Source organism: Nostoc sp., from assembly GCF_036917615.1.
Taxonomy (GTDB): domain Bacteria; phylum Cyanobacteriota; class Cyanobacteriia; order Cyanobacteriales; family Nostocaceae; genus Nostoc.
Genome location: NZ_JBALCZ010000009.1, coordinates 1 through 57,671, shown reverse-complemented (window position 1 = coordinate 57,671; position 57,671 = coordinate 1). Strand labels below are relative to the sequence as shown.

General features: G+C 41.4%; 46 protein-coding genes, 1 tRNA gene, 1 pseudogene and 1 CRISPR repeat array (1 of these 49 running past the window's edge). Of the genes and pseudogenes, 21 read left to right on the top strand and 27 right to left on the bottom strand.

All coding sequences use genetic code 11. The annotated features are described in order from the left end of the window. On the bottom strand, positions 1-578 hold the start of the coding sequence (locus tag V7K85_RS01015) for a hypothetical protein (RefSeq protein ID WP_334810804.1). Its footprint begins 826 nt before the window's first position; only the first 578 of its 1,404 coding nucleotides appear in the window; the start codon lies at positions 576-578; the stop codon falls past the left edge of the window. Between the two features lie 201 nt (positions 579-779). On the opposite strand from V7K85_RS01015, the gene V7K85_RS01010 reads away from it, so the two are divergent. The 3 genes from V7K85_RS01010 (at position 780) to cas12k (ending at position 3,401) form a co-directional block, all read left to right on the top strand. Further along, the gene (locus V7K85_RS01010) at positions 780-1,094 is read left to right on the top strand and encodes a hypothetical protein (RefSeq protein ID WP_334810803.1); all 315 of its coding nucleotides are present in this window, start codon (positions 780-782) and stop codon (positions 1,092-1,094) included. Positions 1,095-1,255: 161 nt separating this feature from the next. Then, entirely contained in the window at positions 1,256-1,570 is a 315-nt protein-coding gene (locus V7K85_RS01005; RefSeq protein ID WP_334810802.1) for a hypothetical protein, read from the top strand. A gap of 493 nt (positions 1,571-2,063) precedes the next feature. Then, positions 2,064-3,401 carry a type V CRISPR-associated protein Cas12k gene (gene cas12k, locus V7K85_RS01000; RefSeq protein WP_334810801.1) on the top strand — a complete coding sequence of 446 codons (1,338 nt, stop codon included), beginning with the start codon at positions 2,064-2,066 and terminating at the stop codon, positions 3,399-3,401. Positions 3,402-4,085: 684 nt separating this feature from the next. After that, positions 4,086-4,630: direct repeats of the CRISPR family, unit length 37 nt; unit sequence GTTTCAACAACCATTCCGGCTAGGGGTGGGTTGAAAG. A gap of 423 nt (positions 4,631-5,053) precedes the next feature. Here the strand turns inward: cas12k and V7K85_RS00995 are convergent. Beyond that, positions 5,054-5,127: transfer RNA gene (locus tag V7K85_RS00995), tRNA-Pro, on the bottom strand. A gap of 136 nt (positions 5,128-5,263) precedes the next feature. On the opposite strand from V7K85_RS00995, the gene lipA reads away from it, so the two are divergent. From lipA to sigC, 3 genes are all read left to right on the top strand, one after another. Continuing rightward, positions 5,264-6,172, top strand: coding sequence for a lipoyl synthase (gene lipA, locus V7K85_RS00990; protein ID WP_334810800.1), 909 nt, complete (start codon positions 5,264-5,266; stop codon positions 6,170-6,172). Positions 6,173-6,180: 8 nt separating this feature from the next. Beyond that, positions 6,181-7,113, top strand: coding sequence for an NAD(P)H-dependent glycerol-3-phosphate dehydrogenase (locus V7K85_RS00985; protein ID WP_334810816.1), 933 nt, complete (start codon positions 6,181-6,183; stop codon positions 7,111-7,113). A 696-nt stretch (positions 7,114-7,809) separates the two neighbouring features. Further along, complete coding sequence (gene sigC / locus V7K85_RS00980) at positions 7,810-9,060, top strand: RNA polymerase sigma factor SigC (RefSeq protein WP_334810799.1); 1,251 nt, start codon at positions 7,810-7,812, stop codon at positions 9,058-9,060. Between the two features lie 7 nt (positions 9,061-9,067). Here sigC and V7K85_RS00975 read toward each other — a convergent pair whose 3' ends face one another. Beyond that, positions 9,068-9,190, bottom strand: a complete 123-nt coding sequence (locus tag V7K85_RS00975) for a hypothetical protein (protein WP_334810798.1) — start codon at positions 9,188-9,190, stop codon at positions 9,068-9,070. Between the two features lie 502 nt (positions 9,191-9,692). Between V7K85_RS00975 and V7K85_RS00970 the strand changes: the two genes are divergently transcribed. Then, positions 9,693-10,148: a Fur family transcriptional regulator gene (locus tag V7K85_RS00970; protein ID WP_334690148.1), complete on the top strand. Its 456-nt coding sequence runs from the start codon at positions 9,693-9,695 to the stop codon at positions 10,146-10,148. A 130-nt stretch (positions 10,149-10,278) separates the two neighbouring features. Here V7K85_RS00970 and V7K85_RS00965 read toward each other — a convergent pair whose 3' ends face one another. Together V7K85_RS00965 and cobN are read right to left on the bottom strand one after the other, a co-directional pair. Continuing rightward, on the bottom strand, positions 10,279-11,427 hold the full coding sequence (locus V7K85_RS00965; RefSeq protein WP_334810797.1) for a peptidoglycan-binding domain-containing protein: 1,149 nt from the start codon (positions 11,425-11,427) through the stop codon (positions 10,279-10,281). A 9-nt stretch (positions 11,428-11,436) separates the two neighbouring features. Next, positions 11,437-15,483 (bottom strand): cobaltochelatase subunit CobN, encoded by a 4,047-nt coding sequence (gene cobN / locus V7K85_RS00960; protein ID WP_334810796.1) that lies wholly within the window; start codon positions 15,481-15,483, stop codon positions 11,437-11,439. A gap of 174 nt (positions 15,484-15,657) precedes the next feature. On the opposite strand from cobN, the gene V7K85_RS36335 reads away from it, so the two are divergent. Further along, positions 15,658-15,840 carry a hypothetical protein gene (locus tag V7K85_RS36335; protein WP_442940530.1) on the top strand — a complete coding sequence of 61 codons (183 nt, stop codon included), beginning with the start codon at positions 15,658-15,660 and terminating at the stop codon, positions 15,838-15,840. Positions 15,841-15,848: 8 nt separating this feature from the next. Then, complete coding sequence (locus V7K85_RS36330) at positions 15,849-16,172, top strand: hypothetical protein (RefSeq protein ID WP_442940529.1); 324 nt, start codon at positions 15,849-15,851, stop codon at positions 16,170-16,172. A gap of 77 nt (positions 16,173-16,249) precedes the next feature. Here the strand turns inward: V7K85_RS36330 and V7K85_RS00950 are convergent, their stop codons facing one another. Together V7K85_RS00950 and V7K85_RS00945 are read right to left on the bottom strand one after the other, a co-directional pair. Then, a complete protein-coding gene (locus V7K85_RS00950) occupies positions 16,250-17,083 on the bottom strand; it encodes an ATP-grasp domain-containing protein (RefSeq protein WP_334810795.1) in 834 nt (277 codons plus the stop codon). Positions 17,084-17,432: 349 nt separating this feature from the next. After that, positions 17,433-18,317 (bottom strand): hypothetical protein, encoded by an 885-nt coding sequence (locus tag V7K85_RS00945; RefSeq protein ID WP_334810794.1) that lies wholly within the window; start codon positions 18,315-18,317, stop codon positions 17,433-17,435. A 136-nt stretch (positions 18,318-18,453) separates the two neighbouring features. On the opposite strand from V7K85_RS00945, the gene V7K85_RS00940 reads away from it, so the two are divergent. The 4 genes from V7K85_RS00940 to V7K85_RS00925 all read left to right on the top strand — a co-directional run bounded on the left by V7K85_RS00940 (position 18,454) and on the right by V7K85_RS00925 (position 21,661). Continuing rightward, entirely contained in the window at positions 18,454-19,371 is a 918-nt protein-coding gene (locus V7K85_RS00940; protein WP_334810793.1) for a metallophosphoesterase family protein, read from the top strand. Positions 19,372-19,373: 2 nt separating this feature from the next. Then, on the top strand, positions 19,374-20,636 hold the full coding sequence (locus V7K85_RS00935) for an AAA family ATPase (RefSeq protein WP_334810792.1): 1,263 nt from the start codon (positions 19,374-19,376) through the stop codon (positions 20,634-20,636). After that, positions 20,633-21,277 carry a retron system putative HNH endonuclease gene (locus tag V7K85_RS00930; protein WP_334810791.1) on the top strand — a complete coding sequence of 215 codons (645 nt, stop codon included), beginning with the start codon at positions 20,633-20,635 and terminating at the stop codon, positions 21,275-21,277. Before V7K85_RS00935 ends, V7K85_RS00930 begins: the two co-directional genes overlap by 4 nt. A gap of 90 nt (positions 21,278-21,367) precedes the next feature. After that, positions 21,368-21,661, top strand: a complete 294-nt coding sequence (locus V7K85_RS00925; RefSeq protein ID WP_334810790.1) for an antibiotic biosynthesis monooxygenase family protein — start codon at positions 21,368-21,370, stop codon at positions 21,659-21,661. 48 nt (positions 21,662-21,709) lie between these two features. On the opposite strand, the gene pcrA is transcribed toward V7K85_RS00925, so the two are convergent. Beyond that, the gene (gene pcrA / locus V7K85_RS00920) at positions 21,710-24,034 is read right to left on the bottom strand and encodes a DNA helicase PcrA (RefSeq protein ID WP_334810789.1); all 2,325 of its coding nucleotides are present in this window, start codon (positions 24,032-24,034) and stop codon (positions 21,710-21,712) included. Positions 24,035-24,184: 150 nt separating this feature from the next. Beyond that, positions 24,185-24,889 (bottom strand): glutathione S-transferase family protein, encoded by a 705-nt coding sequence (locus V7K85_RS00915; protein ID WP_334810788.1) that lies wholly within the window; start codon positions 24,887-24,889, stop codon positions 24,185-24,187. A 488-nt stretch (positions 24,890-25,377) separates the two neighbouring features. Between V7K85_RS00915 and V7K85_RS00910 the strand changes: the two genes are divergently transcribed. From V7K85_RS00910 to V7K85_RS00900, 3 genes are read left to right on the top strand one after another with little or no spacing between them, the layout of a single operon-like run. Continuing rightward, positions 25,378-26,346, top strand: a complete 969-nt coding sequence (locus V7K85_RS00910; protein WP_334810787.1) for a sodium-dependent bicarbonate transport family permease — start codon at positions 25,378-25,380, stop codon at positions 26,344-26,346. 4 nt (positions 26,347-26,350) lie between these two features. Continuing rightward, entirely contained in the window at positions 26,351-26,662 is a 312-nt protein-coding gene (locus V7K85_RS00905; protein WP_334810786.1) for a P-II family nitrogen regulator, read from the top strand. Between the two features lie 28 nt (positions 26,663-26,690). Then, positions 26,691-27,392 carry a carbonic anhydrase gene (locus tag V7K85_RS00900; RefSeq protein WP_334810815.1) on the top strand — a complete coding sequence of 234 codons (702 nt, stop codon included), beginning with the start codon at positions 26,691-26,693 and terminating at the stop codon, positions 27,390-27,392. 327 nt (positions 27,393-27,719) lie between these two features. Here the strand turns inward: V7K85_RS00900 and V7K85_RS00895 are convergent, their stop codons facing one another. Next, positions 27,720-29,393, bottom strand: a complete 1,674-nt coding sequence (locus V7K85_RS00895) for a sensor histidine kinase (RefSeq protein WP_334810785.1) — start codon at positions 29,391-29,393, stop codon at positions 27,720-27,722. A gap of 1,002 nt (positions 29,394-30,395) precedes the next feature. Between V7K85_RS00895 and V7K85_RS00890 the strand changes: the two genes are divergently transcribed. Next, positions 30,396-30,833 carry a CAAD domain-containing protein gene (locus tag V7K85_RS00890; RefSeq protein WP_334810784.1) on the top strand — a complete coding sequence of 146 codons (438 nt, stop codon included), beginning with the start codon at positions 30,396-30,398 and terminating at the stop codon, positions 30,831-30,833. A 542-nt stretch (positions 30,834-31,375) separates the two neighbouring features. Here the strand turns inward: V7K85_RS00890 and V7K85_RS00885 are convergent. Then, on the bottom strand, positions 31,376-32,545 hold the full coding sequence (locus V7K85_RS00885; RefSeq protein WP_334810783.1) for an S-layer homology domain-containing protein: 1,170 nt from the start codon (positions 32,543-32,545) through the stop codon (positions 31,376-31,378). 247 nt (positions 32,546-32,792) lie between these two features. Beyond that, positions 32,793-32,924: pseudogene (locus tag V7K85_RS00880) on the bottom strand (Uma2 family endonuclease); the annotation flags it as partial. A 139-nt stretch (positions 32,925-33,063) separates the two neighbouring features. Here V7K85_RS00880 and V7K85_RS00875 point away from each other — a divergent pair. Beyond that, the gene (locus V7K85_RS00875; protein WP_334810782.1) at positions 33,064-34,422 is read left to right on the top strand and encodes a sensor histidine kinase; all 1,359 of its coding nucleotides are present in this window, start codon (positions 33,064-33,066) and stop codon (positions 34,420-34,422) included. Positions 34,423-34,542: 120 nt separating this feature from the next. Here V7K85_RS00875 and V7K85_RS00870 read toward each other — a convergent pair whose 3' ends face one another. The 3 genes from V7K85_RS00870 to V7K85_RS00860 all read right to left on the bottom strand — a co-directional run bounded on the left by V7K85_RS00870 (position 34,543) and on the right by V7K85_RS00860 (position 38,688). Then, on the bottom strand, positions 34,543-35,622 hold the full coding sequence (locus V7K85_RS00870; RefSeq protein ID WP_334810781.1) for a sensor histidine kinase: 1,080 nt from the start codon (positions 35,620-35,622) through the stop codon (positions 34,543-34,545). A gap of 7 nt (positions 35,623-35,629) precedes the next feature. Then, complete coding sequence (locus tag V7K85_RS00865) at positions 35,630-36,787, bottom strand: FIST signal transduction protein (RefSeq protein WP_334810779.1); 1,158 nt, start codon at positions 36,785-36,787, stop codon at positions 35,630-35,632. 404 nt (positions 36,788-37,191) lie between these two features. Beyond that, positions 37,192-38,688, bottom strand: a complete 1,497-nt coding sequence (locus V7K85_RS00860) for a glycosyl hydrolase family 57 (RefSeq protein ID WP_334810778.1) — start codon at positions 38,686-38,688, stop codon at positions 37,192-37,194. Between the two features lie 234 nt (positions 38,689-38,922). Between V7K85_RS00860 and V7K85_RS00855 the strand changes: the two genes are divergently transcribed. Further along, positions 38,923-39,627, top strand: a complete 705-nt coding sequence (locus tag V7K85_RS00855) for a ScyD/ScyE family protein (protein WP_334810776.1) — start codon at positions 38,923-38,925, stop codon at positions 39,625-39,627. Positions 39,628-39,806: 179 nt separating this feature from the next. On the opposite strand, the gene V7K85_RS00850 is transcribed toward V7K85_RS00855, so the two are convergent. From V7K85_RS00850 to V7K85_RS00835, 4 genes are all read right to left on the bottom strand, one after another. Beyond that, positions 39,807-40,682 (bottom strand): SDR family NAD(P)-dependent oxidoreductase, encoded by an 876-nt coding sequence (locus V7K85_RS00850; RefSeq protein ID WP_334810775.1) that lies wholly within the window; start codon positions 40,680-40,682, stop codon positions 39,807-39,809. Positions 40,683-41,563: 881 nt separating this feature from the next. Then, a complete protein-coding gene (locus tag V7K85_RS00845; protein ID WP_334810773.1) occupies positions 41,564-43,708 on the bottom strand; it encodes a peptidase domain-containing ABC transporter in 2,145 nt (714 codons plus the stop codon). A gap of 222 nt (positions 43,709-43,930) precedes the next feature. After that, positions 43,931-44,179 carry a hypothetical protein gene (locus V7K85_RS00840; RefSeq protein ID WP_334810771.1) on the bottom strand — a complete coding sequence of 83 codons (249 nt, stop codon included), beginning with the start codon at positions 44,177-44,179 and terminating at the stop codon, positions 43,931-43,933. Positions 44,180-44,848: 669 nt separating this feature from the next. Beyond that, complete coding sequence (locus V7K85_RS00835; protein ID WP_334810770.1) at positions 44,849-45,121, bottom strand: hypothetical protein; 273 nt, start codon at positions 45,119-45,121, stop codon at positions 44,849-44,851. A 948-nt stretch (positions 45,122-46,069) separates the two neighbouring features. Here V7K85_RS00835 and V7K85_RS00830 point away from each other — a divergent pair. Next, on the top strand, positions 46,070-47,404 hold the full coding sequence (locus V7K85_RS00830) for an HlyD family secretion protein (protein ID WP_334810769.1): 1,335 nt from the start codon (positions 46,070-46,072) through the stop codon (positions 47,402-47,404). A 175-nt stretch (positions 47,405-47,579) separates the two neighbouring features. Here V7K85_RS00830 and V7K85_RS00825 read toward each other — a convergent pair whose 3' ends face one another. The 3 genes from V7K85_RS00825 to V7K85_RS00815 form a co-directional block, all read right to left on the bottom strand. Beyond that, positions 47,580-48,350 carry a hypothetical protein gene (locus V7K85_RS00825; protein WP_334810768.1) on the bottom strand — a complete coding sequence of 257 codons (771 nt, stop codon included), beginning with the start codon at positions 48,348-48,350 and terminating at the stop codon, positions 47,580-47,582. A gap of 337 nt (positions 48,351-48,687) precedes the next feature. Then, a complete protein-coding gene (locus V7K85_RS00820; protein WP_334810767.1) occupies positions 48,688-48,999 on the bottom strand; it encodes a hypothetical protein in 312 nt (103 codons plus the stop codon). An 834-nt stretch (positions 49,000-49,833) separates the two neighbouring features. Next, positions 49,834-51,522, bottom strand: a complete 1,689-nt coding sequence (locus V7K85_RS00815; RefSeq protein WP_334810766.1) for an alpha/beta hydrolase — start codon at positions 51,520-51,522, stop codon at positions 49,834-49,836. A gap of 312 nt (positions 51,523-51,834) precedes the next feature. Between V7K85_RS00815 and V7K85_RS00810 the strand changes: the two genes are divergently transcribed. Continuing rightward, the gene (locus tag V7K85_RS00810; protein WP_334810765.1) at positions 51,835-52,029 is read left to right on the top strand and encodes a hypothetical protein; all 195 of its coding nucleotides are present in this window, start codon (positions 51,835-51,837) and stop codon (positions 52,027-52,029) included. Between the two features lie 20 nt (positions 52,030-52,049). On the opposite strand, the gene V7K85_RS00805 is transcribed toward V7K85_RS00810, so the two are convergent. The 5 genes from V7K85_RS00805 to V7K85_RS00785 all read right to left on the bottom strand — a co-directional run bounded on the left by V7K85_RS00805 (position 52,050) and on the right by V7K85_RS00785 (position 57,612). Beyond that, the gene (locus tag V7K85_RS00805) at positions 52,050-52,964 is read right to left on the bottom strand and encodes an ion channel (RefSeq protein ID WP_334810764.1); all 915 of its coding nucleotides are present in this window, start codon (positions 52,962-52,964) and stop codon (positions 52,050-52,052) included. Between the two features lie 167 nt (positions 52,965-53,131). After that, positions 53,132-54,025 carry a DUF2382 domain-containing protein gene (locus V7K85_RS00800; RefSeq protein WP_334810763.1) on the bottom strand — a complete coding sequence of 298 codons (894 nt, stop codon included), beginning with the start codon at positions 54,023-54,025 and terminating at the stop codon, positions 53,132-53,134. Between the two features lie 268 nt (positions 54,026-54,293). Next, the gene (locus V7K85_RS00795; protein WP_334810762.1) at positions 54,294-55,199 is read right to left on the bottom strand and encodes a DUF2382 domain-containing protein; all 906 of its coding nucleotides are present in this window, start codon (positions 55,197-55,199) and stop codon (positions 54,294-54,296) included. 442 nt (positions 55,200-55,641) lie between these two features. Next, positions 55,642-56,484: a DUF2382 domain-containing protein gene (locus tag V7K85_RS00790; protein WP_334810761.1), complete on the bottom strand. Its 843-nt coding sequence runs from the start codon at positions 56,482-56,484 to the stop codon at positions 55,642-55,644. Positions 56,485-56,799: 315 nt separating this feature from the next. Further along, positions 56,800-57,612 carry a tetratricopeptide repeat protein gene (locus V7K85_RS00785; RefSeq protein ID WP_334810760.1) on the bottom strand — a complete coding sequence of 271 codons (813 nt, stop codon included), beginning with the start codon at positions 57,610-57,612 and terminating at the stop codon, positions 56,800-56,802. Positions 57,613-57,671 lie beyond the last annotated feature (59 nt).

The following is a 57,671-nucleotide window of genomic DNA, read 5'->3' as shown; positions in this document are numbered from 1 at the left end:
TCTAAGTCAAATTCAACGTAGGTAAGACGAGTCATCAAGGAAGAGTCGCGCAGTAACCGCCAGCGAAAACCGTTAGTTGCGATCGCCCACAAATGCTCTGTCTTGTTAAGATACTCCTGCACCAGTGCGTGTGCTGATAACCTGGGTGTGCCACTGGGAGGACGATGATCCACCTTGATGCGACAACCAATAATGTGGATAGGTGGCTTGTTTTCGCCTAATTCTGCACGATGAGAAATCGCATAAGTTTGTCCCTCCACGACTTCGGCTTTGGCAGTGTAAACAGGGTTATATCCGAGACTACGTAGCAAGGGAACTACCCACAGTTCGCGGGTGACGCTAGTAGCGGTATCATCTGCATCTAACCTGTCTAATTGCCGTTGAAATGCTGCCCAATAAGCTTTAGCATCACTCCAAGCGATCGCAATTTCATCTGCTAGTTTATCAGTTTTACTAAAACCAAAATCCTCTGATGCTTGTCCTCTCAGATTACCTGCCAGCAATTCGGCAGTTATATCTGCTGCTAGCAAATTTCCTTCAATCTGAACGCCTGCTAAAGTAATCCCTGCTACACTCATCTCTCACGCACCTAATATTTAAAATTGTCTAAAAAATTACGAATTACGAATTTTTCCCGGCTGGAGAATATAAACCCCCAGAATATCCATTGGTAGCTGGGGTTTAACCTGAATCTGTCCTTCTTGGGTGATAGCTCTGACTCGTCGATGTGATTGGGAAAGAGAATGCGATCGTTCTTTTGCAATTCGTGAGCTTCAAGTTTGGTAAGAACAAATTGGGCAATAGACAGTAATCCTCAGACAACTCAATATAGAATCGATGCGTTCAGTGATTTGCCTTTGGATCCTCTGGAATATTGCAAACGATGGGTCGATGTACCTCCTGATGAGCGGGGGTATAGAAAAGCTTGTGTTGCTGCTTTAGCAGAAGCAACTGGACTCAGTGAAAGAACTATAGGGAATTGGGGACAAAATTTTGAGAGGCGACCTAATTATGTAGTGCATATATTACGCATGGCAGATATGCTTAACCAAATTAGAAAAATAGTCCTACCTCCTGACTATCCGCAAAAATAATTTAGTCGTGATTCGTGAGTAAACTACTTGTGCTGAGAGCAGAGATTTTCTAAGTTGAGTTCAGCCAGCAAAGGATTTTCGGGAGTAGAGAGGCATAATAGCCAAAAGAATCCAAATGCTCCCTACCACTGCTAGCTTTCGCTGACTCACAAAGATGCAAGATGCAAACTGGGAGACACTCCCATCAAAATCAACACCGAGTTGATATTATCCGTCAGTTGCCCCTCGAACCGATGGAGTATTGCCATCGCTGGGTTAGCCAAGAACCAGGTCGCAATTATCGTAAAGCTTGTATTAATGCGATCGCACAAGTTACAGGTAATAGTCCAAAAACCGTGAAAGATTGGGGGACAGACTTTGGCCGACGGCCTAAATACATTACCCGAATATTACGGCAAGCTGATTTAATCAATCAATTTAAACAACTAGTTGTCAAAGGAATTGTTATCTTACCTCCAGACTTTCCTCAAGATTAAGCAAAAGCGATCGCTACTCACGACCAACTGCCCCAAAAACCCCTTGCTGTTACCCCAAAGAGAATCTTAGGCTGAGGTACAGAAGTACTAGCTGTAGCGAGTAGCCGCATCTTTCTTGATGACAAAAATGGCAGAACATCAAATGAACTCAATCTCTACCTTTGACATCACTAAATATTTTCTCCTTGATGTCAGAATATGAGGCGCTCTTGTTTCCTTTATCCAAGGTTTTCTTTTTTTCGGAATGGCGTAGTAAATTCTCTAAGCATTGGCGATACAATCCTCAAAAGCTGGAACTAATTGATACTTTAGAACTAGAAATTCTCAAGAAATTCGAGCATTATCAAATACCTGTTATCCAACTGCGTGACTCCTTACCAAAAGAAGCTGTTTGCCAAGTCTTTGAGGATACAAATACTTCTGGCTGTGACCTCAATTATTTCGATTTAATGAGTTCTAGCTATTGCACTGCTGACTTCAGCTTGAGAGATGATTGGAAGCAACGGGAAAATCGCTTCAAATCATTAAAAGTATTGCGAAAGCTACGAAGCAAAGAAAAAAAGGCAATAACACTAAAAAAAATAAAAAAAATTCTTCAAACACAACACTTTTCGGTGGGTTATTTGATATGTACGAGAAAACAGAAGACTGTTTATCTCGGTGTGCCCTTGCCTATCTGCTCAAAAATAACTGTCAGGTCAGTAAGGTTGATGAAGAACCCGACCAATGTGCTAAGGGTAGACGTAAAAAAGAAATTGAAATTGAACGTTTAAGAAATCAAATCAAAAGTCGGAAACCTCAAGGACGAGATTTAACAGGAGAAAAGTGGCTAGAAACTTTGTCAGAGGTGGTTAATAAAGTCCCTCAAAATGAAGATGAAGCTAAATCTTGGCAAGCTACCCTCCTGAGAGAAAATAGCTGTATCCCATATCCTGTTGATTATCAAACTAATACAGACCTAACTTGGTTGACAAACGATAAAGGTCGTATCTTTGTCAAATTTAATGGGTTGAATGAACTAATGAATCAACCTAAATTTGAGGTTTATTGTGATTCTCGCCAGCTTCATTATTTTCAACGCTTCTGTCAAGACTGGCAAATTTGGCATGATGATGATGAAACATATTCTTCTGGGCTATTTATTCTGCGTTCTGCACGTCTGCTCTGGCAACAAAGAAAAAATACAAGCGAACCGTGGAAGACTCACCCTTTAATTCTTCAATGTTCTATAGAGACACGCTTATGGGCAGAAGAGGAAACAGAACTAGTTCGCCTTGAAAAAATCAATCAGGCTGAAAAAACTATCAGCCAGATGGAAAAAGAAGGTAATCTAAAGAAGACCCAGGTAATTCGTCTCCAAAAAGAGTTAACTACCAGGCGGAAACTTGACAATCTCTTTCCTGGTCGTCCTAGTCAATTTTTATATCAAGGAAAATCTAATATTATTGTCGGTGTCAGCTTAGGTCTAGAAAAACCAGCAACAGTTGCTGTGGTAGATGCTGCCAGCAAAAAAGTTCTGACTTATCGTAGTGTTAAACAACTACTCGGTGACAACTACAATTTACTAAATCGCCAGAGGCAGCAACAGCAACATCTCTCACACGAACGTCACAAAGCTCAGAAACAAAACGCGCCAAACTCATTCGGTGAATCAGAGTTAGGACAATATGTTGATAGATTACTGGCAGATGCGATTGTTGCGATCGCAAAAACTTACTCTGCTGACAGCATTATTCTACCCAAACTCGGTGAGATGCGAGAAATTATTCAAAGCGAAGTTCAAGCAAAAGCAGAGAAAAAAATTCCAGGTTACAAAGAAGGTCAACAATAACTATGCCAAAGATTATCGTATCAGCGTCCACCGTTGGAGCTATGGTCGATTAATCGAGAGTATTCTAATCCAAGCTAGAAAAAGTGGAATATCTATCGAAAGAGGGTCACAGGCAATTAGAGACAGCAAGCAGGAACAAGCCCGATATTTAGCTTTGTTTGCTTATCAAGAGCGCCAAGTGAAGTTGCTTTAGTTTAGCTAAAAAATTCTGTACCTTGAAAATATTATAATAGGAAAATAACAGCGCCGCAGTTCATGTTCTTTGGAGCCAATGTACTGTGAAAAATCTGGGTTAGTTTGACGGCTGCAAAACCGTTTTGCTTTCTGACCCTAGTAGCTGCCCGCTCTTGATGCTGCTGTCGTAAGACAGGATAGGTGCGCTCCCAGCAATAAGGAGTAAGGCTTGAAAAAGCAATAGCCGTTGTTAGCAACGGTGCGGGTTACCGCAGTGGTGGCTACTGAATCACCCCCTTCGTCGGGGGAACCCTCTCAAATATTTTTTTGGCATGTCGAAGCGGGGGCAAAATCCCTGGAGTCCTGCCAAAATATTAAAACCCTTGTAATGTGTTAACTTCAGAAACTAGTATGTCAGTTGATTTAGTTTTTTGATGTGAGACAAAGGAAGCTTTTTCAGAGACATGCCAAATTTGTACCTGGAAAGCTCTATTTGCAAGGGGTCTGCGCGTTTCAACAACCATTCCGGCTAGGGGTGGGTTGAAAGCGCAACTCTCACCTTTTTGAGGGATGGCTACGTCCAGGTTTCAACAACCATTCCGGCTAGGGGTGGGTTGAAAGTGCTGATTGATGTCCCCGCCTATCAAAGTGCGCCGGGTTTCAACAACCATTCCGGCTAGGGGTGGGTTGAAAGACGTCCCACGTTATGGAGACCGTAGTATGGTCGTTAGGTTTCAACAACCATTCCGGCTAGGGGTGGGTTGAAAGCGGATCAACGACGAGCGGCAAGTTGCGATGTCGGAGTTTCAACAACCATTCCGGCTAGGGGTGGGTTGAAAGAACTACGGCATCATTATGACTTGTTTGATTGCAGGTTTCAACAACCATTCCGGCTAGGGGTGGGTTGAAAGAGCCGTTCAATCGTCGATGGGAAGTGGAATTGCAAGTTTCAACAACCATTCCGGCTAAGGGTGGGTTGAAAGGTCAGCTAATCCAATCGCCCGATAAACTTGATACCGTTTCAACAACCATTCCGGCTAGGGGTGGATTGAAAGAGAAAAGACTCACAAGTAATTCTCGTGAGTCTTTTGGTTTGAATAAACATTCCGGCTAAGAGTGGATTAAGAAGAATATTTGAAGCATTAAAATTTTTTGGAGAGGGTTGAAAGGCGCACTTCGTTCGGGAATATTCCAACATTTGTGAGTATATTAGAGATGTGCTGGACTCAGGAGTCGTGTAAAAATAACTTGAACACTTTTTATGTGAAAGCTAGATTCAGAAACTATTTCAGATAAAATTTGTACAACTTATTTTTACATGATGCCTCAACTCCACTTAAAAGGTCGGCGACATTAATTTGTTAACGAATGTCTGGAGTAAATCTACGACATTAATTTGTTAAGACGACATTTAAATCGTTAATAACGACACTAATGTGTTAACGACGAAAAATAAAGTGTTATTCGACACAACACAATCGGGATGACTGGATTCGAACCAGCGGCCCCTTCGTCCCGAACGAAGTGCGCTACCAAGCTGCGCCACATCCCGCCATAAAAATGCCATTATAAATTAAGAATATCACAACCCATGCCAAATGACAGAACTACATCTATATATGATCACTTCACCCAAGGCTTTGCTTGCTACGATTAAATTTGTATAACTCTAGTGGTAAAAGCGGATTGTGACTGTAAAACCAGACTGGTTGCGGGTGAAAGCACCTCAGCGTGAGCGCATCGGTAACGTTAAAGACATTTTGCGGGATTTAGCCCTCAATACAGTTTGTGAGGAAGCGTCCTGTCCGAATATTGGTGAATGCTTTAAGGCTGGGACTGCCACGTTTTTGATTATGGGCCCGGCTTGTACACGCGCTTGTCCCTACTGCGATATTGATTTTGAGAAAAAACCCAAACCACTAGACCCCACGGAACCTTCACGACTAGCAAAAGCTGTTCACCGCATGAAACTTAATCATGTGGTAATCACTTCTGTAAACCGAGATGACTTGCTTGATGGTGGTGCATCTCAGTTTGTGGCGTGTATTGATGCGGTTCGCTCTGTTTCACCCAACACGACAATTGAGGTGCTAATTCCGGACTTGTGCGGTAATTGGAATGCTCTAGAGTTGATTCTACAAGCTGCGCCAGAGGTATTAAACCACAATACGGAAACTGTTCCACGCCTGTATCGCCGAGTGCGTCCCCAAGGAAACTACGATCGCACATTAGAATTATTGCAGCGCTCTCGCCAAGTTTCTCCTCACACATACACTAAATCCGGGATCATGGTTGGACTCGGTGAAACTGATGCCGAAATCCGCCAAGTCATGCAAGACTTGCGAACTGTGGATTGCGACATTTTGACAATCGGGCAATACCTCCAACCGAGTCAAAAACACTTGCAGGTAAATGAATTTATCAACCCACAACAATTTGCTGCTTGGAAGGCATTCGGCGAAGAAATCGGATTTTTACAAGTTGTTTCTTCGCCCTTGACAAGAAGTTCATATCATGCTGAACAAGTTAGGGAATTAATGGAACGTTACCCTCGCTCCAAAAGTGATGAGTTAGGAGTTATGAGTTATGAGTTATGAGTGAGCAGATGTACTCCAACTCAAAATTCTCCGTAGCAATTCTGGGTGCAGGTGCTTGGGGTGCATCTCTGGCAAATCTAGCAACGGCGAATGGTCATAGGGTGCGCGTCTGGTCGCGTCAAGGTTCCCAAATCCAAGCAGTTTTAAAAGATGTCCAAATAGTCCTGTCCGCTATCTCAATGATTGGTGTGAGGGATGTTGCTTCCCAAGTTCGCTCTTTCCCCCTATCTCCAGAGACAATTTTTGTAACGGCGACGAAAGGCTTAGACCCCCAAACCACCTGCACGCCGTCGCAAATTTGGCAAACAGTATTCCCTAACCATGCAGTGGTTGTCCTGTCTGGCCCTAATTTATCTAAAGAAATTCAACTGGAATTACCAGCAGCAACGGTGGTAGCCAGTAATACTCCCACGGCTGCTCAAGTAGTGCAGTTAGTATTTTCTTCTCAACGTTTCCGGGTATATACCAATCCCGATCCCTTGGGAGTGGAACTGGGGGGAACACTGAAAAATGTGATTGCGATCGCAGCTGGTGTATGTGATGGTTTACAACTGGGAACCAATGCCAAAGCTGCTTTAGTCACCCGTGGACTTACAGAAATGGTTCGCATTGGCAATGACTGGGGTGCAAAGACGGAAACATTTTATGGTTTATCGGGTCTAGGAGATCTGTTAGCAACGTGCAATAGTCCCTTAAGTCGCAATTACCAAGTCGGCTACCAGCTAGCTGGTGGTAAGTCACTTACAGAAACTCTGGCAAATTTACAAGGAACTGCTGAAGGAGTAAACACTTGCCGGGTTTTAATCCAACGAGCCAAGCAACAAAACATAGCTGTCCCGATTACCGAGCAAGTTTATCGGTTACTTCAAGGTGAAGTCACACCCCGACAAGCACTTGATCAACTGATGCTGCGAGATATCAAGCCAGAGTACAACTACTAGTTAGTAGTCTCTCAAGTTGAAATTGAGGGATTAATACTGACACAGTGACACAAAGAGAAATCTGAGCGCCGGCTGACGGCGTTGGCGCAGCCCGCCGTAGGCATCAGAACTTCGGAGGACACGGGGAGATAGGGACGCGGGGACACGGTAAAATTTTCATTCTCCGCATCTTGCAAACTTCCGAGCGCCGGGATTCTCTCCGTGTCCCACCCTGTTTGCATCGATAGAATTTTTGCCGTTAATACTAATCACTTCCCCAATATCTATTAGTTATACTTATACCTGAATAATCCTTAGAAAAAATTGGTAAATCGTCAGGATATTACTTTCATCGCCATGTAAATGTGACTATGCCAATTATAAACATGATATTCACTGAAGTATGTTTATACTATGTTACAAAAGTTACTATCATGAACCTTCAAGGTTGAAATGTTAACTAAGTAGTTTAAATATTGAAAACCTAGCTGTGGATTTGAATAGCTATTGGTTCAATCAAAAATTTAGCAGCCGATTAAGTTCAGTAATACTGTATCAAATAAAACCTTTGCAGTTAATTTCTAAAAAAATTGTAATGGAACCTTCAACCGTGTTAGTTCATCGTGAATCACGGGAACAATAGCAACAGTTGAATAGCTGACCGTAATCTAAGCTGACCGTAATCTATTGTTACCTGGAGCCATTGAGACGATCTTTATGCCAGCAACATCTTTTTATGCAGACGCCCCCTACAATACCAAAAAGTCCCGCCAGGCTTTGGACTCGGATCTCACGGTTGATGAAAGTGAGTTATCGGTAGATGATCTACAGGAGCTGGAGATGGCTTCTGTTGACCATGCTAACTTTGCTGCTAACACTAACCGTCGTAGTACAGACCTAGTACGTCTATATCTTCAAGAAATTGGTCGAGTTCGGTTGTTAGGGCGCGATGAAGAAGTTTCAGAAGCTCAAAAAGTCCAGCGCTACTTGCGGATGCGGATAGTACTAGCTAACGCAGCCAAGCAAGGGGATGAAGTGATTACGCCCTATCTCCGGTTAATTGAAGTTCAAGAACGTCTAACCTCCGAACTAGGACATCGCCCGTCTTTGGAAAGATGGGCTGCCACTGCTGGTATAATGGTACCGGATCTCAGACCGACTTTGGGAGATGGCAAACGTCGCTGGGCTGAAATTGCCAAGTTGACTGTAGAAGAGTTGGAGCAAATTCAGTCCCAAGGACTCCAAGCAAAAGAACACATGATCAAGGCTAATCTTCGCCTAGTTGTGTCTGTTGCTAAGAAGTATCAAAATCGCGGTTTGGAATTATTGGATTTAGTCCAAGAAGGCACACTTGGTTTGGAGCGGGCTGTAGAAAAATTTGACCCCACTAAGGGTTATCGCTTCAGTACCTATGCTTACTGGTGGATTCGTCAGGGAATTACACGGGCGATCGCAACTTCTAGTCGCACGATCCGGCTCCCTGTCCATATTACCGAAAAGTTAAACAAAATCAAAAAGGCCCAACGCAAAATTGCTCAAGAAAAAGGTCGCACCCCGACTCTAGAAGATTTAGCTACTGAGTTAGAGATGACACCGACCCAAGTAAGAGAAGTTTTGTTGCGGGTTCCTCGCTCCGTTTCTTTAGAAACCAAGGTAGGCAAGGATAAAGACACTGAGTTAGGCGAATTACTTGAAACTGACAGTGTAACCCCAGAAGAGATGTTAATGCGAGAATCTTTACAAAGAGATTTGCATCATCTTTTGTCAGATTTGACTAGTCGGGAGCGCGATGTAATTTTGATGCGGTTTGGTTTGGCAGATGGTCATCCTTATTCTTTAGCAGAAATTGGACGTGCTCTTGACTTATCGCGGGAACGAGTCCGACAAATTGAATCCAAGGCTTTGCAAAAGTTACGTCAACCCAAGCGACGCAACCTCATCCGCGACTATTTGGAGTCTCTAACTTAGTCAATGATCAAACTAATTCATAATTCATAATTAAAAAGTGTAAAGTTGAGCCAGTCGTTTGGGCGGCTCTGCCGACTTGAGCGAACTGGCGTGGAACAAAGGTTTCCGACGCTCCCGGACTCGTTGGCATAGCCTCTCGTAGAGAAGAGGCTGCGCCAACGGATAGCGCAGCCCGCCGCAGGCATCCAAACTTTACAAGATGGGGTTTATACTTGGTGCCTAATGATGCAGTCTCGTTTCAAGTGGGGTTTAAATCCCCACTTGAAACATAATTATGAATTATGAATTATTTGCTATAAGCTTCTTAAAGACTTGTAGCAAATAATTTGCATTTAATTGTACAAGAGTTTCCCCAGACCTTTGCTCAGATATCTTGAAGGTGGGGATCAACTAAGCAATTCAAAATTCACTCATGCAAAATTCCAAGTCAAGAAATGCAATTGTTACAAGTATCCTAACTATTAGCTGTATGCAAATTAAATGCACTACAGCTTATTACTTGAATTTTGAGCAATATTTTATGAATTGTTCTTAAATATTTAGTAAATATTATCAATAAGCAATGATTGTTGCAAATTGCTCTAAATATTTGTTATATTCTCAATTAACGATATTTGTTGAGAAATATTAGTATGACTGTCTACACAACTACTTCACTCAAGGCAGAACTGAACGACCGAGGCTGGCGTTTAACTCCCCAGCGCGAAACAATTTTACACATTTTTCAAGAACTTCCGCAAGGTGAACATCTAAGTGCGGAAGATCTTTATCATCGGCTAGAAACTGATGGTGAAGGGATCAGTCTGTCAACTATTTATCGGACTTTGAAGTTGATGGCAAGGATGGGAATTTTACGGGAACTAGAACTGGGCGAGGGACATAAACATTATGAACTCAACCAGCCCTATCCCCATCACCACCATCACCTAATTTGTGTCAGGTGCAACTCAACCATTGAGTTTAAAAACGACTCAATTTTAAAAATTGGAGCGAAAACGGCTCAAAAAGAAGGTTTTCACCTGCTTGACTGTCAAATGACCATTCATGCAGTGTGTCCCAAGTGCCAACGGGCACTGATGCCGCTTTAGCACTTGGGTGGATAATAAGACGAAACTACTCAAATTAACCAAATAAGTGGAATTTTGAGCAGTCGTAATTTGCTGTTACTAGAGGCAAGCAATCAGTTGAGGACTAATACTAACAACACCAAAGCGGATGCTAAAAGCGTCCGCTCTTAAGATCCTTGAGACTGATGCCGTAGAATTCCTGGGCTTGTTTAATCGCTTTTTTGGTGTCATCTGCCATCACACCGTTCAGCTTGCCTTTATAAAAACCCCGCTCCCGTAGTCGGGTTTGGATTTCTAGGGTATTAAATTCGCTTTTGCTAGTAGTATTAACTGAGCTATATAATTTAGCTCGGGTAGTTGGACCAGCAACGCCACTTGCACTCAAGTAGTTCCCTGCCTGAAATCTTCGTACAGCATCGGCAGTATAGGGGCCATAGTAGCCATTTGGCTCTCCCTCTAAATATCCTGCCTGGATCAATTGTTCTTGAACAATTCTAACTGGCTCACCGCGATCGCCTACACGGAGTTTATCTCGATTGACTACCTTTTTGGGAGCCTCTTCTCCATCACCGATGCCAATTCCCGGTAATTTACCTAATGTTGCTGGGCCAGCAATTCCATCAACGCTTAATTTGTAAGAATCTTGGAACCGCTGGACAGCTTCTTCGGTAATTGGACCGAATATTCCTGTGGCGTTTCCGTAATAAAAGCCTGCAATTCTTAAGCGTTCTTGCAAAACCCTGACATCTTCACCTTCATCTCCCTTAGCAAGGTAGTTGGGATTGTGGCGCTTACTAGTTGCTGAACTAGCTGAACTAGCTGAACTAGTAATGCTGGGCTTTTTGGCTTGTGTACTTACAGCAGTGGTTTTTTTAGCTTGTGTAGTTGTAGTACTGGGCTTTTTGGCTTGCCAGCTTTCTAATTTTTGCAGGGTGCTTGATCCAACAATGCCGTCCACTGGTAAACCAGCGGACTTTTGGAAGCGCCGCACAGCTTCTTGTGTGGATACGTCATATACTTGGGTAACAGAAGCTTGGTAAAAACCTGCTGTTTTCAACTTTTGTTGTAGATTCCTGACAGAAGGGCCTTGATCGCCTTTTTCCAGTGCCATGACGCTGCTGACAGCACCAAGAATGGACAAAGACAGAGCAAGGGGCAACATATACTTCCAAGCTCTACCTGAAAGCCTTTTCCAGTCTGGTGCAGCTGCGTCCTTAAACAAAGAACTGAGGGAGACCAATTCACTGGGTGTGCTGTCTTCGTAGGCGAAAGCTAGGTGCAAATACGCAAGATTCTCCATATTTATTTCCTACACCATTGATTTTTCTTCGATAACTGCTTCAGCTTGATGTACTAGGTTCCTCAAAGCTTCTAATGTTCCTATATTTACATCCTCCCACAAATTGCGCTTGTGTGCTTCTAATAATTTTTCAGCAATATCACGCAGAGCGTAAGGATTCTTTTGCTGAATAAATTCTGAGACAACTGGATCGAGCAAATAAGCTTCTACTATGCCTTGATACATATAATCTTCGACGCATTTAGCTGTAGCATCGTAGGCGAATAGATAATCTACCGTCGCTGCCATTTCAAACGCACCTTTGTAACCGTGGCGCATGACTCCCGCAATCCACTTGGGATTAACTACGCGAGAACGATACACCCGTGCGATTTCTTCTTTGAGTTGGCGGACTCGTGGTTGGGCGGGTATGGAATTATCACCAAAATAAGTTTGGGGATTTTTTCCCTGTAGAGAACGCACCGCCGCTGTTAAGCCACCCTGAAATTGGTAATAATCATCAGAATCGAGTAGGTCGTGTTCACGATTATCTTGATTGTGCAGCACAACTTGCATTTGCGCCAAGCGTTGCTTGAAGGCTTCGGAGGAGGGGAGTGGGGAGTTAGGAGTGAGAAGTGAGGAGTTAGGAGTGAGAAGTGAGGAGTTAGGAGTGAGGAGTGAGGAGCAGGAATTAGGAAGAATTTCTGCTCCTCTGCTCCCCTGCTCCCCTGCTCCCCCTGCTTCCCCTGCTTCCTCTGCCCCGCTTCCTGAGGAGTAGGCGTAAGAACTCCAGTTGATGTAGGCGCGAGCTAAATCTTGGTCATCTGTCCAGTTTTGTGATTCGATTAAACCTTGGAGTCCAGCGCCGTAAGCACCTGGACGAGAACCAAAGATGCGATAGCGCGATCGCACCACTGCTGCTTCTAAAGTTAATCCTTGTTTTGTCCACAAATCAGTTTCTTGGCGAACTGCATCCGCTAGGGGATTTTGTTCTGGCGGTTCATCCAAGTCTGCTACTGCTGACACTGCTTGAGCGAATAAGTCAATTAAGTTGGGAAAAGCATCCCGGAAGAATCCGGAAATTCGCAAGGTGACATCTACACGGGGACGTCCCAAAATCGCTAGGGGCAAAATTTCAAAATCTACTACTCGCCGTGCTGCACCATCCCATACAGGCTGGACTCCAAGTAAAGCCAACGCTTCGGCAATATCATCACCCCCAGTCCTCATGGTGGCAGTTCCCCACATTGATAAACCTAGTGTTTTGGGATATTCACCATGCTCTTGAGTGTAATATTCAACCAGGGTTTCAGCAGCTTTCCTGCCTATATCCCAAGCAGTTTCTGTGGGAATGGCGCGAATATCCACAGAATAAAAGTTTCTCCCAGTTGGTAGAACTTCCGGGCGGCCGCGTGTGGGTGCGCCTGCTGGGGCACTTGGGACGTAACCGCCATCGAGTCCGTGTAATAAGTGGGTAATTTCTTGGTGGGTTTGTTGTAAAGCTGGAAGCAGGCGATCGCCTATCCAGCCTAAGACAGTGTTGAGTGGGGAGTTAGGAGTTAGGAGTGAGGAGTTAGGAGTGAGGAGTTGTTCTACTAAAAGGGCGGCGTGTTCTTCAAGGACTTCAACGATATCACCCTGGGTACGGCATTCTGTGCCATTGACTACTGACCATTTACCACTAGTCATTGACAAATCTGCTGTGAGAGGGTCGAAGTCTAGTCCCCAATGTTCAGCTATGGCACGGGTAATACCTGAAGAATAGCGATTGGGTATGCGAGCGATCGCTACTATTAAATCTCGCAGTTGGCGTCCTTCGGGACATTGCCCAAAAATGTGCAAGCCATCGCGGATTTGGGCTTCCTTCAATTCACACAGATAGCCACCGATAGAATTCAAAGTTAAAGATTCCGAATTAAAAATTTCGGTTTCATTTTGGATTCCTAAATCTAGATGGAGATTTTCTTTGATCACTAGTTCGCGGATGCGATCGTGAATCACTGGCAAACGCGAAGGATCTAAACTTTCCGCTTCATAATATTCATCAATTAAATTTTCCAACTGTTGCAAAGAACCGTAGAGTTCCGCACGAGTCATAGGCGGCGTTAGATGATCTATAATCACCGCTTGAGCGCGACGTTTGGCTTGGGAACCTTCACCAGGGTCATTCACAATAAACGGGTATAAGTGGGGAAGTGCGCCGAGAGCCACTTCTGGATAACAATTACTGGATAAAGCCACACTTTTACCGGGTAGCCATTCGAGATTTCCGTGTTTTCCTACATGAACTACAGCATCAGCACCAAAACATTCCCTGACCCAATAGTAGAAAGCTAAATAAGCATGGGTTGGTTCTAAATCCGGCGCATGATAATTCAAGCTGGGGTCATTATCATAACCCCTTGGTGGCTGAATTCCCACGAAAATATTGCCCAGTTGAATTCCGGGAACGGGGAAAGAGGCAGAGGGGCGGCGTGCAGGGGGCGGAGGTGAAAACTCTTCTCCCCTACTCCCTGCTTCCTGCTCCATTTCCCAACGCTGACTAATACCCTGCTGCACTGCTGGCGGCAAAGAAGCGAAATACTCTTGATACTCTTCCCAAGAAACACTTTGCTGTACCGGAAGCCATTCTCGACCTTCCGGATCATTGGTTACGCCAGCTGTCAGCCGTTGAATCAACTCATCTCCTTGAGCAGGTGGATTTTCTACTTCATACCCAGCTAGATGTAAAGCTTGCAGGATTTCTACACAACTAGCTGGGGTGTCCAGTCCCACACCATTAGCGAGGCGTCCATTCCGGTTGGGGTAGTTTGCCAGAATTAGGGCAATTCGCCGTTCTTGGGGGGGTTTAGAACGCAGACGCGCCCAATTTGCTGCTAGTTTAGCAACGAACTCGATGCGATCGCTCACTGGTTCATAAATTACCACATCTGTCTCTAGATGGGGATTACGAGTTTGCACTTCTTTAAAAGACACAGCACGAGTAATAATCCGCCCATCTACTTCTGGTAGCGCCACATTCATCCCAATATCGCGGGGAGAAAGCCCTTGAAACTGTAACTGCCACTGCTCAATTGACCCGCCACTAAGGATTACCTGCAACACAGGCACATCTAATTTTTGCCACAGGTCGATTTGGGGTGTTTCACTTTCCAAGCGTGCTAGAGAAAAACTGGTGGTATTCAGCAGCACAGCTATTGATTCGGCTTCTTTGGGTTGGAAAAATTCACTCAACTCAACTTGAACATCGGGTTCACGCAATGAGGAAACAAACACTGGCACTGGTTGTAAATTTTTCTGTACCAAAGCTTCGCATAAGGCATCAATTACCTTAGTATTTCCCGCCAAATAATGGGCACGGTAGAAAAGAATGCCGACTTTGGGTATGGGGCATTGGGCATGGGGCATTGGGTATTGGAAGCCTTGAGGTTCTGAGGTGGATGAATCACTCTCTAATTCTCCTTGTCCCCCTTGTCCCCTTGTCCCCTTGTCCCCTTGTCCCCTTGTCCCCCACTCCCCACTCCCCACTTCCCATTCATACAATCCCACACGCGGAATTGGCCGGGGCAGGGGGGGATTGTATGCAGTTAACAGGCAACTGTCAGAGATAAATTGGAGAGCATTAACGAAATTTTCCACGCCGCCTTCGCTAAAATACTGCCATACCTGGTTAACAATACTCAAGGGCACGGTAGACTGGGAAATTAAATCGGGATCAAAAGCGTCATCCCCTGGCATTACAATCAGGGTTTTACCATTACGTTGCACAATTTCTTGCACTACTTCTAAGCCATAACCCCAGTAGGAACGTCCTCCTAACAGGCGCAAAATAATTACTTGGGCAAGTTCCAAAACTTGCTCTCCATAAGTATCTACACTTAATTGTTGCTGCAACTGCAACAGGTTGGCGACTCTTAATGCAGGAAAGGTTGCAGGTAATTTCCCAAGCGCAGCTGCCAAAGTTTGAATGTCGGTATCAGCAGCCGTAATTAACACGAAAGGCGCTGGAGTTTGTTCTAAAAAAATTAAACCCTCTGACTGATTCCATCCACCCGATGTGCTACTTATACGATGCATAATTCTGTCTTACCGTTTTCAACTATTGGTTAGTACACAATCAAAACAAACTTTTTCCCCTGCATTCAGCCCCCTCTTACCAAAATGATTGAAAATGTTTAGTTCTCCTGATTTGAGCTTTTCTTGAACCTTGCCTATTGTTGTATTTAATCAGCTTGGGAATTGTTGGAGCAGATGGCTCAAACGGTGGGAAGTGCCGCTCTGGTACTGACAGAAACTGTGTTGGTGGGGATTTGCATAGCTGTAGAGTGGCAAAAGCAAAGGTTTAGGCTAATGGTTTCTGAGCAGTTTAGTGCGCTCTTAGTAGGAAACTTAGCGCCGGGGGAGCAGGGGAGCAAGGAATTTACTCAGCACTGAATGCTAGGTTGACATTTAATTTAGAGGCGATCGCTTCTTTTGTCTACAAATTGAGAGACTTGTTTAAGTGTGATTCCTCCACTCACCAAAATCTCGAACACTATCGCCAAATTATTGGACTCAATGATGCTACACTCCAAAGTAAATTCTCGCTGTTGTTATTAGAATATCTCCTAACTCAGCCAAACCAAGAAATAATAGCACTTCCAAGCTCAACTGCGGCGGCAGCTTATATCTGTCGTGGACTGATACCAATTCTTTGTGAAACTATACAAAATCAGGCTTGGTTAGACTTGGGGCAAAATCTCCTTGTTCTATTGCGATCGCAATAGCAGGATCAAATATTATTGCCATAGATGCAACTAATTAATGCAGAGTCATGAATTAGATAACCGAAGTACGGATTTTTTTATTTTGAGGCTAGGCTAATAAGCATTTTTTCAAAAATTTTCAACACAGGCTCTTCTCCATTGTCTCTAGTGAAAATCCTAAATTGGGGGTGACAATTGATTTCAATCAACCAATATTGGTTATCTCGATCTAATCCAATATCCAAACCACCATAATCAAGGTCTAGTTCTTCAAAAACTGGTCTGGCAAAATTAGCAATCTCTGACAATATTTGTGGATCATTGATATACTTTGCTTTTGCACCATCCCAGTGAAGAGGACTGAGGTTACCCACAAATTTTGCATCAGTTATATCTTTTTCATACAGCAAAACCAACTCTTTATTTAAGAAAACCGCTCTATATTCAGATTTAATGTCAATAAATTTTTGAGCGATCGCAACGTCATCATACTTTTTTAAATTTATATTAAAAATTTCTTTTAAAGCATTTTCAATTTCATCTTGATTCTGGCATAAAAATACATTATGTCCGTTGGAACCGGAATTCCTTTTAACTATCACTGGTGTTTCAAAATTTTCTTTGATTTCTAATACGATATCTGGAATAGTTGGAAATTTCAAATAAATTTTATATTGGATGTCACAAAAAGGGGAAATAAAACCTAATGTCCGAGGAAGTTTAACTTTTGTCTTTAAAATATGGTAAGTATATTCCTTGTCTTTTATAATTTGTGCTACTGCTTGATTAATTAATGGAGTACTATAGTTACAAAAATAATACGGTTTACTATTCAGTTCTATTTTGATTAAGTTTTCAGCAGGATAAATAATTTCATAGCTGATATTTAAGTTTTTACAAGCTTGGAGCAATAGCGAAAGGTTATTTAACATAAATACTTCAAGTTAAACGTCCAAATTAAATGTTTACATGAATTCTTACAAAACACATACTTTGCTTGAATTGATGGATATCAATTCAACGCTTTTTATAATATGCTGAAATTATTTTTTATTAAAGCTTTTTAGACAAGCCACTCTCTAAAATACACTTAGCTGCTAAATATTACAACCTTTTTCGGTAATTTTACAGTGGAGAGAAACAAGCATTTTACGCTTACGCAAAAAAGGGTATGGTTTTTCTAAATCCCTATTACAAAACTTAATTACGAATTACGTTAGCGTTTGCCTAGCGTCTCCAAGAGTTGCGGTAGCGAGACATTGAGCGTCATTACGAATTATTTTAACTTGTTCTTTGCCGTTTAAAAATCACAATTTCAGTACCAACAACTGGGTTACGCGCTATCAGCCTATCCTGGGAGTCAAGAATTTCTAAATGGGTAAAATCAAGTTCTTGAGAACGTTGTAATATCTCAGCAGCTAGTTTATCCTGCTGAGATTCCTTGAGAGTGTACCAATCGTCACTAATTTTGACTGTAAGATTGCTGGTGCGGAAGTTGGCTTGAATTGACTTTATCAGACCAGAGGCAATGCGATCGCTAGTTTCGGCTACCTGATTTTCAATAGCCGCAATCAAGGCTTGTTCTGGTGTCAATTCTATGGTTGGTGTCGGAGTTGGCGTTGGCGTGGGAATTGGTTCTGGTTCTGCTTCCAGCGTTGGTGGGGTAGTTTGTACTTCTGGCGGCGGCGTAATTTCCTTTGGTGGCTGTGGCGGCTGTGGTTCCGGTGCGACTGACTCCGGTGGAGTAGTTATTATTGGTGTTGGTACAGGAACCTCCTGAATCGGTGGAACTGTTGCTATTTCAGTAGGTTTACCAGTAAAAACAGTCGCAGTTGTCCAAACGAGAATTACAGCAATTGCAGTAACAATTCCCGTCAAAGCTGTATCTGATAACTTTGTTGACAAATTTGATGGTAAAAACAAGCGGATTGTCCTTAACAGTCCACCCCACCGCAACTGAAGCTGCTGGAAAAAACTGGGTGTTTCCTCGCTACCAGGTGGGGGTGCTGTCTCCAGTTTCTCCACCGTTACTTCTAAAACCCCAATCGTCCCTTGGAGAAGTTGGATAATTTTAGCCTTCCAAAATGGCTGAACTCTCTGATAAGGTTTTTGGGGAGGTTGAGTTACCTGCTCATCCGTCGGTTTTGACTGATTGTCTTGTGACATGGAACTTTCACCAAAAGCAGCGAATCAAAGACAAACAACGTACATTATTACTGGTGCTGCCTTCTTTTGCCTTAATGTATCACTTCATTGCTCATTGTTTCTGCTGAACTAACTATTTATTAAATTTGGTGAATATATGAACCTGAAACGCCGTCAATTTTTATTTTTAAGTAGCCTCAGCGCCATTGGTACAGGATTTTTAGGCTGGATGTTAACTGACCAAAATCATCAAAGTGCTGATATTACGGATTCAACAACAGCTATAGCCGCCAATCCACCCAAAAAAGACTTGTTATTACGTTTTGTGTCTGTTGCAGATACAGGGACTGGGGCTAAAGGGCAGTATGCTGTGGCTGGAGCAATGAATGCCTATCACAAGAAAAATCCTTATGATTTAGTAGTTTTAGCCGGAGACAATATTTACAACGACGGTGAAATTGAGAAAATTAATGCAGTTTTTGAGCGTCCCTACCAAGCTTTACTAAAGCAAGGTGTGAAATTTCAGGCTTGTTTAGGTAATCACGATATTCGTACTGCTAATGGTGATCCCCAAGTCAAGTATGCTGGCTTTAATATGAAGGGACGTTACTATACATTTAAACGTAATCAAATACAATTTTTCGCTTTAGATACTAATAGTAATGTTGATTGGAAAAATCAGCTAACTTGGTTAGAAAAAGAATTAAGTCTTAGTAAAGCTCCTTGGAAAGTGGTGTTTGGACATCATCCGATTTATTCATCGGGTCAGTATGGGAGTAATCCAGGTTTTATTAAAACTTTCACTCCTCTATTTCAAAAATACGGTGTTCAACTTTATATCAATGGCCACGAACATAGTTATGAACGGACTCGTGCTATTGATGGTACAACTTATTTAATTTGTGGCGCAGGTGCAGGCAATCGTCCTGTAGGGCGTTCCGAGTGGACAGAGTATTCCACCAGTGATTTAAGTTTTGCCTTTTATGAGGTGTATAAAGATAGAATAGAAGTTGGTGCGATCGCTACTGATAATCGCGTTTTTGATAAAGGCATTATTCAATTAAAATCAGCGTAATTATGATGAAAGTCAAGCGTCTTAAAATGCAATCCTTCCGTGGAATCGGTGATTTGACGCTTGAGTTCGATGAAAGAGGGCCAATAGTACTTATTGGTATTAATGGGGTGGGTAAATCGAGTATTCTTGACTGCCTTGCTATTCTCTTATCGCGTTTTACAAGCTCAATTCAACACTCAACACCTTCTGGAAGACTCTTTTGTGAGGAAGACATTACTAATGGGCAAAAGGAAACACATAACGAAATTATTATCTCATTGAATGCTGAAGAAGCAATATGGTCTTTAACAAAAGTTCGGAAAGGAAGAAGCAAAGATACTAGCAGCAACCTGTCAGCTATAACAAAGGCCGCTGAAAATATTAAAAAAGATTTACATACATCTGATCAGTTCAATATTCCTGTTTTAGTTTATTATTCCACAAATCGTGCAGTACTAGATATTCCTTTCAAGATTCGCACAAAGCATTCATTTGAACAAATAGATGTCTATGAAAATGCACTTAGAGGAGTAGGAAGTGAGTTCATAATATTCTTTGAATGGTTTAAAAAACAAGAAGATTTAGAGAATGAGTTACGGCTAGAAGACAATTCTAGTTATCGGGATAGGCAATTAGAATCAGTGAGGCAAGCCATATCTTCATTAATACCGAGTTTTTCTAATTTACGCGTGCGTCGTTCCCCGCTGATGAGGATGACTGTACAAAAACAAGGTGAAGAACTTATAGTTAATCAGCTATCTGATGGTGAAAAATGCTTGCTGGCAATGGTGGGAGATTTAGCAAGACGATTGGCAATTGCCAACCCAGGTTTACCAGATCCACTCCAAGGTAGTGGTGTTGTTTTAATTGATGAAATTGAACTACACTTACACCCGAACTGGCAACGGGAAATTATTCCAGCTTTGACAAAAACATTCCCTCATTGTCAATTCATTGTTACTACCCATTCACCTCAGGTAATTAGTGATGTTAAACCTACAGAAATTTATATTTTAGAAAATACTGATATGGGTGTTATTGCTAAACATCCAGAAAGTTCCTATGGGAGAGATAGCAATTATATATTAGAAAATGTGATGGACGATCGAAGTCGTCGCGAGGATATTAAGAAAAGTCTTTTGGAACTGTTTAGGCTAATTGATGCGGGAAATTTGGAAGACGCTAGGAAATTACGTCAATATTTAGCAGCAGAAATTGGAGCTAATGAACCAGAGTTTGTGAAAGCAGATGTACTTATCCGCCGAAAGGAAATTCTTAATCGATGAAATATATTCAAAAGTGTAAAGAGCCAAGTAGTTTTACAGAATGGAAAAACAGGCGAACTAATAAGACAACTCTCTGGACAAAAATTAAGCAAGCTGTGAAAAGTAATCTGCATGAAACGTTACTTCATGAACAGGGTTACATATGTTGCTATTGTGGTGCTTCTCTCAAGGGGAATGAATCCCATATAGAACACTTCAAACCCAAAAGTTTGTATACAACATTGACATTTGAATACATGAATTTAATGATTTCATGTCAAGGAGAAGATGAAGAAAAACCTCGTGTACCAGTACATTGTGGACATAAAAAAAATAATTGGTATGAGGAAGATTTATTAGTTTCACCCTTAATCTCAAATTGCGCTGATTTTTTTAAATACCCTGCTTCTGGCGAAATTTTACCAACAGATGATCTAGATAAAAATCTTGCTGCTAAAGAAACGATTGAGAAGCTTGCACTCAATATCAGCAAGCTACAAGATATGCGTAGGCTAGCAATTGACGCTGCATTGCTTGCTACTGACGGTTTAACTGAAGCAGAAATACAGCTACTTGCTCAAGGTTATGAGCAACTGGATGCTAACGGTCAATATACTCCGTTTTGTGCTGCTATTAGCTATTTTTTTAAGAATTATTTTTGATTCAAGAAAGTGTGTGTACGCGTAGCCCGTCGTAGCATCGCATTCACCTTATACTAAATAACATTAGCTTAATTATCAACGCAAAATTTTATGATTCTTGAGGCAGTTATGCTTCATGTTAAATCTGGTCTAGAATCCGATTTTGAAGCTGCTTTCAAAAAAGCTTCTAAATTTATTTCCTCAATGGACGGATATTTATCCCATGAATTGCATAGATGTATAGAAGTCCAAGGTAAATACTTATTACTTGTCAGATGGGAAAGTTTAGAATCTCATACTGTGGGATTTAGAAGTTCTGCTGAGTATCAAGAGTGGAAAAAACTTCTGCATCATTTTTATGAACCATTTCCCACTCTTGAACACTTTGAAGAAATTGAAATATGAAAAACAAGATCCCCAATTTCTCAAAGAAGTCGGGGATCTGCGGTTGCATCACTCTACTCGTTGCAACTGCGCTACTCTTGGATCAACAATTTTTTGTCCCAAGCTGGAAAATTTAATTGCCACAGACATCTTATTACCCGTTCCAAAAACATGAGTTATTTCACCTACACCAAAAGTTTTATGTAATACTTGATCGCCTACTTTCCAATTCTGGGTTGCGTCTTGTTTACCACTAGGAGTAGAGGCACTTTTAGTATAACTTTGACGACTCAGGTGTTTGGTAGATAATAATTCTTCTGGTAATTCGTCAAGAAATTGCGATCGCATGGCAGGTTCACGAGAACCATACAAACGACGTTCACGCGCGTATGATAAAAATAACCGCTCTTGGGCGCGAGTAATCCCCACATAACACAAGCGGCGTTCCTCTTCCAAAGATGCGGGATCACTCAATGAACGGTAGCCGGGAAATAGTCCCTGTTCTAATCCCACCAAAAATACTACGGGAAATTCCAAACCTTTGGAAGCGTGCAAAGTCATTAAAGAAACGGCTGTTTGCCCTTCTTTTAAATTATCCAAATCGGAACTGAGGGCAGCACTACTCAGAAAGTCTTGAAGGGAAACCTCTTCGTTTTCTTCTTGAAATTGCAGTGCGGCGTTAAAAAGTTCTTGGACGTTTTGTACCCGATCTGTGGCTTCATCTGTGCCTTGACTCATCAAGTCTTGAACATAACCAGAGTCTTCTAATATTCCTTGTAAAACCTCAGTTACGGGAAGCGTGCCGATTTGTCCTTGCCAACGGCTAATCATTGCAGCAAAGCTATTCACCGCTTTTGTCGCCCGTCCAGCTAATGTATTAACTGATGTTTCATCGCTGAGTATTTCCCACAAAGTTGTCCCTAATTGTTGGGAGGCGTTCACCAAAGCATCAATAGTGGTTTTGCCAACTCCCCGGCGGGGAGTATTGATGACTCGCAATAAACTGACTGTATCAGATGGGTTAGCGATCGCTCTTAAATAAGCAATGACATCTTTAATTTCTTTGCGATCGTAAAATCTCATTCCCCCCACAACTGTGTAAGGAATTCGATATTTCACTAACAATTCTTCAAAGGGGCGAGATTGGGCATTTGTCCGATAAAGTATGGCAAAACTACCCCAGTTCAACTCTGGATTTTGCTGTTCTAAAGTGCGAATTTGATGAATTACAAAGTCGGCTTCTTCTAGTTCATTATCCGCTTTGTGACAAGTAATCTGTTCACCCGGCCCCCGCGTTGGTTTGAGGACTTTATCAATCCGTTGGGTGTTATTTTCAATCAGTTCATTAGCCGCTTGCAGAATGTTTTCACAAGAACGATAGTTTTCTTCCAGCTTAACCATCGTTCGGGTGTCATCATCTACCAAACCATCACCAAAGTCTTCCTGAAATCCCAACAAGATGGTGAAATCTGCCATCCGAAAGCTGTAAATTGATTGATCTGCATCCCCGACAACGAAAACTGAGCGATTTTGCCATTGCCATTCGCTCTTTCTGCTTTCGCCATTAGTAACTAATAAGTGGATTAGTTGATATTGAGTGCGGTTGGTATCTTGATATTCATCTACGAGGATATGGCGAAACTTCCGATGCCAGTAACCCAATACTTGCTCATTTTGCTGAAACAATCTAGTAGGTACGAGAATTAGATCATCAAAGTCGAGAGCGTTGTTTTCTGCTAACTTATCTTGATATAAATTGTAGACTTGGGCAATTACTCGTCCGCGATAATTGGGTTGTTCTTGCTCAAATTCTTGGGGTGATAAACCTTGGTTTTTAGCGTTACTAATAGCGTAGCGGACAGAGCGGGCGTCAAACTTCTTATCGTCTAAATTTAACTGTTTGTTGACGATTTCTTTGATCAGAGTCATCACATCTGATTCATCAAAGATTGAGAAATTGCGATTCCAACGGCGTCCTTTTTCGTCTACATATTTTTCGATATCAAAGCGGAGAATGCGAGAAAATAGACTGTGGAAAGTGCCACACCATAAGTCTTTGATCGTGTTTTTGTAAACTTGCGATCGCAATTGTGTTTGTTGATATTCTGTCAACAAATCAAAACGCTGACCGTGTTCCTTCATTGCCAGTTGTTCGGCAAACAGCCGTTGAATCCGGTCTTTCATCTCCCGTGCGGCTTTGTTGGTAAAAGTAACCGCCAGGATATTTTCTGGATCAACGCGGTGTTTCAGAATCAGATTGGCAATACGATAAGTCAGCGCTCGTGTTTTACCGGAACCTGCGCCAGCAACAACTAGCAACGGGCCGCAGTAATGTTCGACAGCTTGACGTTGGCTAGGGTTAAGGTGACTGAGAACGTCGATGGTTGTTGTCATGGATATGAAAAAGCGATGTCTACGACGGGCTACGCCTACGCCTGGTGTTACATCAATAGAGAGTCGCTATTGCCCAGGTTACAACATCCTAACGAAACTTGGTCAATAAAGATTGTGTGGCAATATTCTTAACCAGAATGGTACTCTATGTCACGACTCATATCCTAAGACCTTACGAGGTTCGCCATCAAAAGTATCAAGCATTCGATCGCGCCAGCTAAAAATTGGATCGTCTGCTACAAGTAAGGGAAATGCGCTAACGCTACGTGCCCATTGAAAAGCGCTAAACACCACATAATCTGCCCAAGCTGGTGCTTGTCCAGCTAGGAAGGTTTGATGCTGGAGAGTTCGACGCAGTGGGGTCAGGCTATTACCAAAGGTGACAACTCGTTGTTCTCGGTCGGCAGAGATTACCTCCAATGTTGCACCAAAAGCCTTTTCGCGTGTTTGGCGGAAGTAGTCTTTATCTTTTTCGTGTAGGTGCGAATAAATATCTGTGATAATCAATCGCACAATTTCAGGATTGAGTACTGCTTCCACCCAATCAGTTGTAAATCGGGATAACGACTTTCCAACTTCTCCACCAAATAGTGATGGGTACTGAGGGTAATTCTCTTCCAGATATTGAGCGATCGCCCAGGAATCGTAAACAACTTGCTCGCGATCGACTATTACTGGCACCTTACCTTGTCCAGAGAAGGCAATAGTTTCCTTTTCAGTAAAACGCCAAGGTACAGTTTCAAAGGGCAATCCCTTATGGAGTAGAGCCAGCCGCACGCGCCAGCAGTTAGGGCTAAAACGGCGATTGTCCTCAGCCCCTGCCAAATCGTACAGCCTAATTTTTGTCGATTGCATGATTGATTGTATTCCTGAAAATTCTCTGCTGTCCTGACGATTAAGCCTAGATTACTGCTAATTGAGGACAATTCGATCGAGCATCATCTATCCAGGATTTACGCCAAAAATTTACAAAACTATAGAATTTGTGTAGAAGCAATACCCTGCGGGAAGCCGCTTTGCGTCTAGATGAATTGCCCCTAAAATACGTTAATTTTTTCGACGCTAAATAGGTTGATCGCGAGTTCTTCTTACACTTTCTGTCGTAAGATCAGCGACGGGGAATCCAACATCAAAAAATGTTGGGCAAGCTCTCACTTTTTATATTCTCAGCGCTGTTTAACACCTAACCAATAAGTATTGTCACCAATAGGACGATTCACTCCTTGAGTACCCAATTGACATAGGGTAGTAATACACGATACATCACGATTCAACAACGTTAAATTTTTAAAGATGAAAAATTTCTTTAATTTCAGGTTTAACCAATACAAGGAGAGGTGGATATGGATCTGAGCTTAATTGTATCCAATATTTTGAATCCGCCAATCCTGTTTTTCTTTTTAGGCATGACTGCTGTTTTTGTCAAGTCTGATTTAGAAATTCCCGCACCAGTGCCCAAACTCTTTTCGTTGTATCTGCTGCTTGCGATTGGTTTTAAAGGAGGGGTAGAACTAATCAAAAGCGGTGTAACTCAGGAAGTAATCCTCACACTCGCGGCAGCAATGATGATGGCTTGTCTTGTTCCAATTTACACCTTTTTTATCCTGAAGTTGAAATTGGATACTTACGATGCGGCTGCGATCGCAGCAACCTACGGCTCTATCAGTGCCGTCACCTTCATCACAGCTAGCGCTTTTTTAACTGAGCTTGGGATTACTTTTGATGGTTACATGGTGGCAGCCCTTGCCCTGATGGAATCTCCAGCTATTATAGTAGGTCTAATTTTGGTGAATATATTCACCGCCGATGGAAAGCGGGACTTTTCGTGGCCGGAAGTTTTGCAAGAAGCATTTCTTAATAGTTCAGTTTTTCTATTAGTCGGTAGTCTATTAATAGGTGTCTTGACAGGAGAACGCGGTTGGCATGTATTAGAACCCTTTACTCAAGGGTTATTTTATGGCGTTCTCACTTTCTTTTTACTGGACATGGGACTAGTCGCTGCTAGAAGAATTAAAGACTTGCAAAAAACCGGAGTTTTCCTGATTTTATTTGCCATACTAATTCCTATACTCAATGCAGGTATTGGGTTGCTGATTGCCAAATTCATCGGTATGCCTCGCGGAGATTCGCTGTTGTTTGCTGTATTGTGTGCCAGTGCTTCTTACATTGCTGTCCCAGCAGCTATGCGGATGACTGTTCCCGAAGCAAATCCCAGCCTGTATGTTTCTACCGCTCTAGCAGTGACTTTCCCATTCAATATTATTGTGGGAATTCCGTTATATCTCTACGGAATTAACCTATTTTGGAGGTAATAATATGCACGTAGTTAAAAAGATAGAAATTATTGCCAACTCCTTTGAGCTTGCCAAAATTTTAGATAATTTAGACAAGTCGGGTGTACATAACCATGCCGTAATCCGAAATGTTGCTGGTAAAGGATTACGAGGAACGACAGAAGATTTAGACATGACGATGCTTGATAATGTTTACGTCCTCGCGTTTTGTATGCCAGAAGAACTCAAGCGTGTTGTAGAAAATATCAAACCACTTCTCAACAAGTTCGGAGGTACTTGCTACGTTTCGGATGTGATGGAAATTCGCTCTGTCAGATGTATAGCGTCGATTTAGGAGAGTTATAAATTCAATGAAGCATTTCATGGAACGTCGTGACTTTTTAAAGTTAGGGATGACTGGGGCGTTTGGAATGATGTTAACTGCCAGCGATTTACTCTGGCAGGTTGAACAGGCTAAAGCTGCCGAAATACCCTCAACCTCCCCTGAATCCCTCAGTCCCGATGCAGCCTTGCAAAAGCTGATGCAGGGGAATCAGCGGTTTATTACTCATAAACCCCAATACCCCGATCAATCTGCGCTGCGGTTGCAGGAAGTTGCTCAAGCTCAACATCCGTTTGCAACTATTCTCAGTTGTGCGGATTCACGAGTCCCCGCAGAAATTGTTTTTGATCAGGGTATTGGGGACATCTTTGATGTTCGGATTGCCGGAAATATTGCCACCCCTGAAGCGATCGGCAGTATTGAATATGCAGTTGTCTTGTTAGGTTCTCCGCTGCTGATGGTAATGGGTCATGAGCGTTGTGGGGCTGTAACCGCAGCTGTACAAGACGAATCGTTACTCGGTGACATTGGTACTTTTGTTAAGGCAATTAAGCCAGCCGTGGAAAAGGTCAAGAGTCAGTCGGGTGACGCGGTTGAAAATGCTGTGGTGGCAAATGTGCAATATCAACTTGAACGGTTAAAGCGATCGCAGCTTTTAACTAAGCAAGTGGAATCGGGCAAATTGAAAATTGTCGGGGGTCGTTACGACTTGGATACAGGGAAGGTGAATATCATTACCTAATTCGGCAGAGGATTATCAACACTTAAACAATTCAAAATTCTTGTATTGAAGACAGTTTCAGCCCAGGTCAATAGCATTTATCAGTTGCACAGAATACAGGTTTTTCGTAGTGGCACACAGCTAGCTGTGTGCCACTACATTGCATCTAAATGAGAACAGCTATAAAGAAATCCTTGTCTGAAGACTTAAGCCCTGTGCCCTACCTCCTGCCCAACACTACTCGGATAAGTGTTTTTTCCTCCCCTGCTTCCCTACTTCCCCTGCTTAAGAACTGCTTACCTCGACAGATAAATTTCTGAACAGAGCAGTATTGGTCTCCTACCTCCTTCAATCCTGCACAGTCATTGGCAGACGAATGCTGAAAGTAGAGCCGACTCCCGGCTGACTTTTGACAATAATCTCACCACCCATCATCTGGCAAAAGTGGCGGCTAATTGCCAACCCCAGTCCTGTACCACCGTATTTTTTCGTCGTCGAGGTATCTCCTTGTGTAAAAGGTTGAAATAACTGCTGCTGTTGACGGTGAGACATACCTATACCTGTGTCGGTAACGGTAAAAGTAATCATCCCCAAAGGAACCTCTGGTCGTAATTCATCCTTTTCTCTGTTAACTGTCAGCGTCACCTTGCCGTTTGTAGTGAATTTACTCGCGTTGCTTAGTAAATTTAACAACACCTGCCGCATCCTAGTCTGATCGGCGTACATAGTGCCAAGTTGATGATCAAAATCCACTTCTAAAACATTGGCATTTTTTTCTATAGCTGGTTTGACTGTGAGGACAACGTTATGAATCAGCGTCGCAATCTCGAATGTCTCTGGATAGAGGGCCATTTTCCCGGCTTCAATTTTTGACAAGTCGAGGATTTCGTTAATTAAGTGCAGTAGATGCTTACCAGCAGAGTTAATTGTTTCTAAATCTGTGATAAAGTCTGCCGATAAACCAAGATCGGTGGCGTCCTCTTCTAAAAGTTGGCTCAAGCCAATCACAGCATTTAATGGTGTGCGTAATTCGTGGCTGACATTGGCCAAAAATACGCTTTTTGCTTTGCTAGCAGCTTCGGCTAATTCTTTAGCTTGTTGTAGTTCTTTTGTTCGTTCAGATACTCGCTCAATCAGACGATTTAGAGATTTGGCGAGTAGGCCAATCTCATCTTCAGTGGTGACAGGAGCTCGCAAATCGAAATTAGATTTTCTTGCAACTTGTTCAGCTACTTGGGTGACAGTAATCACTGGTTCAGCGATCGCTCGACTAGTACGCCACGCTACAATAGCTGCGATCGCCACTGAAACCAGCATACTTATGATCACAATGAATCGCTCAACTACTTTTGCCTGCTGAACGGCTTTTTGCCTTTCTTGCTCTTGATCTTCAGCAGTTTGCAGGATGTTAGTCAAGCTTTGAGAAAGCTGGTCTAGCCGCATGGCTGTTTCACCACGCATAATTGTCAATAACTGCGATCGGGCAGAAGAAATTTGCTTCTGCTGCACTTGTTGGGAGTCAATTTTCTTTAAAACGACCTCGATTTGGTCAACGTAAGCTTTTAAATTAGTCTTGTAATCCAGCAATAACATCTGTAAAGTCGAACTTGTTGCTGCTAGTCTTTGAGGTTTACTATCGATAAACCCGGCAATTTTTGACTCTAGTTCCTTGGCTTTTTCAACATTCTTCAGAAAATCAGCTTTTTTGCTTTGCAGCTGTTGTGAATTTTCCAATACAGCAACTAGGTTAGAGCTATGTAATTGCGCCCCTACTACTGCATCTTTATAATTACTCAGTAGTTGTCCTTGTTGATAGGCTTGATTGAATTGCCTGACTTCCCTTCCCCGGTAGTAGTTGGCGATCACTAATCCAGTCAGTGAGCCAAAAAAGCCAATTCCGATAGCTACAAAGTACCCATAGCCAATTTTTTGATGGATGCGCCAAGAACTGGCTTTGAGTTTCCCTCGTGAGGGAAACTCTATAGTCGGGAGTTCGTCTGTCGATGGCTCTTCGGCTGACACTTTTTTGCTTTCTGAACTGTTGTCGATAGGGGTTGGCTTTTGAGGAAAGCATTTCTCAAACCTCCTTGCCTTCCCACAAAAATCACTAAATCAGTCTAGCTTGTGCAACCACTTCAATTGGTGATTAACATCTACATTATCTTCTTTTATAGCAAGAGCAAATAATTGCTTACTAGATAATTAGCATAACCTTATATAGTTATGAGTGGTTTTGATAGCAGTGTTTCTAAGTACACTTACTGACAGCGAACAGAATTCACTTTTTTCAGCAACAACGAATAATTTCCTGCACTAAAGACCTGTCTGAGACCGTCTTATCGTTACCACACCACTTTCCTCAATATACAATTGATAGCAATGAGTTCTTGCCATCAGGTATGCCACTACTCTACCTTACAGCTTCCTTATGAAATTAATACAATCAGGAAAAAAACAAAAGCTCTAATATTCGTTGGGCATTGGGCATTGCTATTTCCCCCTTGCTCCCTTGCTCCCCAGGCACACATATCATAAAATAGTTCTAAAGTCTAGTCTATGTGAATACACAAAAACTTTTATTACATATTAATATCAATACGAATGCGTTAATTGACGAAGGCGGCTTAAGATAGCTTTAATATCAGATAAAATCGGCTTTTAGGCTTATATAAATGAGAGGTGAACTGATTTTTGCATGATTTGTACTTAGATTTAGTACGATTATGAGCAAATGACACGGAATGGGATAATCACAACCTAAGGATTCCAGTTGATTCAAAAAAATAACTCAGAAAGTTGATTATAATACATCCTGCTGCCTTCTGAGTTTTATCCTCCTACTGACTTTCTACCTTCTAGTTGATGCAGTAGATATTACGGGGCAATTATGGTTATAGGACACAAAACCCTTTTGTGCCCTTTACCCAATTGTATTGATGCACTTGTGCATTACCTAATCAACAGCCTTTTGGTTGTAATTATCCAGATTAGAAAAACTCAACTGTCAAATATATAGGACTGAAAATGCCAGAACAAGAATTTACGGAAACCGCATCTAAAGAGACTACAGTGGCAGAGATCAACAGCCAGACGGGAACTATCACCAAACTCCAGCCTTCCGCACAGTCTCAAGATGAATGGCTAAAATACGGTGAGCAAATTTCTAGCTTTTTAGCAACATTGCCAGACTATCTGGGAAGTTTCTTTAATCAATATAAGCAACCCCTGGTTACTGTTGGTTTAATTGTGGGATCAATTGTTGGGGTTAAAGTACTCTTGGCAATATTAGATGCTTTGAATGATATCCCCTTGGTAGCACCTACTTTTGAGTTGATTGGTATTGGTTACTCTGCTTGGTTTGTTTACCGCTATTTACTCAAAGCCTCAACCAGGAAAGAGTTAACTAGTGAAATCACCACTCTGAAATCACAAGTGGTCGGTAAAGAAATTCCAGAAGCTTAATATCTGACTATTGCTTCTCCTGCAAAGACGCTAGGCAAATGCTTTAATTCAAAATCACGCCCTGTTCTGATCTAAGCAGGACTTACGCAAAAAGGCAGTGAAAGCCTTGATTTACCGTAGGAGCAATTCATGAATTGCGCCTATATTTCGTACTTGATGCGTAAGTCCTACAAAGGAAGACTTAGATCAGACTTTTCTCAAAATTAAGAATTTTTTTTGAATTTCTAATTTTGCGGAAAGTCTAAGCGCCGCTTCCGGCGATAGCGCAGCCCAAGGTAGAGAAGAGGCTACGCCAACGAGTCCGCGTACCCCTACAGTACCCCTACAATACAAGCAAGCTAGTAAGAGCGTCCGCACCAGAGCGTCTAGCTGGGCCATCCCGTCCCTTGCGCGTCTCTCTCAGGAGAAGGATACAGAACTTTCCAAGACAAATTTTCAATTCCGCCGCAGGGTTTGACTAAGAAGCAGGGGAGGAGGGGAGCAATAAAGAATTTTTCTCCTGTGATCCTCTGCCTCTTTGTTGAATACTTTCCCTACCAAGCTCACTGAGACGAGCCTCCTGCGGACAAGTTCCCTTTTAGATTCTGGTTTGGAGTGCGCGAAAGTCCTGGGAAGACGCTGGGCGATGCCTGCGGCGGGCTAGGCCTACGCACAATGTTTTCAGATGAGATTCCCTCCAACTTGCCCCGTTTTACTAAAGCTTGATGAATCATCGCCGCAACTTCAGCCCGACTAGCTACTTTGTTGGGAGCAAGAATTTGGGGATTTGGATAGTTAACTACCAGACCATTGGCTGTAGCAGCGGCTATTTTGCTGCTAGCGTAGGTTGGAATATCTTTAGCATCTTTATAGACACTTAATATCTGATTTGGGGAAGTGGGTGCTTTCAAATTCAACCCACTAACAAGGGCAACTAAAACTTGCACTCGCGAAATATTTTGTTGTGGTTTGAAGGTTTTTTTCGGGTAGCCTTTGAGAAATCCGGCACTGATGGCTTGGTCAATTGCTGGAGTTGCCCAGAATTTTGCTGGTACATCTTGAAATGCGATCGCAGTCTTAGACGGTTCTTGGTCAAAGGCTTTTTGCAGTATGGCAGCAAATTCGGCGCGGTTTACAGGCTGATTTGGTCTAAAAGAATAATCAGGAAACCCCTTGAGAATACCACGGGAAGAAAGAACATCTATAAAACGCCGACCCCAGAAGTTATTCGGCACATCGTTAAATGCAATTGGCGGGGGAATGATTGATTTTTGTTTTGCCGGAGTTACTAAAGGCAATGCTAATGATGTAATTGATGACTCCAGTCCTGCTGAAGAGGATACAGGCGTCTGTGGTTGTGGGGATTGAGTTGGGATTACCTGAGCAGATGGTAACACTGTGCGGGAAGGAGTTGCGCTGTTAGTAGGGAATGAAGATGTCTTGGGTTCAACAACAGCCTCAGGTGGAGAAGAGGGCAAAACGTTGTTGGGGACTGCATTTGGTTCTACCTTGGGACTACGGGAGGGCAATACTTGATTTGGTTGAACACTAAAAGACGGAGTGGAAGAAGGCGACAGCAGCCCGTTTAAGTTCCAGCTAGAATCCCTGCGGGACAACGACCAAAAAAGAATCGCTCCGATAGTGGTGAAGGCAACCAGAATGGCTATAAATTCATCAAAGCCAAGGGCAGTTCTTTGGGATGACTCCGGTTCGGAAGGAGGTTTATTTGTCATCGTGATTACCCTGGTAGCAGTAAAATTTGTGTCTAAACAAATTAAGCCACAGATGACTCTTTTACACCAGCCCTTTTCAATTCGTAATTCGTAATACTCGCCTCCGGCGAGAAGCAAACTACCTAATTCGTAATTCGTAGCAAAATATTAGGCTTCTGGTTCAATGCCAAGCGATCGCTAACGACAAGCCGCTTCTCTACCAGACGCTACGCGTAGCTTGCTTCCCCGCAGGGGTACGCCAACGCGTCTACGCTAATTGGGTAGTTAGGCGATCAGCCCTTTGGCGTTGCTGTTCTGCCCTTTCCTCGCCACTCAACAACAAATTACCTTGTAAATCCCACCAACGCAGCCAGGGTAATTCCACATTCTGATAAACTCCTGTGCAAAAGATAAAAACGATTTTCACCTTGAAAGGGCTAGTCTTAGTAGATACCCAAACCGAAACCGAATTTAGAGGGTGACAGAATGTAAAATATTAACTTATTGTTTACCTGTCTTTGTAAAAATCAGGGTGTCTAGTGCCAGAAGAATTTAGTTACCAAATCTCACCACCATTTTTGTCTGTTGGTAGCGATCGCGATCTTGATGTAGAGTCAACCCTCCAAGAACTACCAATGTACAACTTCCCAGTGGAAATCAACCGCACTGGTATGGAAGTGGCTAATTTTTTGGAAAAATACCCTCTGCTACCAGGAGTAATTTTGGTAGAACAGGGAAAATTCATTGGGATGATTTCGCGGCGACGACTGCTAGAATTTTTGATTCGCCCCTATGGACAAGAGTTATTTGTTCAGCAACCATTAGCCGTTCTCTACAGCTATGCGCGGATACCGATATTGCTGCTTGCTGATACAACATCGATTTTAACTGCGATGCAACTTAGCTTAAAGCGATCGCCAGAATTCTTAGCAGAACCAATTGTAGTACAAACAGAATCTGGTACTTATAGATTGTTAGATGTACAAGAATTGAATATTATTTCTTGGCAAATTCGGGGAATCGACACTCTGGTGCGGTATGAACGCAGCCAAGCCCAAATGATTCAAAATGATAAAATGGCAAATCTGGGAGGTTTGGTAGACGGAGTAGCGCACGAAATTTTAGACCCAGTGGGTTTTATTTGGGGTAACATAACTTATGTCTCAACCTACAGCCAAGATTTACTAAAGCTGATAGCGGCTTATGACCAAGAGTTACCATCTGCTTCCCAGGCAATTAATCAGATTAAAGAAGATATTGAATTTGATTTTTTAGAACAAGATTTATCGCGATCGCTTGCTAGTATCCGCACTGGAGCGGAAAGATTAAAAAAACTTGTTACTAGCTTACAAAATTTCTGTCATATCGATGAGCTTTATCCTAAACCAGTAGATTTACACGCCTGCATAGATAGTATTATTTTACTAATTAATAGCCGTTTACAAAGAGAAATTGAAATTGTTAAGTACTACGGTCAATTACCTCCAGTTTATTGCTTTATGGGGCAATTAAACCAAGTTTTAATGAATATTTTCAGCGAAGTTGTGGATACTTTACTCAATGAAGCAGTGCGACAGCAGTTACATCTAGAAGATACAAAGACTGTTCAAAAAGCCCGAATTGAGATTACGACAGAAGTTATTTCCCAAGAAGCAAGCAACCCAGATGCACCAGATTCTCGCTGGATCTTAATTCGCATTGCTGACAATAGTTCTGGAATGTCTGAAGAATTGCAACAGCGAATTAAGGAATCTTTTTCTCTTGAAACAAAGACTGGTAAAAATACTAGTTTAGCAGTAAGTTATCGAATTATAACCGCGAGACATGGTGGAAAATTGAGTTTTCATTCACAGATTGGTATCGGTACGAAATTTGAAATTTTATTGCCTTTAGTTTGATTAAATCCCGTCTGCAAAAGCTTGTTTGGGGTTGATAAAATCTCGTTCCTAGTCTTTGACTGGAAACGAGGAATTTCTTTTCGGGTTGGGTAGGGTTTGAATACCCATGATCACGTTGCGTTAGATTACTTTACAAACTTGCTGCTGGATAGGAATTTGAACCACAAACTCCGTTCCTTTTCCAGGTGTCGAAAAAAATTCTAACTTGCCGCCATGTTTTTCGGTGATAATTTGATAGCTGATAGCCATTCCCATTCCTGTTCCCTTACCGACAGGTTTTGTTGTAAAGAAGGGATTGAAAATCTGTTTTTGAATCGATTCGGGAATTCCAGAACCATTGTCAGCGATCGCAATTTTTACCCATTGTGAATCAACGACAGAGGTACGAATCGTGATGCCACTGGGATTAAGCTGGATTTCCTGATAAGTCCGTTTGGTATTGAATTCTTCGAGCGCATCGAGCGCATTTACTAGAATGTTCATAAACACTTGGTTAATCTGCCCGGCGTAACATTTTACCTTTGATAAATTGCTGTAGTCTCTGATGACCTGAATCTCTGGGTTTTTGTCAGTGGCTTTGAGGCGGTGCTGTAAAATCATCAAAGTATTGTCGATGCCTTCATGAATATCCACCGCTTTGAACTCACTTTCATCTAGGCGGGAGAAGTTACGTAGTGAAAGCACAATATCCCGAATACGCTCCGTCCCGATATTCATTGAGTCCAATACCATAATCGCGTCTTTTTCTAGAAACTCTAAATCGATGGTTTTGCGTTCGGTTTGAATTTCAGCAGGTGGGTTGGGGAAGTAACGGTGATAAAGCTCGACTAGTCGCAATAAGTCATGGGTGTATTGGCTGATATAGCTGAGATTTCCGTAAATAAAGCTAACAGGATTGTTGATTTCGTGAGCAATGCCAGCCACCATTTGACCCAAGGCAGACATCTTTTCGCTTTGAATCATTTGAGCTTGCATATTATGCAAACTATTTAGCGTATTTTCTAACTCTTGACCTCTTTGCTGCAAGTCTGTCCGAGAGTCTTCTAACTCACAAATAACTTTTTTCAGTAAAAATTCCTTTGTTGCAATGTCAGTTTCTAGCTGGCGGCGTTCAGCTTCACAGCGTTCCAGCTTTTTTCGCAAGATACGGTTTGTCTTTTGCAACTCTTGGATTTGTATGGAATTGTCTTGGTTATCCATACACCACTCATTTTGTCCCTATTAGCAGTGTTACAAACGTTTTATTATGAAATCGTGTTTGACCTTTGCTCACTAAAGGAGCAATTTCACCATAAGCATAGAAACCACAACAAGGTAATGCCTTTGGTAAATGAGTTTTGACAATCTGATACTCCTGTTTAGCAAGAGTTCCCAAAATTCGCCGACGGGCTGCACAGGAAATAAGTAATGCTGCTGTTGGCTCCACACCGGGATAATCGGCAAGAGCATTCTTCAGGGATGCCTCAGAAGCTGACAGAATATTGTCACGAGTTACATCGGTAATTTGTACAATTGCCTGTTCCGGAATATCTGAGAAGAACGTCACACTACCAGACTGTTGATCGTAGTCATTCGGTGCCCGCATATAGAAATGATCTTGATCCTCAAAAACCGCCAGGGCATGAATCGCATAGTTAGTCGCAAATCGTTCTTCACCGAGATAGTGCCGATAGAAATCTAAGGCACGCTGTCCATCAATTTCATACACTACGTTGCCATCTACTTTAGTTACACGGCTACGTTGGCCAATGGGAGTCCAACCACAGGCAACTCCGTGGGAAAATAGTAGTTGTCCAGAGAACAGTAGCACTGGAACTGAATCACTTAAGACTTCTCCTTGGAAGAATTGGTAGGTTTTGTCAAAAGTATAGTCATCGGCAGCCGTTCCCCCAATGATCGGAACATGCTCTCCCAGACTTTGTTTTAAACCCTCTAAAATCAAGACCCCATTGCTCGTCAGACTATCGGGAAAGGTGAGGCATAATTGTGGCAAGGATGCACTCTTTGCCTTTGCTTGTGCGATCGCTTGTTGGGCTGCAAGGGCTGGATTTTTAGATGCTCCTCGTCCAATACCTGCCCGAATTTCCACTTCATCCGTAGCAAACAGCATTAAGGTTAGAGAATCTTGCTGAAACTCCAGAATTGAGGATATTTCTCCATTTGTAGTTCCACCAATCAACTCAATTCCGGGGAAAGCATCCTGGATGCGTTGCAAAATTAACGCATGGTCAAAGTCTATAGCAGTAAATAAAAGTCCAGCCTGAGGAGTTGACCCTGCTAAGGAACGGCTACATTCTTGAAGAACTTCAGCGATCGCATTTTGAGAATTAGGATCGTCACTATGACCAACAACAACTCGAAACACAACTACCTCATTGTAAGTTTGAATACCAGCGTGCTAATCCAATTCGGATGGCAGCACCTAGTAACCTACAATTAGACTTCCCACTTACTTGAACAAAATCTCAATTCACCTGACTTTTTCTTTTCCGCCTGATTACGCTTAGGTTAAGGCTTGATCCTCCCTAACCTCCTTAAAAAGGAGGGAATTAGAGCAGGCCTTTTTAAGGGGGGAACTGGAATCAAATTTCCCCAATTTATCTCTTAGCCACTGCGGGAACAGGGGGTTTTCCCCATGAGCAAGTGGCGGGGATTTAGGAGGATCTAAAACGTTTTGATACCGACAATAGGACTTTTAAAACATCCTCTAAGCCCCTTGTCAAAGATAGGCAAACTGACGCCACACTGTACTAGCTTCCAGTCCCCCGTTCAATTCATCTGCAATAAATTTTCGCCACGTTGATAAATTTCCCGTGCATAGTCAGTCCAAGCACCTTGTCCCCAATAACGAAAACAACTGGTTTGCAGCAAAAGGTTATGTAGGAGAACGTTACGGTAGTGAAATTGTCTGGTAACAGGTTCTGCTGAGTCAGTTTGCAGTAATGGATCAATCTTTTGATGAAATAAACTGCTTAGTTGATACATGGGAGATAACACATTTTCATATCCTTTCACCCAACTGATATGATTTGTCCACGAGGCTCCATCCAGATGAAAATTAGAGTTAATTTGCTTTAATTCTTGAATCGCATTCTCTACAGCTTCCGGTTGACAATTATCTGGTGAAACTCGTTCCCAAATCTGATGTTGTCCGACTGGCTGACAACTTGGATAGTCTTCAGGTTTGCATCCAGCCGCTTCTATTAATTCTAAATATTCTGTACCACACATCCCAACAACACCTGATTTTCCTCCGCCGTTATTGACCATATCCCACCAAGCTTGTTTAAAAGCGCTAGGAAATTCATTCATCATCACACCGCCATTTTCACCATCTCCAATTTGGCTAACTATTGGTGGCACAAAAACACTGCCTATTTGTTGTTTTGATAAGGTTTTAGCTTCATAATAAGGCTGCATTTGTGCGACTAATTTAGTATCGGAACCTTGGGTTTTAATTAAGGCTGTAATGCTAATTGTTTCGCCTTGGGAATTGCGGGCAATCAGACGATGTGGTAAATGTTTGTGAGTAAGAGATTGACCGTTAATTGTTTCTACAGAATGTTCTTGAACGAGTAGCCAGCGATATCCACATTCTTTCAGCGCTTTCACAAATTCAAAGAGAGCATCAGGGTGATTTGGTAGGTGCATTTCTGGGGGCGAAAATCCTTTGACTCGCGCTAGTGCTTCCCAGCCAAAAATTGCCGCAAAGTGATGTTGCCATGCAATGATATGCAATTTAATATCTGCTATGGGTGTGGAAGGAATAACTGCATGGCCCCACATTGTACCCAGCCACTCTACATAAGGTTGATAGGTGCGATCGCAAGTGATGCGTTTAAGATTATCAAGAACATCACCGCGTCCCATTTGCCGCAGTCCCCACAAAAGATTACCTGAGTAATCTAACATCACACGGGGATTGCAACCTTGATTTACGAGTTCGGGGATCAAGTCTCCCATGCGGCTGTAACAATAAGCAAAAGGATCTGCATTGTGGTTATCCCCTTCATTGGGATGTTCAAACATATATTGCAGATTGCTAATGAGTGTACCACCATTTCCAGCAGGTATAGTTGGCTGGTGCATGTGTAAGGCGATCGCAAACACAGCATTTACGTCTTCTAAGCGGATATTCGTTGTTGGTAAAAATACTGGTTTATCATGGTTAACTACAGAGAGAATCTCTGTTTCCCAACCAGAAATATTCGGTAAACCATCAATGATTTCGGGCAAAGGAGTAAGAGTTGTGGGGAAGGAAAGCATTTCTGGTTGCTCCGAAACAAGGTATGTCTAATTATGCGATCGCCCAGCAATTTTTGATCTGCAACTTTATTTATTGATCCAAACTGCGATCGGCTTGTAGTCCCGCAAAATTTTTGTAAGTCAACAGTTTGGATATCCGACTTCTGTGGTAATTGTTACAAAATATACAGTAGTTCTATTTTATTTCGTTGGTAGGGGCGTACAGATGTACGTCCCTGTCCCTACAGCCGATTCATGTGTTGCAATTTTGGAAATGGAAATAAAATTGTTGCAGTTGATACTGGTGCTAATGAATTACTCAGCGTAGGTACTGATGGAAGTAATTTAAAGGCGATCGCCACAATTCCTCGGCAGACATTAACTAATCCAATTTTTCCCTCTGGTGCATCGTCATCGCCATTTGAAATCCAAGCAGTACCCACAAATATCGCCAAAGGCCCAGATGGCGCTTATTATATTAGCCAATTAACTGGTTTTCCTTTTCCCGAAGGTAAAGCAAATATCTACCGAATTGGTTCTGATGGTAAACCAACAGTCTATACCGATGGCTTTACCCAACTTACTGACTTAGCTTTTGATACTGAGGGTAATTTGTATGCTTTGCAGTATGCTAATCAGTCACTCTGGAAAGGTAATCTAGATGGTTCTGTGATTAAAATAGCGCCCGATGGAACTCGCACAACTATTCTTAGTGGCAGTGGACTAGAGTCTCCTACTGCTTTGACTATTGGTGCTGATGGTGCTATTTATGTGACAAACCGAGGCGATCGCCCTGGACTTGGACAAGTTCTCAAAATTGAGAATCCCAAGTCTGTTCCTGAATCTACTTCTACTTTCAGCTTATTAGCGCTTCTTGGCACTGTCAGCGTTACTTGGTTGCAGAACGGTAAAGTTAAACGACTTAAGGGACTTCCAGAAAATAAATTATTCCCTAAATAAAAATGATCTGAATTTGATACCTATTTAGGTAGGAAAAATACGAGTTGGTGGAGAAGATTTTGATATTCCTGTCCATGTGGGACAGGAACTCTCAGAAGTATTATTTAATCGTCAGTCGCTAAAAAATCAGCGGTTGGTGGTAGATATACCATCCAAGGTGTTAACGCTGGGATAAATAGTTATAGCGACTTGACCTGACATTGAGTTTTTCTCAACAGTAACAAATCGCCAAAACGCTGAATTTTAGCCAAAAAACTCAGGTTTTCACGAGGCTGTTGTTTTCTTGGGGCTGGCGGAGTTGCTATTCGTAAAATTAGCTCTAGCAACCAAGGAGCAAGGCGTTGACACAATACAGCTAAATGACTTTGCCATCCGACTAAAATTTCTGGTGAATCATTTTGCATTCCGGTGACGAGTGCTTTCGCCACTTGCTGGGGAGTCATGGGGATCACCCAGCGAAATAATTTTAAGTCGCGCATCATGTCTGTGTCTGTGAGGGAAGGCAGTAATGCAATCACTCGGATATTGTGTTCAGCTAGTTCCTGGCGCAAGGCTTGGGTAAATCCTAAGATCGCAAACTTGGTTGCTGAGTAAGTCGCCATCGTCGGTGCTGCTACTTTCCCCATCAGGCTCGACACATTAACAATTGTCCCTTGCTTTTGGCTGACCATGCGTCGAGCGATCAGACTAGTGAGGTTGTACATTCCTAACAAGTTCACAGAGAGTTCTTCTTGAACTTGAGGCATTTTAAATTGCAAAAACGAGTTTTGGTATGCGACTCCCGCACAATTAACCAGCAGGTGAATCTGCCCGTAATTGCGCCACAGTTGAGCAACAGCGATATTCACTTCAATTGTCTGCGTCAAATCTAATGCCACGATCGCAGTTTCTGTGCCTATCGCCTCGATTTCCTTAGCTACCTCGACTAACTTTTGGCGATCGCGTGCTACCAATATCAGCCGCTTGATGCCTTGTTGTGCTAGTTCGAGGGCGATCGCTCGTCCAATACCACGGGAAGCCCCTGTAATTAGGGCTACTTTGCCTTGAATATCCATTGGTTTTATTCTCCAAAATTTAAGTCTTACCAAACTCTTAGTTATTGCTGACCGACACAATCAAGAGCTACTCGCTTGTCGGCACAAGGTAAGACAAATAATTAATTGCAATTGAAATCAAATCCAAACTAAGCCTTTAACAACGAGATATTTCTTGGTTAATCTGCAATCCCTCATAATTGTCTATACGAGGCAGAAATTTCTCGTTTTTAACCCCTCAAAGCCTAAAATACTTGGCTGAATGCATGTAGCTCATAGATTTTACTTCTCCTAGATCCGAGCGCTCATCAGCATCGTTGTCATACACACGTTAGCAATTAAATCAAGGTATTGCAATATTCTTTAATCAGGATTTCTTAATACTAGTTAACACAAACATATATATGGAAAATATTTTATTAAATAAGTTTTTATGAATATCTCAGTACAAATATCTCAATCTCCTGACAATTAAGCCCTGTTTTGAGAAATTTTGATATCTCAGTCATAGCTAAGAAACAAAAAAGACATATAGGTTTTGGTTACTTGTTGCAAAACTTAGGTTTTTCAGCTATTTTGCGGAAATTTATAAGTATATTTACTGAATTTATGAAAATCAAGGTTTCTGATATATCTTTTTTAAAATAATAGAAGAGAGTTAAATTATCGTCTTTAATGCAAATTACAACGGCGTGTTTATCTGCCAAAACTTTAGGACAAATGGTAATTTGTTTGGCTTTAGCTTTGAGTTCATCAAAGGAATGCTTGAGACTTGCCTGGTGTATGGCAAACTTAAATCATTCATGAACAACAAGATCCCCGACTTCTCTAAGAAGTCGGGGATCTAAAACTTTCAATCTTCAAAAATCAAATAAGATTGCTCTAGTTAAAACTGTGAGTAATTAAGGGGTTAAAAAGTCTAAATGGTTTCCTGGTTGGGCACGCAAATCTTCTACTGTCCCCTGAATTTGTAACTTGCCTTGATCTAGTAGCACGATCCAATCAGCGCGGGTGATTACTCTAGGACGGTGGCTAATCAGGATCGTGGTTTTACCTTTGCGCTGGAGCAACAGTTGATCTAAAACTTGAGCTTCACTAACTGGATCGAGTCCAGCAGTTGATTCATCTAAAATCAGGACCGGTGGATCGTTAACGATAGCTCTTGCTAGAGCCAGTCTTTGGCGTTGTCCACCAGAAATATTTGACCCAAATTCACCTAATACAGTTTGATATTTTTCAGGTAGTTTACTGATAAAATCATCTGCCTCAGCAATTTGGCAAGCGTTGACAATTTGATCAAAGGTGACGTGAGGAGCACCTAAGCGGAAGTTTTCAATAATTGAGCGACTCCAAAAATGAGCATCTTGAGGAACCAGAACAACTTGTTGCCGCAAACAATCGAGAGCTAGGTCTTGCAGATTATAAATCCCAAAGCGAATATTGCCAGTATTTGGTGCATATAATCCGGCAATCAGTTTAGCGAGAGAACTTTTACCACAGCCGGATGTACCAATTAGAGCAACAACTTTACCGCCAGGAACCGTGAGTGTAAAATCTTCTAGTAGCTCTAGCCTGCCGGCGTAGTGAAAGTTTAGGTTTTTGCAAATAATATCAGCATTACTAGGAATTTTAGCAAAGGGTTTAGTACTATCGCTTTGAGTTTCAGGTGTGGAATCGATAACTTCTGTTAAACGTTCCGTGGCAGTTTTGGCACGCATGAATTCATCTATAAATCCAATCACAGCACCGAACAATGCCAAAAAATTCCCATTCATGCCGTTAAATGCCAGCAGTTGACCGATGCTGAGTTCCTTACTAATAACTAGGGTGCTGCCGAAACCAATCAAACTAACACTGCCAATAGCATAAACTAACCCGGAAAAGGTGCTGTTAATAATTCCAATCTGAATTGTGCGAAATGTTATGTTTGAGAGCCGACCAAATCTATTCTGAAATTCTTCCCAAAATTGAGGAGCAGCAGTAGTACTTTTGAGTGTCAGCGCTCCTTTAAAGCTTTCAACGAGAACACCCTGGTTTTCCGCGTCTAAGACCAACATACTTCTGATTTTTTGTTGAAGTGTTGGCAGGAAAACTACTGTAGATGAACTCATGACAATAGCAACAACGACGGCAACAAAGGTGAGTTTCCAGCTATAGAACACCATGAAACCCAAAGAAATCAGTCCGATAAATAATTGGCTAGGCAGACTGATAACTGCTTGAGCAACTAGCTGATTAATTTGTTGAATATCTTGCAATCTGCTAACAATCTCGCCACTGCGACGTGATTCATAGTAAGCCAGAGGCAGCCGCAAGATTGCCCTGGCAAATTCCAGAACTATCCCTAACTCAAGCCGTTGGGCAAAATTGGCAATCAGGTTAGATTGAACTAATTGCAGACTACTTCCCACCAAATTCATCACCACAACCGCAATAATTACACCAATAAGAAGCTGGGTATCACCTCGAACTAGTACATCATCCGTTAGAATTTGAAGCAGGAAAGGAGACGTTAACGAAAGCAGGCCGATAGCTATAGCACAGAGAAAAGCCTCGAATATTATGCCTCCATAAGGCAATGCACGCCGCGCAAAGCGCCAAATACCGTTGATTTTATCATCCGGTTGAGCATAAAAGCGAACCGAATCTGGCTCTAGTAAAAGCATGACTTGATCTGACCATGCCTCCGTTAATTCTTTTTTAGAGACATAACGGATGTTAAAGGCTGGGTCGGCAATTATATATTTTTTGCCTTTCTGACCATACAAAACAACCCAGTGGTAACCTTTCCAGTGAATGATTGCTGGCAGTGGTGCTTGGTTCATTCGGTCTAATATTTCTTTTGATGCCCTGACCGAACGCGCATTGAAACCAAGTGCCTCGGCTCCCCGCCTCAATCCCAACAATGTTGTTCCAAGTTGCCCGGTACCTACCGCTTCCCTGATGCGATTTAGTGTAAAGTTACGTCGATAATGTTTGGCAACGGAAGCAAGACAAGCAGCCCCACAATCTTCTTCACTATGTTGTGCAACAACTTGGTATTTCATTTCAGACTCCAGTACCCAATAGCATTGTAAAAAAACTTAAAAAAATAGCAGGGTCTCGTCCCTGCGTGGTTAATAATTTGACCAACAGTTTAATTTTACTAAGTAACTAAGCAAAAAAATCAAACTATGTTATGTAATGTAAAATTGATTAGATTCGCTAGTAGTAAGCGGCTCCAACCGCTTACTACAAAACTTTAACTATTCACGCCCGCTTACTTATCACTACCAATCAAATTTTAGTAGGGAGGATAAGGATAGGTTTATTCCCAGGCTCTTTAATAGTCCTGACACTGAAGTTCTTCCTTTGGTAGTTTTCGTTTTTACAACTTTTTCAGTTTGTTTCTTTACTCCTTTTTTATCAATTATCACTTGACTATAAGAATAAGAAACGTTGCTTTCACCACCACACAGGCTTACTTCTTGATCTTCAGTCAGGGATATAAGCATTGGGAAGATTTGAGTGCTTTTCATGATTCTAATTAACCTCAGATGTTAATTACAAGTTTCTAAATTGATGGGAAGGTGCATTAACTAAAATATAACCATTGGTAGCACCTAACAAAATGGCTATATCTTTTCAGCTATTTTTTGCAGAATAGTAAATTTTGATCCATATTGCTCTTTAATCACTCTCGAATAAAACAATTACAGCTTAGAGCTAAATGCCGAAAGTTCGGATATAGCTAGGGATTAAATGCTCGTATATTGATATAAACCCCGAAACTAAGCCAAATAAACAGAACCCTAAATATAAAAGGTTTTGAATTTTACTATCTATACTGAGAGTGATTAAACATGGATATGAGCGAGTTCTCAAATAGCAGCGCTTAGTTCTCTACTTTACTGTTCAAGGTTAGCAGTATCTTTAGCAAAAGCATTAAGTGAATCTATCAACAGTTGCCTAATAGGAACTGTTGATAGACTTTAATAACTTTGTTCAACAAAAGTATGCGGTAGGAATAAACGTAATGCTAGAATAACTGCGATAAGCAACAAAGTTAATGTCTTGCTAGAAAATAAACTACCCTGTTGGAGCAGGTTAGTTTGTCTAAGACATTTTACCTCAGTAAAGACGCGGTTGATCGTGTCTTTACGTTTATTCTTCCCCTTCTACTAAACCTCATTATTTAACTTGCACCACTAACCACTAACAACGTTAACAGCGGTTTGGGTGACAGTAGAGCCACTAAGAATACCAGTAGCATCGTTAACAGCGGTTTGGTCTATTTTAGAGCCACTAAGAATACCAGCAGCAACGTTAAGGGCTACTTGGGTGATAATGACGGGCTTAGGAGCGGTGGTGGTGGTGGTGGGGGTGGTGGTGGTTTTTTTTACGGGCTTCTTCCACCAATTACCACCAGACAAATTAGCTTCTTCGGTAGCGGTTAATGTGGTGAACAATGTGCTTTCCATAATCTTAGTTCTCAGTTGATTGTTGAAGTTAAAGTCAGGTCACTTCAAAGTAATAAATATACCAGAAAAATAGTATATTTAGTAACTTTTTCTGTGCCGTTAAAAGTATTATACGACTCTTGCTCTATAGGTCAAGCAAATAATTTTTTAATAAATCTGTATTACACCTCTTCAGAAAAAATACTACAGAGTTATTATTTATACAATTTTAATTAAAAAGAAGTTCTGATTTATCAGAAAATTGCAGGCGTCAATGTCTGTATATGGCACTCGAAAAGTTGAGCTTTGCCACAACACGTATAAGTTAAGTTTATTACGTATTAATACTTGTAAAATAACGAAATTGCCCAAAAATAAAGATATAGTCAATCAAATAGACTATGTCTTTATACAAGCTGCACTTAAATAAGTTGATAAAACTCAAAACCTGTATTCTGCATTATCAAATAAGTATTTTTACGTATATATTATTTGATATTTAAATAATATATACATAAAAAAACTAAACTTGCATAAATTTTTTTAATATAGAAACCCTGAAGTTTGCTTAATTATTGATTAATGGGAAAAAAGCTTTCACTCATTATACAAATTGTTTGTAAATAAATAAAGAAGGGATAAAATTTTAGATGAAAATTATAAAGATTTAGTATTCGGACTAAAAGACGCTAAAAGGTGCTAATTATTATTTATAATTAGCTGTATATAAACCTTATATTTACATATTCAAATGCGTATATATAAGGCACTATCAGTAATCAAAGCAAAAGCTGTCGCTTTCGCCCTAGAAGGCGAAAACGCCAAAAGTAGGAAATTTTTGTCAAAAATATCATTGAAACAGAAGAGAGCTTTGATTTTTTGGATATCCCTAAATTTTGGTCGTTACGCTAACGCAAGGTAGATTTTTTTGCTAGATTGTTTACACAACCAAAATGTTTTTTAATCTTCATGCTTATTGACCCACAACCAGACTTTCTCCGCCTAGTCGAAAACGACGAATATCTTCCGCCAGTCAGCATATGGACAAGGTTAGGAGGGATATTTTTAATCGGAAGTATTGGCGCTGCCTTCGGTCTTGCTAGTGTCATTCAATACAACATAATCGTGAAAGCTGATGCTACCGTCCGCCCAACCGGAGAAATACGGTTAGTGCAAGCAGCAGCTGAGGGAACAGTTATAAACATCAAGGTGAAAGAAAATCAGGTTGTGAAAAAGGGAGATACGATCGCACTGATCGACAACTCCCAATTGCAAAGTAAAAAAAGCCAAATACTCGGAAATATCCAGCAGAATCAGTTACAACTAGCGCAAATCGATGCACAACTCAAAGCCCTAAAAGTTCAAATGACTGCTGAGTCCAATGGAATGCGACAAGCGATCGCATCTGCGAAAGCAGACTTCAGTCGCAATCAAAGAGACTATAAAGATAAAAAAATCACGACTCAGACAGAAGTAAAAGAATTAGAAGCCAATGTTGAATTAGCTAGACAGCAATTGAAGGGATATGAGCAGCTGGGAAATACAGGAGCAATCGCTGATCTCGAAATTAAAGAAAAAGAACAAGCTTATAAAGCTGCTACTGCTAGACTCGAAAACGCTAAAGCTGCACTCAATCCCAGTGATGCTAACGTGGCGATCGCACAGCAACGCATTGCCCAAGAATTGACAAAGGGTGAGTCTACCCTCGCTCAATTAAACAAAGAGAAAGAGGAAATCATCAGGCGTCAAGTTGAAATCAAAAACCAAATTAGCAGCGCTCAACAAGAACTTAAACAAGTCTTTACGGAACTGCAAAAAACTGTAATTCGTACCTCAGAGGCAGGTACTATTCTTAAACTAGAATTAAGAAATGCTGGACAAGTAGTCCGTCCTGGGGATGTGATCGCTCAAATTGCTCCCAACAATGCCCCTCTGGTGATCAAAGCCCGTGTTGCTCGTGATGATATTAGCAAAGTGAAGGTGTGTAAAGTCGTACAAGTAACAAAATGTTCAGAGGGGGAAGTACAAATGCGGCTTTCTGCTTATCCATACCCAGATTATGGCATCCTCAAAGGTGCTGTCAGAGGTATTAGTGCCGACGCAATTACCTCTCAAAGTAACAGCAACATTCCAACTCCGCCTTACTATGAGGTGACAATTGAAGCAGAGAGACTTTATTTAAAAAGGAACGATAAATCCTATCCGATTCAAGCAGGGATGGAAGTTACAGCTGAAATCATTTCTAAAAAAGAAACCCTACTAACATTTATTCTGAGAAAAGCAAGACTGCTAACAGATATATAGGCTGCTTCCTGTATTCCACACCATTGAGAACCACTTTTACAATTCAAAATTCAAAATTTACGCATTGTACTCCTACGGAGAAGCGAGCTAGCAAGAGCGTCTCCTAGAGAAGAGAGTTACATAAAAAGAGCAGCGCCTTGCGGGGGTTCCAAGAGTTGTGGCGACTGCGGGGAATTTAAACCCCGACAGTAGCTTTCTTCCCGCAAGCTAATTGAGCGTAGTCGGAGCCAGTGAAACTCCGAGTTAATAATTGTTTAATCTTATATTCTTCAGCAAAATTAACAAGCATATCTACCAAGGCTGTAAACAGTTCAAAAATTTTATTAACTAATTCACAGGCTTCCTTGCGAATATCTTCTGCTAAATGCATACTTGCAATATATTCTTTTGTTTCATAAGAATGAACACTATAGTCATTTTCAGCGAGTAAATGAGGATTTCCAAAATCCTGATACTCTCGATTAGTAAGAACTTTTAATTCTTGAGTGACTGGTGCAGTAACTGAGAAAAAAATATTTAAGATTGATTCTATTGACTCAATAGCTACTAGCTTATAAATGGGATTAACTTGAAAAGTTCGCCGATATAGCTCATAAATTGTTTGTCTACAAATCAGTGTCTGCTCACTCCAATTAAATTTTAAAGAGTCAGTGAAATTTAAGAATCGGTTAAAATCTGAGTCTTCTAAATCTTTTAAAAACCATATCCAATAATTCTCTTCTTCACGGTTTTGTTTGTTAACAATATCTTGAGTTTGGTTAACTGTTGGTTCTTCTAACCAAACAAACTTGCTTAAATCTCCATATCCCATTACAAAAAGTGCAAAACAAGCAGCAAAAGATAATCTTTGTATAAGATTAATGCTTTTATTTACTAAAAACTCAAAGAAGGGTAATTGAGCAAATTTGGCTGATTCTTTTTCAATTAATGCAAACACTTTTTTCATGTTGAACTTTCACCTACAATCATTACTTGTTTACTATTGAAGTTCGTCAACCTAGTACCTGCTTACTTTACGTTGGGCGCACAAGTTTTATGCAGAGCTAGCCAATTCTTTACAAAAGTTCATAGAAAAATCCTACCTGATAATTGGACAGCGTAGTGTCTATTGAGTTATCAGTTCGGCTCATAAGTTTTTCGCAGAAGACACCCTTTGTTTACAAAAGTTCACCAACTGCGTTACAGTCAACGTTTTCCCCTTGTGTGGTCAGAGTTTTGTTTTAGTCGCTTGGGCATAGCGTTCGACATTAACCAGGGTGTTCGAGTACAGCAACGGCAAAACCCTAGGATGCTAGATGTTCAGCCAGATAGACAAAGGCAGAGCGGTCTGAGGCGAGGTCATGAGAAATTATAATCAGGAAAAAGGGAGGCGACAGAGAGTTCTCAGTTGTGATTTTTGAGTTTTGAGTTGCAGGTAAATAGATATCCACGGGTAGACGGCGTGAGCGAGAAATGTCATTTAGCTCTAGGCTTTTTTTCTGCCAGCGGAATTTTTCTGGCGATCGCAAATCTGGCTGTTTTGAGAAGTCAATTGTTAAATTGGCTGCTTGAGCGATCGCTTCTTTTTGAAGAGAGGCAACAACTTCATCCCTCACCAGTCGCACTCCAATACAAGCAAAAGAATTCTGGCGACTGACGCCTTTATTCTTTTTTGTTAAATTATTGTCTACCTATTTATAAGGTTCTCAATGGCTAAAGCCGCTTACTAGGAGCTTTTATTTAACTTAAGGCCTTCTAGTTATTCCATATCTCAACAGAGAAAATATCGGGAATTTTGGTATGTTTATCTTACTTACTCCAAACTAATAGACAGACTTGCTTATTCGTTTGGAGTAAGTAAGGTAAAAAGAGTTTGCTTATCCACAAGTTATTAGATTGTGATGAATATGGTCAATTTATAAAGTAGCAGCGCTTGTTTCCCCACTGGATACTCATTTATTCTTGCCCACTTACTTAATTGTTATTTAGACTTAGGCTATGGCTCACCTTTTAGCCCTCTTATAACTCACATTCCGCACTTGATCGTGTAATACACGAAGATTTCCAACATCTGACTAATAGTGGTTAAATAGCAATTACAAATCACCAATTATTATCAATATTAATACATAATAATGCTCAATTATTAGGAAGTATTATTGAACAGTGTCGTATTACACTTTGAATTACAAAGGTCGGTTATAATACTCTCATTAAATAAAAATCAGAACCCTTGATTTTCATTGGCTTGATGAATCTAGGGGTGGGCTGGGGAGGCACTCGTGCTCTGGTGAAGAGAGTTGAACGAAGTGGTGTTTGAGGAACGTAGCAAGATTCCGCAGGGTAACTCAGCAGCAAAAAACCTTAATCTTGTTGGCTTCCCTAAAGCAAGGCTGCTAACAGATTTGTAAGCTCCTTTCTGTATTCCATGCTATTGAGAACCACTTTAACTAAGGTGGGGTAGGGGTAGGTTGAGGTTTTGATGGTTTGGCTGACTGGGCAGTTGGCCCATTCCAAATTTGATTGAATTGATCTGCTGACAACGACTGTAAAATACTGAGATTAAGCGGCTGTTTACTGATAAATGTGGCGTAGGATGGCTGCAAATATGATCGGTATTCAGGGCGATTGAGGAGATGAGTTTCCAAAAAAGCTACACTCAGGGCGTTGAGATAGGAATAAACAGCAGCCCGATCAGGTCCCAGCAAGGCAGATGGCACAGGTAAAACATCATTTTGAGAAGTAGGTTCGCCGATCGCCGAAAAGTGGGTAGCGTTTTCAATCAAAGCTAGATACTTATTGGAGTCAGAAAGCCAGGTAAAGGGGCGAATTTGCTCAAATACGGGTGGGGCAAAAATATCTTGACTACCCGCTACCAGCATTACCGGAATTTTAATTTGACTCACACCACCCTGACCCAAAATTGAGCTGTCAATCGGATTAATCGCCATGATGGCTTTGATGCGATCGTCTTTGAGTTCGTAATTCCTTGGGGGTAACTCAGTTGCTTGACACTGCAAAAAGAGCGACAAATTAAAAGATGAATTATTAGGTTTACAGTCTTGCCTAAGTTGGTTAAAGTTAATCTTTGCTCCTGCTAGAGTCAAAACAGTATAACCACCAAGTGACTGACCGATCGCCCCAATTTGCTGAAAATTGAGTTTTCCTTGGAGGGTAGGATCGGATTTGTCTAGAAGCTGGAGTTCATTGAGTAGATACTTGATATCCAAAGGTCGGTTGATAAATTCTGCTGCGTCTGGCGGTCCTGCCAAACCTGCAAAGTATAGCTGAAAGCGTTCGGCATTACTACCAGGGTGTTCCAGTACAGCAACGGCAAAACCATAGGATGCTAGATGTTCAGCCAGGTAGACAAAGGTAGAGCGGTCTGAAGCGACACCGTGAGAAATCACAACCAGGGGATAGGGCGCTTGTCCTTGGCTTTGTGAACCTGCTTCAGGTAAATAGATATCCACGGGTAGACGGCGTGAGCGAGAAATGTCATTTAGCTCTAGACTTTTTTTCTGCCAGTGGAATTTTCCTGGCGATCGCAAATCTGGCTGTTTTGAGAAGTCAGTTGTTGAATTGGCTGCTTCGGCGCTCGCTTTTTTTTGAAGAGAGGCAAAAACTTCATCCTTTTTTTTGATCAATTGTGACAAGTCATCGACTATCCTTAACCCCTCTGTAAAATTCACCCGGATAGTATTGCTAGGAAATTTCCGCAGCAAATTCACAACCGTTAAACCCTTTTGATCAGCAGCAGCCAAAATCAAAGAGGCACGTATGGCATAGAAGCCATTCTTTCGAGACTCAGTGAGGAGTAATTTTCCCAGTTGTTGCACCACCTCCTCTCCGATCGGTGAGTAGGTAACTTGAGATACTAGTGTAGGAGTGACATTGAAGCGTTGCTGGAGCAGATCCCGCAGTTGAGCGAGTTGTTGAGGAGTAGCACGATTAGCATAAAATGAAAAGTCTTCATCGATTTTGCCTTCTTTAGCAAAGGTTTCTAGCGAGTCCACGGATAAGTAGAATTCGCCGAAGGGAGGGTAATAAAAGCTAATACGTTCAGCTCCCAATCCGGGAGTAGCAGTCAAAAACGTAGATAGCAAACCTAAACCCAAGTATCTCAAAAATTTTTTCATTAGAAAAACCCACGTCTAACCCTGCTAAACAACTTTGGGCAGGGAGGAAAGCGGAGCGGGATCTATAACCGCTTTCCTGTTTACTTGATTTAGATATATCAAACAGGCTACAAGCACAATAAAGCAAGTATTTCCATCCATAGTTTCGCACATAGGCAATAATCGGCACTGAACTAAATTTCGGGATGTTAGGGGCGCACAGCTATGTGCCTTTACTTATTGTGCTGAATTATCAAAACACATAGGTAGCAAATTTTTCAGCCAAACAGCATCAGTAGGGCGATAATAGATATAGAGATCTAAATATTTTATATGTCCTTCTCCTCCTGCGCCTGTTGTGTTGTCGTCCTCAATCAACAACAAGAGCAAAATATCTCCCACCAAAACCAGTGTCAGGATGTACCAGTTAACCACGGCAAGAGCATGGTTAAAAATTCCACTGTAGTTGAAAATGGTCGGGTTGTCGTTAAACCCTTACAACCAACACTCAATCAGACTTCCGAGTAAATTTCCGGAATTTAACCCCTTTAATCTAAAGGAAAAACATCGTGGAAGCGGTTGTAATCAATGTAGCGATTTCCATCGGGTGTGTGGTGGAAGATATCGACAAATTGATTGTTCCATAAAATCTCATTAGCACCATAACTATGACGGGCTTGAACGACTTGTGCAACTGTTTCATCAATGCCACTTAAAGAAATGATCAGCATAGTATTTGTCTGGGTTAAGGATTCTGGTGTCATCCCATATAAAGGACTAAACTCATCAATGACATGCATTACTGACCAGCTTAACGTGAAGCTAGGTGTTTGGTTCCTTAGCAGTTTGAGATCGTAGATCCGACGCATGAACTGCCCTTCTTGGGTTACTTCGTCGCGCATTAAGTAGACTCGCATCTGCGCCTCCAGAATCATATTGCGACGCTTATTAGCGCTGCGAAATATGAGAGTCGGCATTGTATCATGAGATGTAATCACTGCTACACGGCTAAAAACCACACGAGCTGTGGGTCGAGAGAAGCGAGCAAACGCTAGTCCTGTCATCACAGCAATTCCCACCAAACCGATCATTGCTTCAATCGTGACAATAATGTTGGCGTAAGTTGTTTTAGGATACATTGCCCCATAGCCGATAGATGCTAGGGTTTGCACACTAAAGAAAAAGACATCTAAAAAAGAGCCAGGTCGGGCGTTGGCAATACAATCTCCTCCTATCAAGTAAGCTAGGGCAAATAGAGCATTAATAGTTACATAGAAAGTACAAATCAGGATGAGAAAGGCAGTCCAAGAAATCGTTAACAGCAGATGATAGGGATCGCGCCAGTAGGAATACCATGCACCCATACCCATAATCTCAAATTTTCCATCTCGAACTTGAATCTGAATAGGTGGGATCAAACGCTGTCGTTTCTTCGGTAAAAGTCTCTTTAGTCGAAATTTCATTGCAAGTAGCCAAAAGAACGGCAACTGCTTAGTATTGTAAATTAAGTTGCTTTGAAGACATTCCACTTACCCGCAAGGGAACAGAAACTTCAACTTTCTATACTTTTCTCAGCAAAAAAGTAGGGTGGGCAATGCCCACCCTACTTTTTTATATTCTAAAAACTAACTTATTTTTCCGGCTTTAGTGATTGACCTTTAGAACAGCGGTCAAACCACTCTTGGTATTTTTTCTGGCGTGACTCATCTTCAACAGCAATCGTCACTCGCACCTGCTTACATCCGTGATTTTTCTCTAGTGCGATCGCATTTAACAATAAACTAGCAATTTTAGGCGAGCTAAATTCGCCGTTTACCGTTAAACCACTGTCAAAACGTGTAACTTCAAGTCTTTCTACTTCGGTCAAGTCAACGCCAGAAATTTCCCCTTGTCCTAAATCAATTTCTGCGAGTTGTTTGTGTTCTGGGCTAATTTGTTCAACAATCAGCTTTTCACGCCGGACAGGAACTTGTACCATCCGGGTTTCTATTACTTTGCGAACAATCACCTCACCAACTTTACGCTTACTGCTTTCAACAAATAGTCGTTCTTCTATTAGACGAATAATCTGTTCTTCGGTAACCTGTTCTAACTTTACTGGCTCAACTGGACTATTTGTAGTTTGATTATTGGCTAGTTGCTCAGTTGAGTTTTCTGATAGTGTACGATCGCCTGGTGTTTCTGTTTCTAAATATTCAGGCATATACTCGATTTCTGATTTGTTTAAGTCTATGAAAACAGATTTAGTCGGCTTGTGGATTTGTTTTATTCTCTGGCTCTGCAATCGGAATAAAGAAGGATGTTTCTCGGCTAAGTGCTGACCATATTCTACAGTTTCTTGATTCGCCTGGTTAGATATAACTAAGTTTAGCCGACGATTAGCATCAACAATTAAATCATGAACCACTCCTACTAGCTGACCTTGCCTATCGATGACAACAAAATTCTTCACCTTCTCTTTCAAATCTGCCAGTGAGGTGCTAGTCCGAGTGTTCGTATTTGCCTGTCCAATGTTTTTTGTCATCGGTTGGCTATTCATATGCATGCAAAATTTCTGAACTGCTTTCTAGTTAGCTATATTAAAAGTATTGGTCATTTTGAGTTTTTAATAGCACAGGCAAAGCTAATTAAACAGCCCCACCCGTACTCTGTAAAATTAGTTATTAGTTCTCAGCTAATAACTATAGGACTCCGATTTGATTTTTGAAAACATACTGAGACTGAAAAGCCCGTTCTCTCAGTGTTTCATTTAAAATCTTGTTCAGGAATCAGACAGGAGTCCTATATGTTGGTTAGCGTTCTTCAATCGGAAGATTACCAGAATTCACATCTAACTCTTCACGACGCACGGTTTCTTGAGTTTCAACTGTCTCTTGATCTACCACTTTTTTAACTCTGACTTCTTCACGCAAAAATGCTTCTTTGCGAACATCAGCAGTTTCTTCATGGAGTTCTATGCGAGTAACTTCGCCTTCACGGAAGTCTGCTTCGCGACCAGAAGCGGCAGTACCTGCATCTGCTGGAGTTACACGCTCAATCACAACTCGTTCTCTTTCTATTGGCACTGCAACCCTTGCAGTATCAGTCTCAACACGCTTACCAATCGATACTTCTCCAGTTTTTTGGCGTCGTTTACTGGCAATCAACCGTTCTTCATACAATTTTAGAGTTTGATTATCTTGCTCATTTAACCCGTATAAAGAAGGCTCATTTTCGTAAGTGTAGTTATCACGGGCGTAAGTAGGCGTAACCGGCTGCTGATAAGTTGTATCCACTGGTGCTGTCGCTTCCAATGGTAATGATGAACCTAATGATGTATCTAAAGCTAGAGGGTAGTCTGTGGGTTGGCGATATACTCCACGCACCCGTTCTTCATAGTCGTAATCAAGGGTTTGGCGTTCATTGAACTCAGGTAAATTTTCTGCTTGCTCTCTAGTCAAGCCAATTGTGTAGACGCGGTCAACGTTATAGTCGATACGGGCACGACCAATTGGTAGTAATACTTTTTTACCAAAAATCCAGAAGCCTAAGTCAACAATTAAATAGCGAAAATGACCTTCCTCATCAACTAAAACATCGTTGACAGTGCCAACTTTCTCATCACTTCCTTGTGTATAAACCCCAAGCCCCTTAATGTCTTGACCTTCAAACGTATCGCGATAGCTAGGCTCAAAATCTTCTAGTTTGTAGAGAACCATTATATTTATTTAACCTCAAAAATTTTCTTGTCATCTCCCAATAACTAAACTAGACATTTATTGGCTTTTTTACCTCCATCTGGCGAATGAATTATTGATAAACTTAAATAATCAAAAGTTATAGATATTTTTTATCTATGGCATATATAAAGAATATGGCTAATTAGAGACGCGAAATTGGGAGAGTCTCACTTTTGTAAAAATATGTCTCGCCTTGGTGGATGAAATTCGCTGGATATATTACAATGCTTAACGCAAAATTTTGCATCTGTACACGGTTTATCAAGATGTAAATTTTTTAAACCCTGAGATTCCTGACTTCTCTAAGAAGTCGGGAATCTTGTTGTTGAATAAAATAACACAGGCAAAGAGAGATAAAAATTAACTTTGCCTGCATAATTATTTCAGATAAATGTATCAAACAAATTTATTGACGATCCACTTAAACAGCTTCATCTGTACTGGGATCATTTTCTTGCAGATGTAAATTACCGACAGTATCAACATCTAACTCTTCTCGACGAATGCTGTCTTGTACTTCCACAGTTTCTCGTTCTACTACTTTCTTAACTCGCACTTCTTCACGCACAAACGCTTCTTTATGTATCTCAGGCGTTTCTTCGTACACTTCTATGCGTGCTACTTCCCCTTCTTGGAACTTAAGTTCATTGGGATCTACAACCTTTCCTGCTTCTGTTGGTACAACTCGCTCAATCAAAACTCGTTCTTTTTGAATAGGTACTGTAACGCGTGCAGTTTCTGTTTCAATGTGCTTACCAAGCGTTACTTCTCCAGTTTTGATGCGCTGTTTGTTGGCGATTAATCGTTCTTCATAGAGTCTAAAAGTTTGATGAGCTTGCTCATTCAACCCGTATAAAGCTGGTTCTTGCTGGTAATTATATGTATCGCGATCATAAGTCACACCGCTGATTGGAGAACGAAATACACTACGTACCTTTTCTTCATAATTATTGTCAACGATCGCGTCTTCTTTGTGGTCAGGTAAATTTTCCACTTGCTGCTTGCTTAACCCATCAACATAGACGCGTTTTGCAGAATAATCGATCCGGGAAAGACCAATTGGTAGTAATATTTTCTTACTAACAAAATCTAAGCTTGTATCAATAATTAAATACCGGAAATGACCATCGTCATCAACTAAAACATCAGCCACTGAGCCAACTCTCTCTCCTCCCTCAGTATAAAGCTCCAGCGCTTTAATGTCGTCTCCACCAAAAGTTTCTCGATAGTTTGGGTCAAAATGTTCAAGTTTGTGAACAGGCATACGTTGTTCGCAGGTTGTTTATAAGGTTTATTTAGTAGTATAAAAAATATTCTGCTGAGTCTCCTCCTGCTAACGACTGAATTTAATTGAGATATTTTATGGTTTATAATTCCTCCTTTATCAAGGAAATACTCAAGTTCAACACTTGTGAGAATCAATAGGAGTACAACTAAAGTAATAAAAAACTCTAGTTCATACTGGTATAAAAATTTTTTTAGTGGAGATAATCTCAAAAGGTAGTCAGCGCCGGCGGACTTGTAGAGCATTAAAATACTGTAACAGTAAAGAAATAGAGAGATTGCAGGTCGCAAAAATCTAACCTGTAAGTATTTTCTTAAACCGTTCGTCTGCTCGAATTAGATCAAAGTCAGAATTAGTTTTTGCCAACTCTCGATGTTGGTCACCTCTTAACTTAATTGCCCGTGTCAAACTTTCAATAGCTAAATCATGATCATTTTTTAATGCATGACAACGGGCTTTATGACACCAAGCCCAATGAAATTCAGGCTGAAGCTCTAAGGCTCTATCATAAGAAACGATCGCCTCATCATATCGTTGCAATTTTCTTAGGGAATTACCGCACCCAAACCAAGCTATATAGCTATCGGACTGGATGGCAATTGCTTTTTGATAGGATAATAATGCTTTTGGATAGCGCCCCAATCTTCTCAGTGCCCAACCGTGATTAAGCCAAGCAATGAAAGAACTAGGTTGTCTCTGAATAACTTGTTCATAACAAGCTAATGCATCCTCATATCGACCTTCAAAAAATAAAGCATTTCCTTGTTTAAGATAATCATTAGCAGTAAAAAATAAATGAGTATTTCCAGCCTTTAATATTTCTAGCTGTGTTGTTAATTCCTGAATTTTTTGCTGAATTTCTGGGTGAACATAATCTTGTGTTAATGAAGGGGAAGGTGTTAATCCAGAAAGCTGCTGAAGAATTTGCTCTTTTTGGTTCTGAGGATCTAAAAATAGATTATTTAATTGGGATAATTGCCCTAAAAAGTCTGACTTTAATATTTCTAGCTCTTGCTTAAAATCTTCTGTTTGTTTTTTTACTTCTGCTGCTACTTCTTTTTCCAGTTGAGTTTTGGTTGAGTCGATGGGGGATGTTATTCCCCGCACCTCTCAGTTAGATCCGGACGTGCGCGTTTCCGTGCATCCGGCTCCCGATGTTCTTAGCT

What these genes read in the sequence shown, in the direction of transcription:
- cobN (WP_334810796.1), bottom strand. Translation starts at nt 15,483, where the DNA reads ATGCATCGTATAAGTAGCACATCGGGTGGATGGAATCAGTCAGAGGGT.
- V7K85_RS00840 (WP_334810771.1), bottom strand. Translation starts at nt 44,179, where the DNA reads ATGAAAAGCACTCAAATCTTCCCAATGCTTATATCCCTGACTGAAGAT.
- V7K85_RS00915 (WP_334810788.1), bottom strand. Translation starts at nt 24,889, where the DNA reads ATGCAATCGACAAAAATTAGGCTGTACGATTTGGCAGGGGCTGAGGAC.
- sigC (WP_334810799.1), top strand. Translation starts at nt 7,810, where the DNA reads ATGCCAGCAACATCTTTTTATGCAGACGCCCCCTACAATACCAAAAAG.
- V7K85_RS00870 (WP_334810781.1), bottom strand. Translation starts at nt 35,622, where the DNA reads ATGGATAACCAAGACAATTCCATACAAATCCAAGAGTTGCAAAAGACA.
- V7K85_RS36335 (WP_442940530.1), top strand. Translation starts at nt 15,658, where the DNA reads ATGGCTCAAACGGTGGGAAGTGCCGCTCTGGTACTGACAGAAACTGTG.
- V7K85_RS00930 (WP_334810791.1), top strand. Translation starts at nt 20,633, where the DNA reads ATGAAATATATTCAAAAGTGTAAAGAGCCAAGTAGTTTTACAGAATGG.
- V7K85_RS00970 (WP_334690148.1), top strand. Translation starts at nt 9,693, where the DNA reads ATGACTGTCTACACAACTACTTCACTCAAGGCAGAACTGAACGACCGA.
- V7K85_RS00795 (WP_334810762.1), bottom strand. Translation starts at nt 55,199, where the DNA reads ATGGTTCTCTACAAACTAGAAGATTTTGAGCCTAGCTATCGCGATACG.
- V7K85_RS00800 (WP_334810763.1), bottom strand. Translation starts at nt 54,025, where the DNA reads ATGACAAAAAACATTGGACAGGCAAATACGAACACTCGGACTAGCACC.
- V7K85_RS00825 (WP_334810768.1), bottom strand. Translation starts at nt 48,350, where the DNA reads ATGAAAAAAGTGTTTGCATTAATTGAAAAAGAATCAGCCAAATTTGCT.
- V7K85_RS00950 (WP_334810795.1), bottom strand. Translation starts at nt 17,083, where the DNA reads ATGTTAAATAACCTTTCGCTATTGCTCCAAGCTTGTAAAAACTTAAAT.
- V7K85_RS00815 (WP_334810766.1), bottom strand. Translation starts at nt 51,522, where the DNA reads ATGAAAAAATTTTTGAGATACTTGGGTTTAGGTTTGCTATCTACGTTT.
- V7K85_RS00830 (WP_334810769.1), top strand. Translation starts at nt 46,070, where the DNA reads ATGCTTATTGACCCACAACCAGACTTTCTCCGCCTAGTCGAAAACGAC.
- V7K85_RS00925 (WP_334810790.1), top strand. Translation starts at nt 21,368, where the DNA reads ATGATTCTTGAGGCAGTTATGCTTCATGTTAAATCTGGTCTAGAATCC.
- V7K85_RS00985 (WP_334810816.1), top strand. Translation starts at nt 6,181, where the DNA reads ATGTACTCCAACTCAAAATTCTCCGTAGCAATTCTGGGTGCAGGTGCT.
- V7K85_RS00975 (WP_334810798.1), bottom strand. Translation starts at nt 9,190, where the DNA reads ATGCCAACGAGTCCGGGAGCGTCGGAAACCTTTGTTCCACGCCAGTTC.
- V7K85_RS00805 (WP_334810764.1), bottom strand. Translation starts at nt 52,964, where the DNA reads ATGAAATTTCGACTAAAGAGACTTTTACCGAAGAAACGACAGCGTTTG.
- V7K85_RS00810 (WP_334810765.1), top strand. Translation starts at nt 51,835, where the DNA reads ATGTCCTTCTCCTCCTGCGCCTGTTGTGTTGTCGTCCTCAATCAACAA.
- V7K85_RS00900 (WP_334810815.1), top strand. Translation starts at nt 26,691, where the DNA reads ATGGAACGTCGTGACTTTTTAAAGTTAGGGATGACTGGGGCGTTTGGA.
- pcrA (WP_334810789.1), bottom strand. Translation starts at nt 24,034, where the DNA reads ATGACAACAACCATCGACGTTCTCAGTCACCTTAACCCTAGCCAACGT.
- V7K85_RS00945 (WP_334810794.1), bottom strand. Translation starts at nt 18,317, where the DNA reads ATGTCACAAGACAATCAGTCAAAACCGACGGATGAGCAGGTAACTCAA.
- V7K85_RS01005 (WP_334810802.1), top strand. Translation starts at nt 1,256, where the DNA reads ATGCAAACTGGGAGACACTCCCATCAAAATCAACACCGAGTTGATATT.
- V7K85_RS00855 (WP_334810776.1), top strand. Translation starts at nt 38,923, where the DNA reads ATGTGTTGCAATTTTGGAAATGGAAATAAAATTGTTGCAGTTGATACT.
- V7K85_RS00940 (WP_334810793.1), top strand. Translation starts at nt 18,454, where the DNA reads ATGAACCTGAAACGCCGTCAATTTTTATTTTTAAGTAGCCTCAGCGCC.
- V7K85_RS00910 (WP_334810787.1), top strand. Translation starts at nt 25,378, where the DNA reads ATGGATCTGAGCTTAATTGTATCCAATATTTTGAATCCGCCAATCCTG.
- V7K85_RS00860 (WP_334810778.1), bottom strand. Translation starts at nt 38,688, where the DNA reads ATGCTTTCCTTCCCCACAACTCTTACTCCTTTGCCCGAAATCATTGAT.
- V7K85_RS00850 (WP_334810775.1), bottom strand. Translation starts at nt 40,682, where the DNA reads ATGGATATTCAAGGCAAAGTAGCCCTAATTACAGGGGCTTCCCGTGGT.
- V7K85_RS00905 (WP_334810786.1), top strand. Translation starts at nt 26,351, where the DNA reads ATGCACGTAGTTAAAAAGATAGAAATTATTGCCAACTCCTTTGAGCTT.
- V7K85_RS00790 (WP_334810761.1), bottom strand. Translation starts at nt 56,484, where the DNA reads ATGCCTGTTCACAAACTTGAACATTTTGACCCAAACTATCGAGAAACT.
- V7K85_RS00845 (WP_334810773.1), bottom strand. Translation starts at nt 43,708, where the DNA reads ATGAAATACCAAGTTGTTGCACAACATAGTGAAGAAGATTGTGGGGCT.
- V7K85_RS00935 (WP_334810792.1), top strand. Translation starts at nt 19,374, where the DNA reads ATGATGAAAGTCAAGCGTCTTAAAATGCAATCCTTCCGTGGAATCGGT.
- V7K85_RS00835 (WP_334810770.1), bottom strand. Translation starts at nt 45,121, where the DNA reads ATGGAAAGCACATTGTTCACCACATTAACCGCTACCGAAGAAGCTAAT.
- V7K85_RS00965 (WP_334810797.1), bottom strand. Translation starts at nt 11,427, where the DNA reads ATGGAGAATCTTGCGTATTTGCACCTAGCTTTCGCCTACGAAGACAGC.
- V7K85_RS00890 (WP_334810784.1), top strand. Translation starts at nt 30,396, where the DNA reads ATGCCAGAACAAGAATTTACGGAAACCGCATCTAAAGAGACTACAGTG.
- V7K85_RS00885 (WP_334810783.1), bottom strand. Translation starts at nt 32,545, where the DNA reads ATGACAAATAAACCTCCTTCCGAACCGGAGTCATCCCAAAGAACTGCC.